The organism is Ideonella azotifigens (assembly GCF_021043325.1).
GTDB classification, from domain to species: Bacteria; Pseudomonadota; Gammaproteobacteria; order Burkholderiales; family Burkholderiaceae_C; genus Ideonella; species Ideonella azotifigens.
The window spans coordinates 56,667-114,337 of the sequence record NZ_JAJNKD010000004.1; the positions used below are offsets into that span (position 1 = coordinate 56,667).

At 68.0% G+C, this 57,671-nt stretch carries 43 protein-coding genes (2 of these 43 cut by a window edge); 17 read left to right on the forward strand and 26 right to left on the reverse strand.

Translation table 11 applies throughout. The annotated features are described in order from the left end of the window. Together LRH25_RS10920 and LRH25_RS10925 are read left to right on the forward strand one after the other, a co-directional pair. On the forward strand, positions 1-1,203 hold the 3' portion of the coding sequence (locus LRH25_RS10920) for a reverse transcriptase family protein (RefSeq protein ID WP_231011149.1). 720 nt of this gene lie to the left of the window's left edge; the window shows 1,203 of its 1,923 coding nt (coding positions 721-1,923); its start codon lies beyond the left edge, outside the window; the stop codon is at positions 1,201-1,203. A gap of 236 nt (positions 1,204-1,439) precedes the next feature. Next, positions 1,440-3,275, forward strand: coding sequence for an ATP-binding protein (locus LRH25_RS10925; RefSeq protein ID WP_170200946.1), 1,836 nt, complete (start codon positions 1,440-1,442; stop codon positions 3,273-3,275). Between the two features lie 10 nt (positions 3,276-3,285). Here LRH25_RS10925 and LRH25_RS10930 read toward each other — a convergent pair whose 3' ends face one another. Together LRH25_RS10930 and LRH25_RS10935 are read right to left on the reverse strand one after the other, a co-directional pair. After that, positions 3,286-4,125, reverse strand: a complete 840-nt coding sequence (locus LRH25_RS10930) for a metal-dependent hydrolase (RefSeq protein ID WP_141288987.1) — start codon at positions 4,123-4,125, stop codon at positions 3,286-3,288. 33 nt (positions 4,126-4,158) lie between these two features. Continuing rightward, positions 4,159-4,383, reverse strand: coding sequence for a SlyX family protein (locus LRH25_RS10935; protein WP_141288990.1), 225 nt, complete (start codon positions 4,381-4,383; stop codon positions 4,159-4,161). A gap of 104 nt (positions 4,384-4,487) precedes the next feature. On the opposite strand from LRH25_RS10935, the gene LRH25_RS10940 reads away from it, so the two are divergent. Further along, positions 4,488-6,521 (forward strand): oxidoreductase, encoded by a 2,034-nt coding sequence (locus LRH25_RS10940; protein WP_141288992.1) that lies wholly within the window; start codon positions 4,488-4,490, stop codon positions 6,519-6,521. A gap of 87 nt (positions 6,522-6,608) precedes the next feature. On the opposite strand, the gene LRH25_RS10945 is transcribed toward LRH25_RS10940, so the two are convergent. Then, positions 6,609-6,827: a YMGG-like glycine zipper-containing protein gene (locus LRH25_RS10945; RefSeq protein WP_141288994.1), complete on the reverse strand. Its 219-nt coding sequence runs from the start codon at positions 6,825-6,827 to the stop codon at positions 6,609-6,611. A gap of 259 nt (positions 6,828-7,086) precedes the next feature. On the opposite strand from LRH25_RS10945, the gene LRH25_RS10950 reads away from it, so the two are divergent. Continuing rightward, positions 7,087-9,501, forward strand: coding sequence for a catalase (locus LRH25_RS10950; RefSeq protein ID WP_231011150.1), 2,415 nt, complete (start codon positions 7,087-7,089; stop codon positions 9,499-9,501). 46 nt (positions 9,502-9,547) lie between these two features. Here LRH25_RS10950 and LRH25_RS10955 read toward each other — a convergent pair whose 3' ends face one another. The 8 genes from LRH25_RS10955 to LRH25_RS10995 all read right to left on the reverse strand — a co-directional run bounded on the left by LRH25_RS10955 (position 9,548) and on the right by LRH25_RS10995 (position 17,738). Further along, positions 9,548-11,839, reverse strand: a complete 2,292-nt coding sequence (locus LRH25_RS10955; RefSeq protein WP_141288209.1) for an ATP-binding protein — start codon at positions 11,837-11,839, stop codon at positions 9,548-9,550. A gap of 5 nt (positions 11,840-11,844) precedes the next feature. Beyond that, positions 11,845-12,183, reverse strand: coding sequence for a circadian clock KaiB family protein (locus LRH25_RS10960; protein ID WP_141288210.1), 339 nt, complete (start codon positions 12,181-12,183; stop codon positions 11,845-11,847). Continuing rightward, positions 12,180-12,602, reverse strand: coding sequence for a circadian clock KaiB family protein (locus LRH25_RS33070; RefSeq protein ID WP_141288211.1), 423 nt, complete (start codon positions 12,600-12,602; stop codon positions 12,180-12,182). Before LRH25_RS33070 ends, LRH25_RS10960 begins: the two co-directional genes overlap by 4 nt. 1 nt (position 12,603) lies before the next feature. After that, on the reverse strand, positions 12,604-14,358 hold the full coding sequence (kaiC, locus tag LRH25_RS10975; protein WP_141288212.1) for a circadian clock protein KaiC: 1,755 nt from the start codon (positions 14,356-14,358) through the stop codon (positions 12,604-12,606). A gap of 209 nt (positions 14,359-14,567) precedes the next feature. Continuing rightward, positions 14,568-15,179 carry an SAM-dependent methyltransferase gene (locus tag LRH25_RS10980; RefSeq protein WP_141288213.1) on the reverse strand — a complete coding sequence of 204 codons (612 nt, stop codon included), beginning with the start codon at positions 15,177-15,179 and terminating at the stop codon, positions 14,568-14,570. Positions 15,180-15,188: 9 nt separating this feature from the next. Then, positions 15,189-16,001, reverse strand: coding sequence for a PIG-L deacetylase family protein (locus LRH25_RS10985; RefSeq protein ID WP_231011151.1), 813 nt, complete (start codon positions 15,999-16,001; stop codon positions 15,189-15,191). 1 nt (position 16,002) lies between these two features. Then, entirely contained in the window at positions 16,003-17,067 is a 1,065-nt protein-coding gene (locus LRH25_RS10990; protein WP_231011152.1) for an acyl-CoA dehydrogenase family protein, read from the reverse strand. Then, complete coding sequence (locus tag LRH25_RS10995) at positions 17,064-17,738, reverse strand: glycosyltransferase family 2 protein (protein WP_231011153.1); 675 nt, start codon at positions 17,736-17,738, stop codon at positions 17,064-17,066. Before LRH25_RS10995 ends, LRH25_RS10990 begins: the two co-directional genes overlap by 4 nt. A 291-nt stretch (positions 17,739-18,029) precedes the next feature. On the opposite strand from LRH25_RS10995, the gene LRH25_RS11000 reads away from it, so the two are divergent. Next, positions 18,030-19,214 carry an AI-2E family transporter gene (locus tag LRH25_RS11000; protein WP_231011154.1) on the forward strand — a complete coding sequence of 395 codons (1,185 nt, stop codon included), beginning with the start codon at positions 18,030-18,032 and terminating at the stop codon, positions 19,212-19,214. Positions 19,215-19,512: 298 nt separating this feature from the next. Here LRH25_RS11000 and purL read toward each other — a convergent pair whose 3' ends face one another. Further along, positions 19,513-23,550, reverse strand: coding sequence for a phosphoribosylformylglycinamidine synthase (gene purL, locus LRH25_RS11005; RefSeq protein WP_141287751.1), 4,038 nt, complete (start codon positions 23,548-23,550; stop codon positions 19,513-19,515). A gap of 149 nt (positions 23,551-23,699) precedes the next feature. Between purL and map the strand changes: the two genes are divergently transcribed. Next, positions 23,700-24,503, forward strand: a complete 804-nt coding sequence (gene map, locus LRH25_RS11010; protein WP_141287752.1) for a type I methionyl aminopeptidase — start codon at positions 23,700-23,702, stop codon at positions 24,501-24,503. Positions 24,504-24,512: 9 nt separating this feature from the next. After that, positions 24,513-27,152, forward strand: coding sequence for a [protein-PII] uridylyltransferase (locus LRH25_RS11015; protein ID WP_231011155.1), 2,640 nt, complete (start codon positions 24,513-24,515; stop codon positions 27,150-27,152). A 59-nt stretch (positions 27,153-27,211) separates the two neighbouring features. On the opposite strand, the gene LRH25_RS11020 is transcribed toward LRH25_RS11015, so the two are convergent. Then, positions 27,212-28,654: a PPC domain-containing protein gene (locus tag LRH25_RS11020; RefSeq protein ID WP_141291098.1), complete on the reverse strand. Its 1,443-nt coding sequence runs from the start codon at positions 28,652-28,654 to the stop codon at positions 27,212-27,214. Between the two features lie 246 nt (positions 28,655-28,900). Between LRH25_RS11020 and mnmH the strand changes: the two genes are divergently transcribed. Further along, positions 28,901-29,947, forward strand: coding sequence for a tRNA 2-selenouridine(34) synthase MnmH (gene mnmH, locus LRH25_RS11025; RefSeq protein WP_231011156.1), 1,047 nt, complete (start codon positions 28,901-28,903; stop codon positions 29,945-29,947). 1 nt (position 29,948) lies between these two features. On the opposite strand, the gene LRH25_RS11030 is transcribed toward mnmH, so the two are convergent. The 5 genes from LRH25_RS11030 to phaC form a co-directional block, all read right to left on the reverse strand. Continuing rightward, entirely contained in the window at positions 29,949-30,356 is a 408-nt protein-coding gene (locus LRH25_RS11030) for a response regulator (protein ID WP_231011157.1), read from the reverse strand. Continuing rightward, a complete protein-coding gene (locus tag LRH25_RS11035) occupies positions 30,353-33,472 on the reverse strand; it encodes a PAS domain S-box protein (RefSeq protein ID WP_231011158.1) in 3,120 nt (1,039 codons plus the stop codon). Before LRH25_RS11035 ends, LRH25_RS11030 begins: the two co-directional genes overlap by 4 nt. 263 nt (positions 33,473-33,735) lie before the next feature. After that, complete coding sequence (gene phbB, locus LRH25_RS11040) at positions 33,736-34,473, reverse strand: acetoacetyl-CoA reductase (protein WP_141288396.1); 738 nt, start codon at positions 34,471-34,473, stop codon at positions 33,736-33,738. A gap of 110 nt (positions 34,474-34,583) precedes the next feature. After that, positions 34,584-35,765: an acetyl-CoA C-acetyltransferase gene (locus tag LRH25_RS11045; RefSeq protein ID WP_141288397.1), complete on the reverse strand. Its 1,182-nt coding sequence runs from the start codon at positions 35,763-35,765 to the stop codon at positions 34,584-34,586. A 111-nt stretch (positions 35,766-35,876) separates the two neighbouring features. Then, positions 35,877-37,568, reverse strand: a complete 1,692-nt coding sequence (gene phaC / locus LRH25_RS11050) for a class I poly(R)-hydroxyalkanoic acid synthase (protein WP_141288400.1) — start codon at positions 37,566-37,568, stop codon at positions 35,877-35,879. 164 nt (positions 37,569-37,732) lie between these two features. On the opposite strand from phaC, the gene LRH25_RS11055 reads away from it, so the two are divergent. Further along, positions 37,733-38,032 (forward strand): hypothetical protein, encoded by a 300-nt coding sequence (locus LRH25_RS11055; protein WP_231011159.1) that lies wholly within the window; start codon positions 37,733-37,735, stop codon positions 38,030-38,032. Between the two features lie 11 nt (positions 38,033-38,043). Here LRH25_RS11055 and pgeF read toward each other — a convergent pair whose 3' ends face one another. The 3 genes from pgeF to LRH25_RS11070 are packed head-to-tail and all read right to left on the reverse strand — an operon-like array spanning position 38,044 to position 40,202. After that, positions 38,044-38,859 (reverse strand): peptidoglycan editing factor PgeF, encoded by an 816-nt coding sequence (gene pgeF, locus LRH25_RS11060; protein WP_310742423.1) that lies wholly within the window; start codon positions 38,857-38,859, stop codon positions 38,044-38,046. Continuing rightward, a complete protein-coding gene (maiA, locus tag LRH25_RS11065) occupies positions 38,849-39,481 on the reverse strand; it encodes a maleylacetoacetate isomerase (RefSeq protein ID WP_141290372.1) in 633 nt (210 codons plus the stop codon). The genes pgeF and maiA overlap by 11 nt, the downstream gene beginning before the upstream one ends. 13 nt (positions 39,482-39,494) lie before the next feature. Next, entirely contained in the window at positions 39,495-40,202 is a 708-nt protein-coding gene (locus LRH25_RS11070) for a fumarylacetoacetate hydrolase family protein (RefSeq protein WP_141290364.1), read from the reverse strand. Positions 40,203-40,325: 123 nt separating this feature from the next. On the opposite strand from LRH25_RS11070, the gene LRH25_RS11075 reads away from it, so the two are divergent. Further along, complete coding sequence (locus tag LRH25_RS11075; protein ID WP_141290366.1) at positions 40,326-40,871, forward strand: NUDIX hydrolase; 546 nt, start codon at positions 40,326-40,328, stop codon at positions 40,869-40,871. Between the two features lie 16 nt (positions 40,872-40,887). Here the strand turns inward: LRH25_RS11075 and LRH25_RS11080 are convergent, their stop codons facing one another. Next, positions 40,888-41,046 (reverse strand): oxidoreductase-like domain-containing protein, encoded by a 159-nt coding sequence (locus tag LRH25_RS11080; protein ID WP_141290368.1) that lies wholly within the window; start codon positions 41,044-41,046, stop codon positions 40,888-40,890. A gap of 61 nt (positions 41,047-41,107) precedes the next feature. Further along, a complete protein-coding gene (locus tag LRH25_RS11085) occupies positions 41,108-43,039 on the reverse strand; it encodes a bifunctional diguanylate cyclase/phosphodiesterase (protein ID WP_231011160.1) in 1,932 nt (643 codons plus the stop codon). Positions 43,040-43,269: 230 nt separating this feature from the next. Between LRH25_RS11085 and LRH25_RS11090 the strand changes: the two genes are divergently transcribed. From LRH25_RS11090 to LRH25_RS11100, 3 genes are all read left to right on the forward strand, one after another. Next, the gene (locus tag LRH25_RS11090) at positions 43,270-44,445 is read left to right on the forward strand and encodes a nuclear transport factor 2 family protein (protein ID WP_141290843.1); all 1,176 of its coding nucleotides are present in this window, start codon (positions 43,270-43,272) and stop codon (positions 44,443-44,445) included. A gap of 71 nt (positions 44,446-44,516) precedes the next feature. Beyond that, positions 44,517-45,851: a L,D-transpeptidase family protein gene (locus LRH25_RS11095; RefSeq protein ID WP_231011161.1), complete on the forward strand. Its 1,335-nt coding sequence runs from the start codon at positions 44,517-44,519 to the stop codon at positions 45,849-45,851. A 60-nt stretch (positions 45,852-45,911) separates the two neighbouring features. After that, complete coding sequence (locus tag LRH25_RS11100) at positions 45,912-46,418, forward strand: DUF6265 family protein (RefSeq protein ID WP_141289932.1); 507 nt, start codon at positions 45,912-45,914, stop codon at positions 46,416-46,418. A gap of 67 nt (positions 46,419-46,485) precedes the next feature. Here LRH25_RS11100 and lpdA read toward each other — a convergent pair whose 3' ends face one another. From lpdA to aceE, 3 genes are all read right to left on the reverse strand, one after another. Then, positions 46,486-48,315 carry a dihydrolipoyl dehydrogenase gene (gene lpdA / locus LRH25_RS11105; protein ID WP_141289931.1) on the reverse strand — a complete coding sequence of 610 codons (1,830 nt, stop codon included), beginning with the start codon at positions 48,313-48,315 and terminating at the stop codon, positions 46,486-46,488. A 13-nt stretch (positions 48,316-48,328) separates the two neighbouring features. Beyond that, the gene (gene aceF, locus LRH25_RS11110; RefSeq protein WP_231011162.1) at positions 48,329-50,011 is read right to left on the reverse strand and encodes a dihydrolipoyllysine-residue acetyltransferase; all 1,683 of its coding nucleotides are present in this window, start codon (positions 50,009-50,011) and stop codon (positions 48,329-48,331) included. A gap of 125 nt (positions 50,012-50,136) precedes the next feature. Further along, positions 50,137-52,845: a pyruvate dehydrogenase (acetyl-transferring), homodimeric type gene (aceE, locus tag LRH25_RS11115; protein WP_141287580.1), complete on the reverse strand. Its 2,709-nt coding sequence runs from the start codon at positions 52,843-52,845 to the stop codon at positions 50,137-50,139. 224 nt (positions 52,846-53,069) lie between these two features. Between aceE and LRH25_RS11120 the strand changes: the two genes are divergently transcribed. From LRH25_RS11120 to LRH25_RS11135, 4 genes are all read left to right on the forward strand, one after another. Continuing rightward, complete coding sequence (locus LRH25_RS11120) at positions 53,070-55,646, forward strand: PAS domain S-box protein (protein WP_141287581.1); 2,577 nt, start codon at positions 53,070-53,072, stop codon at positions 55,644-55,646. Then, positions 55,643-56,266, forward strand: coding sequence for a response regulator transcription factor (locus LRH25_RS11125; RefSeq protein ID WP_141287582.1), 624 nt, complete (start codon positions 55,643-55,645; stop codon positions 56,264-56,266). The genes LRH25_RS11120 and LRH25_RS11125 overlap by 4 nt, the downstream gene beginning before the upstream one ends. Positions 56,267-56,383: 117 nt before the next feature. After that, the gene (gene folD / locus LRH25_RS11130; RefSeq protein WP_141287583.1) at positions 56,384-57,247 is read left to right on the forward strand and encodes a bifunctional methylenetetrahydrofolate dehydrogenase/methenyltetrahydrofolate cyclohydrolase FolD; all 864 of its coding nucleotides are present in this window, start codon (positions 56,384-56,386) and stop codon (positions 57,245-57,247) included. Between the two features lie 44 nt (positions 57,248-57,291). Then, on the forward strand, positions 57,292-57,671 hold the start of the coding sequence (locus LRH25_RS11135) for a M3 family metallopeptidase (RefSeq protein WP_141287584.1). It continues 1,645 nt past the right edge of the window; the window shows 380 of its 2,025 coding nt (coding positions 1-380); it begins with the start codon at positions 57,292-57,294; its stop codon lies beyond the right edge, outside the window.

A 57,671-nucleotide genomic window follows, 5' to 3' on the forward strand; every position in this document is an offset into this window, starting at 1 on the left:
GTGGGCCAGGCCGTGGTCATCAACCTGGACCTGAAGGACTTCTTCCCCAGCGTCTCGTTCCCGCGCATCAAGGGCGTGTTCCGCGCACTGGGCTATGGCGAGGCCACGGCCACGCTGCTGGCCCTGCTGTGCAGCGAAAACGTGTGCGATGAACTGCAGGTCGATGGCGAGCGCTTCTTCGTGGGCCGCACCGCCCGCGAGCGTGTGCTGCCACAGGGCGCGCCGACCAGCCCGATGCTGACCAACATCCTGTGCCGCACGCTGGACAAGCGGCTGCAAGGCATTGCCACCAAGCTCGGCTTCACCTACACCCGCTATGCCGACGACCTGAGCTTCTCGGCCTCGGGCAACGCCGCCGGCCTGACCGGGCGCCTGCTGCGCCAGGTGCACCACATCCTGAAGGCCGAAGGCTTCACGCCGCATCCCGACAAGCAGCATGTGATGCACGCCGGCCGCCGGCAGGAGGTGACGGGGGTTGTCGTCAACCAGCAGCCCGCCGTCTCGCGCGAACAGCGCCGTGCGCTGCGCGCCGCGCTGCACCGCGCGAAGCACAAGGGGCTGGACGCCGCCACCTGGCAAGGCGAGCCCGCTGCGCGCAATGTGCTGCTGGGCTACGCGCAGTTCGTGGCGATGGTGAACGCCAGGCATGGCGCGCCCTTGCTGGCGCAGGCCAAGGCGCTGCCTTCCGCTGCCACACCCGCCGCGAAGGTGCCCCCTAGCCAATTCCGCCAGCACGCCGCGGCAGGCAAGGCGCCGCCGCGCGCCAACGGTCTTTGGTGGCAACCTGCACCCAAGCCCGAGCCGGTGCTGCTCAAGACGGCTGGCCAGATCAAGGCCGAGCGGCGAGCCCATCTGGCGGCCCAGCGTGCAGAACGCGACGCCGCCCGGAAAGCGGCCGAGATCGCGTCATCCCCTCGCCGCGCGTTGCGCGCCGCCATGCAGGCTGCGGCAGCCGCCCCCGCGCCTGAAGGTGGCGCGCCGCAGGAGACTCATGCCCCGCTGCTGCCGCTCATCCGCTGGCCATTGGTCATCGCCCAGGCGGCCCTGCTGGTCTACCTCTCGGTCAAGCTCAAAAGCCCCGGGCTGTTCCTGGCGGGTGGGCTTTGGCTGGGCTGGCGGGTGATGCGGCGCAAGTTCGGCTGGCCCTCGTATTTCCTGGCCCTGTTCGTCATCGGCTTCGTCGCTGGCATCCTGCACCTTTGACGACGCTTCAACCGCCACCGTCAGGCCGGCGTGGCCGGCCCGATGGCGTAGCCCTTTCAGACAATGTTGAGGTCAACCGCAACCCCGTCGGCAACAGCAAGCGGCAGTGGGCAGCGCCCACGTTGCAGCCCCATGCAAGGGCTTCGGAAAAGACTGCGGCAAGGCCGCGACAAAGCGCAAACAAGTTCGCGCTGATCCGGCCTTTGTCGCCATCTGCTGCCCCGACAATGTGCGCCATGTTTGCGGAAGCCCCCCGTTCGCCGCCCTCCTCTTTCCTGCCCGACCTGGACCGCCTCAGCGACGAGGCGACCGACCTGGCGCTGCGCCGCGAGGCCATTCGCTTCACGATGGGGTTTGTCTGGCACAGCGTGCCGCTGATGGCCCTGGTCGTGGCGATGATGCTGTGGCTGGTGCGCCACCGGCCGGAGGCCTGGCCGCTGGCCGCGCTGGTGGCCTTGCTGGCAATCGCCAGTTGCACAGGCCGCGTGCTGCTGCAGCGTGAGAGCCGGCAGGCGGAGCTGCAGGAGCCCGCCGAACTGCGCCGCTTCGAGCGCCGCATGGCCTGGTACCACGGGCTGTGCTGTGCGGCGTGGATCATCGCCACGCCAGGCCTTTATGCGTTCCTGGACGCAGAGGGGCGCGCAATCTACACGGTGCTGCTGGCCGGCTCGGCGTCGCTGTCCTGCTTCTACATGGCCATGGCCGGGCGCTGGGGTGAAGGCGTGCTGCTCGCGGTGCTGGTGCCGCTGGTGGTCCAGACCCTGTTGCCAGGCACACGTTCGTGGCCGATGGCGCTGGTGGCGCTGGCTTTCCTGGCCGGGCTGTGGCGGGTGCTGCATGCCGTGCGCCGCACCACCATGCTGGCCATTCGCCGCGGCTTCCAGGCGGACGTGCACAACCAGGCGCTGCGCGAGGCCATGGCCCAGGCAGAAGAAGCGGCCGCGGCCAAGTCGCGTTTCCTGGCGACCATGAGCCACGAGATCCGCACGCCGATGAATGGCGTGCTGGGGGCCTTGAGCCTGCTGGGCAGCGCGCCGCTTTCGCCCGAAAACGCCAAGCTGCTGGAAGTGGCGCGGCAGTCCAGCGAAAGCCTGCTGGACGTGCTGAACGACGTGCTGGACTACTCGAAGATCGAGGCCGGCCACCTGGACCTGCACGACAACCCGGCCCAGCTGGCGCAACTGGCCGGCGGCGTGCATGCGCTGTTCGCCGCCAGTGCAGACGCGAAGAGCCTGCCGCTGAAGCTGGCGATGGCCCACGGCCTGCCGAGCTGGATCAGCGTGGACGAGCACCGGCTGCGCCAGGTGCTGATGAACCTGGTGGCCAACGCACTGAAGTTCACGCCTTCGGGCAGCGTCACGCTGCGGCTGCGGCCAGCCGGCATCAGCGGCGGCCAGCCGCTGATCCGCTTCGAGGTCGAGGATACCGGCATCGGCATTCCGCCCGAGCGCATGTCGCAGCTGTTCCAGCCCTTCCAGCAGGTGGACCAGGGGCACCAGCGCGCGTTTGGCGGCAGCGGCCTGGGGCTGGCCATCTCGCAGCGGCTGGTGGAGCGCATGGGCAGCCGCATCGATGTGCGCAGCGTGCCCGGCCAGGGCAGCTGCTTCGGCTTCACGCTGCGCCTGCCGCTGGCCCATGCGCCGGCTGCGCAGCCGGTGGCGCCGGTGGCGGAGGCTGCGTCCACACTCAGTGGCCGCGTGCTGGTGGCCGAAGACAACGCTGTGAACCTGATGATTGCCGCGCAGCTGCTGCGCGACATGGGGCTGACGGTGCTCGAAGCGCACGACGGCGAAGAAGCGCTGGAAACCCTGCGCAGCGAGCCGGTCGACCTGGTGCTGATGGACGGCCAGATGCCGGTGATGGATGGCTACGCTGCCACCCGCGCCTGGCGCGCCCACGAGCAGGCCAACGGGCTGCCGCGCCGGCCCATCATGGCGCTGACGGCCAATGCACTGCCGGAAGACGTGCGCATGGCGCTGGACGCCGGCATGGACGACCACCTCGCCAAGCCCTACGGCCCGGGTGAGCTGAAGGCGCTGCTGGCACAGTGGCTGCCGCGCACGCCGGGTTGAATTCGGGCCCTCAAGCCGCGGCGCGATGCTGCGGCGGGTTCACCGGCACGGCCCTGTCCGCATGCTGGGCCAGCCACTCGTGGGCCAGCTCGTCGTCCTGCTGTGAGGGATGGAAGTCGGTGTGCAGGTAGCGGCGCCAGGGTCCAAACAGCTCGCGCACCAGTCCGCCCTGGCCGAACAGGAAGCGCGCGCCGCTGGACCAGGTGGACAGGCGCCACAGGCTGCGGTCGTGCCAGAGGTTGTTCACCGTCTGGCGCAACAGGTCGGTGGTGAAGTGCCAGGTCACGATGTAGAACAGCCGGCGCCGCCAACGCACGTCGCCGCCCAGCGCGTAGTACAGGTCGAAGGCCGTGCAGCGGTGCTCGGACTCTTCGCTGGCATGCCAGCGCCACAGCAGCTGCAGCCGCTCCTCGGTGCCGGCCAGCGGCGCTTCGAAGCTCAGCAGGTGCTCGGCCATGATGGCGGTGAAATGCTCGGTGGCGGCGGTCAGCCCCAGCCAGACCCGGGGCTCCATGCCTTCGAGCCGCTTCAGGCGATGTTGGATGCGCCCTTCCCAGTGGTTCACCAGGCCTTGATGCTGCAGGTGCTGGTTGAACAGCTGGTGGATGCGCCGGTGCGTGGCCTCCTGGCCGATGAAGCCTTTGGCCTCGGCTTCGTGGCGCTCACGCAGCTCGGGCGAGAGCGTCTGCAGCCCGAGCTTCACCGAGTCGATGAAAAACTGCTCGCCCAGCGGGAAGCTCATCGACAGCGCGTTGAAGAAGGCCGTGCGGAAGGCGTCTCCCCCGTTCCAATGACGCGTCAGCGGCGTTTCCATGTCGATCAGCAATCGACGAATCACCAAATCTGTCATCACGGCTCCTTTCGGGGGGCATGAGCGCCGCAATCAGTAGTGCGGCGGCAGGTCGTCTCGCAGGCTGCGGAATTCGCCATTGCCGCTTTGCGTGGGCACTTGCTGGCGCAGTTGACGCAGTTCGTTGATCAGCAGGTCGAGCTGCTGCTGCTGGCGCACGATGACCTCGTTGAGCTGTTCGACCAGGTCTTCGGTGAAGCTGGCCTTGATTTCCAGCGCCACGAGGCGTTGTTCGACTTGTTCGGAATCTGCAGGCATGAAGGTAAAGGATAGGCCGGCACAACGGATCGGGAAAATCCCCGCCGTCGGATGGGCCATGCACTCTAACAATCGCCGGTTGCCCAGCTTCAAGACCATCCCCCATGTCCACGCCCTACCCTCATTTGCTGCAACCCTTGGACCTGGGCTTCACGACGCTGAAAAACCGCGTGCTGATGGGCTCGATGCACACCGGCCTGGAAGATGGCCGCGACCTGCGCAGGCTGGCCGCCTATTTCGCCGAACGCGCGCAGGGCGAGGTCGGCCTCATCGTCACCGGCGGCTTTGCGCCCAACATCGTCGGCTGGGCCAAGCCTTTTGCCGGCATGCTGGCCAGCAGCGGCGCAGCCCGGCGGCACCGGGTGGTGACCGATGCCGTGCATGCCGAAGGCGGCAAGATCGCGCTGCAGATCCTGCACACCGGGCGCTACGCCTACCACCCGCTGGCAGTCGCCCCTTCGCGCATCAAGTCGCCGATCTCGCCGTTCACGCCGCGTGCGCTGTCTGGCGCCGGCGTGGAGCGGCAGATCGCCGCCTTCGTGCGCTGTGCCCGGCTGGCGCGCGAGGCGGGTTATGACGGCGTGGAGATCATGGGCAGCGAGGGCTACCTGATCAACCAGTTCATCGCCGCACCGACCAACCAACGCGAAGACCAATGGGGCGGCGCCTACGAAAACCGCATGCGCCTGCCGGTGGAGATCGTGCGGCGCACACGCGATGCACTCGGGCCGGACTTCATCCTCATCTACCGCCTCTCGATGATCGACCTGATCCCCGGTGGCTCCAGCTGGGAAGAGGTGGTGCAACTGGCCCAGGCCATCGAGGCGGCCGGGGCCACGCTGCTGAACACCGGCATTGGCTGGCACGAGGCCCGGGTGCCGACGATTGCCACCAGCGTGCCGCGCGCCGCCTTCGCCTGGGTCACGCGCAAGATGCGCGAGCACGTGCGCATTCCGCTGATCACCAGCAACCGCATCAACACGCCCGAGGTGGCCGAGCAGTTGCTCGCCGCGGGGGATGCCGACATGGTCTCGATGGCCAGGCCGCTGCTGGCCGACGCCCAGTTCGTCAAGAAGGCACGCGAAGGCCGGGCGCAGGACATCAACACCTGCATCGCCTGCAACCAGGCTTGCCTGGACCACATCTTCGTCAACAAGCTGACGAGCTGCCTGGTCAACCCGCGGGCCTGCCACGAGACGGAGATCCGCCTGCTGCCCACGACGCACCGCAAGCGCATCGGCGTGGTGGGCGCAGGGCCTGCCGGGCTGTCGGCCGCGACCACGCTGGCCGAGCGCGGCCACGAGGTGCACCTGTACGACAGCGCGGCCGAGGTGGGCGGCCAGCTGAACCTGGCCAAGCGTGTGCCGGGCAAGGAGGAGTTCCACGAGACGCTGCGCTACTGGGCGCGGCGCGTGGAAGTGACCGGCGTGCGGCTGCACCTGAACACGCGCGTGGACGCCGCGGCGCTGCAGGCCGAAGGGTTCGACGAAGTGGTGATCGCCTCCGGCGTATTGCCCCGGGACCCGAAGATTCCCGGCCGGTCGCATGCCAAGGTGCTGCGCTACCTGGATGTGCTGCAAGGCGCGGCTGTGGGTGAGCGCGTGGCGGTCATTGGTGCCGGTGGCATTGGCTTCGACGTGGCCGAATTCCTGGTTCATGACGGTCACTCCAGCACCTTGGACCTGCCGGCCTGGCAGGCCGAATGGGGTGTGACCGACCCGGCGCTGGCACGCGGTGGACTGGCCACCGAAATGCCGCCGCAGGTGCCGGCCAAACGCCAGGTGACGCTGCTGCAGCGCAAGGCCGGCAAGCTGGGTGCGGGGCTGGGCAAGACCACCGGCTGGATCCACCGCGCAGCGCTGAAGCAGCGCGGCGTGCGCATGCTGGGCGGGCTGAACTACGAGCGCATCGGGGACGAAGGCCTGCTGGTCAGCGAAGGCGAGCAGCGCGAGAACCAGCGCTGGCTGGCGGTCGACCACATCGTACTGTGCGCGGGCCAGGAATCGCTGCGGGAACTGCAGGCGCCGCTAGAAGCTGCGGGCATCAAGGTGCACATGATCGGGGGCGCCAAACAAGCCGGCGAGCTGGACGCCAAGCGCGCGATCGACCAAGGGGTGCGGCTCGGCGCGATGCTCTGAGCCCTCCGGAGATCCCATGGGAAGGCTGGTTGCACCGGCCGAGCCGCAGCGGCCTGCACAAGGCAGGCCGCGAACTCGAAGCAGGAATTACTTCTTGCTGTTTTCGTTGCCGATCACGCCACCGATGACGCCGCCAGCAACAGCGCCGCCGGTGGTGCCGCCGGTGATGACGGAACCTGCAATCGCGCCGAGGCCGGCACCGACTGCCGTGTCACGGGTCTGGTTGGACATGCCGGCGCAAGCCGTCAGCGAAATCAGCGAGGCGCTCAGGGCGGCCACGGCGGCCAGACGGAGGGATGAAGACATGGTGTGAACTCCTTTGGGGTTGGCGGCACTGCGATGCCTGGATCAGGCGCCGACCCATGTGCCGAGGTCAGTGATGTGGAGTCTGGACCTGCGCAAGCATCTCGCTCATCGGTCATGGCCCTCTCCGGCTGTCAGACCAGGACGACGCGCGGCCAGGCAGGTCTTTGCAACCCATGTGGCCCTGCAGGCGCGGCACCTCGCTTGCCCTGGGGCAAAACGATCGTGCGCGACCGCGCCAACCTCCGCTCAAAGGACTCCCATGAAAAAGACCGACGCTCGCTCCGCCAGCCCGCCCACCGCTGCGCCCACCCGGCCCGCTGCGGCCAGCCGCGGTGCCGCTGGCGCCAGCGAGGGCGCCGCCCAGCCTGGACCCGACGGCATTGCCACCCAGGCCAGTGCCGCGCAGGCGCTGGTGGCCAGCCTGCCGCACAACAGCAATAAGCCAGGCGAGATCGGCCACGCGAACGCCATCTCGCCGCCGGAAGGCCAGCACGCAGACGGGGCGCAACCGGTCGTCTCGGCCAGCACGCTGAGCGAAGCCAATGCCTCGGACAAGACGCGTGGCCCGCATGCCCCTGGCACCAACGCCTGGCAAGGCGACCTGGAAGCCGCGCGCGCCGACGCCAGCGGCCAGGTGCTGACGACCAACCAGGGCGTGGCGATTGCCGACAACCAGAACTCGCTGAAGGCCGGCCTGCGCGGCCCGGCACTGCTGGAAGACTTCATCCTGCGCGAGAAGATCACGCACTTCGACCATGAGCGCATCCCGGAGCGCATCGTGCATGCCCGCGGCTCGGCGGCACACGGTTTCTTCGAGTGCTACGAGGCGATCCCGGACCTGACCAAGGCCGCGCCCTTCCAGGCCGCCGGCAAGATCACGCCGCTGTTCACGCGCTTCTCCACCGTGGCCGGCGAGCGCGGCTCGGTGGACACCGCGCGCGACATCCGCGGCTTCGCGGTCAAGTTCTACACCGACGAAGGCAACTGGGACCTGGTGGGCAACAACATCCCGGTCTTCTTCATCCAGGACGCGATGAAGTTCCCGGACCTGATCCACGCGGTGAAGCCCGAGCCGCACCACGGCATGCCGCAGGCCGCCTCGGCGCACGACACCTTCTGGGACTTCGTCTCGCTGATGCCCGAGAGCACGCACGTGCTGATGTGGGCCATGAGCGACCGGGCGATTCCGCGCAGCTACCGCATGATGCAGGGCTTCGGCGTGCACAGCTACCGGCTGGTGAACGAACAAGGCCAGTCGCAGTTCGTCAAGTTCCACTGGACGCCCAAGCTCGGCGTGCATTCGCTGGTCTGGGACGAGGCACTGAAGATCGCCGGCATGGACCCGGACTTCCACCGGCGCGACCTGTGGGAGGCCATCGAGAGCGGCCAGTACCCGGAATGGGAACTGGGCCTGCAGGTCTTCAGCGAGGAGCAGGCCGAACAGTTCAGCTTCGACGTGCTGGACGCCACCAAGATCGTGCCGGAGGAGCTGGTGCCGGTGCGCCCGGTGGGCCGCATGGTGCTGAACCGCAACCCGGACAACTTCTTCGCCGAAACCGAGCAGGTGGCCTTCTGCGTGGCCCACGTGGTGCCCGGCATCGACTTCAGCAACGACCCGCTGCTGGCCGGCCGCATCCACTCCTACGTGGACACGCAGATCTCGCGCCTGGGCGGGCCGAACTTCCACGAGCTGCCGATCAACGCGCCGCTGGCGCCTGTCGCCAACAACCAGCGCGACGGCATGCACCGCCGCACCGTGAACCGTGGCCGCGTGGCCTACGAGCCCAACTCGCTGGCAGGCGGCTGCCCGTTCCAGGCTGGCGCGATGAAGGGCTTTGTGTCCTTCCCGCAGCCAGTGCAGGAAGACAAGGTGCGCGGCAAGCCCGAGAAGTTTGCCGACCACTACACCCAGGCCAGCCTGTTCTTCGACTCGCTCACCCCGCCGGAGCAGCGCCACCTGGCCGCCGGCTTCCGCTTCGAGCTGAGCAAGCTGACGGTGCCGGCCATCCGCGAGCGCATGGTGGCTTCGCTGGTCAACGTGTCGCCTGAACTGGCAGCCGCGGTGGCGGAAGGCCTGGGCATTGACGTGCCGGCCCCACTGCCACGCGCGCTTGAAACGCCGGCCAAGCCCGAGGTCACGCAATCGGCCAGGCTGTCGCAAAAGGCCTTCCCGGGCGACGGCCGCATTGCCACGCGCCAGGTGGCCATGCTGGTGGCCGACGGCGTGGACGGCGCCGCGCTGGCCGCGGTGAAAAGCGCGCTGGAGGCCGAGCAGGCTGCGGTCACCTTGATCGCACCCAAGCTGGGCAACGTGATCGCGGCGGACGGCAGCAAGCTGGCCGTGCGCGGCACGCTGGAGAACTCGCCGCCGGTGGTGTTCGACGCGGTGGTGCTGCCGGCCGGTGAAGCCGCCGTGGGCGCGCTCTCGCAGCTCGGCCACACGCAGGAGTTCATCGTCAACCAGTACCGGCATGGCAAGACGCTGCTGGCCCTGGGCGAAGCCAGCGCGCTGCTGGACCAGGCGGGCATACCGCGCAACCTGCCCGATGGCAGCGCGGACCCCGGCGTGATCGAGCAAGCGGGTGGCGATGCGGCTGCTGCGGCGAAGGCCTTCATTGCAGCACTGGCGCTGCACCGCCATCCTGCACGGGAAACCGACCCGCCGCGGGTCTGAGTCAGCTGGCGGCCGTCACCGTGCCTGTCGCGGTGACGGCCGCCATTCACTCGGTGGTCATCAGGCGGACCTTGTGCGCCAGCTCCGCCACCTCGAAGGGCTTGGTCATGACGGACATGCCAGGCGCCAGAAGCCCGTTGCCGACGGCTGCGTTCTCGGCATAGCCGGTGATGAACAGCACCTTGAGTTCCGGCCGATCGACGCGAGCCTGGTCGGCCACTTGGCGGCCATTGAGCCCGCCGGGAAGGCCAACGTCGGTCACCAGCAGGTCGACCCGGACGTTCGACTGCAGCGCCGCCAGCCCGCTGGGCCCGTCCGCCCGGCAGATCACGTGGTATCCGGCCTCCTGAAGCACCTCGGCGACGAGCTGGCGGATGTTCTCTTCGTCTTCGATGACCAGGATGGTCTCGCCGTCGCCTGTCTCGACAGCGGCCACGGCGCTGGCGTCCTCCTCGTCCTGCGCAGCGCCAACGTGGCGCGGCAGGTACAGGCACATCGTGGTGCCGCGGCCCAGCTCCGAATAGATGCGCACCTGCCCTCCTGATTGCCGCACGAAGCCGTAGACCATGGACAGGCCCAGCCCGGTGCCCTGCCCCAAGGGCTTGGTCGTGAAGAAGGGGTCGAACACGCGCTCGATGACGGCCGGGGCCATGCCGGAACCCGTGTCAGTCACCGACAGGGCGACGTATTGCCCGACCGGCAGATCGTGTTCCTCGGCTGCGCGCTCGTCCAGCCACTTGTTGGCGGTTTCGATGATTACCCGGCCACCGTCGGGCTGCATCGCATCGCGGGCATTGATGCACAGGTTGAGCAGCGAGTTTTCCAGCTGCGAGGGGTCGACCCGAGTCGGCCAGAGACTCGCCGCGCCCACCACTTCGACCTCCACGTTCGGGCCTACCGAGCGGGCGATCAGGTCCGCCATGCCGGCGACCAGCCGGTTCACGTCGGTTGGCTTGGGATCGAGCGTCTGGCGGCGCGCAAAGGCCAGCAGGCGCTGGGTCAGTGCGGCGGCCCTGCGCACCGAATCCCGGCCAATGCCGATGTAGCGCTCCGCGCCGTCCAGCTTGCCCTGCGCCAGCTTGCGCTGCAGCACCTGCAGGCTGGCACTCATCGAAGCCAGCAGGTTGTTGAAGTCGTGGGCAATGCCGCCGGTGAGCTGGCCCACGGCTTCCATCTTCTGGGCCTGGCGCAGCGCGTCTTCCGCGCGCTGCAGTTCCTGCGTTCGGGACTGCACGCGGGCTTCCAGCGTCTCGTTGGCCTCGCGCAGGCGCTGTTCGCTCGCCCGCAGCGCCGCTGCATTGCGGGCCCGCTCCATCACCGCACGCGTCCTTTCGGCCACCTCGCGGAGCAGGTGAACCTCCTCCGCGGACCACTGGCGAACCTGCGCATGGTTGACGAACATCACGGCCACCAGCCGCCCCTGCTCCATCAACGGCACGTTCATGAACGAGCGGCTGCCCAGGCGCTCCAGCACGCCGGCCGACATGGCCGTGCGCACGTCCTGCCGTACGTCGGCGATGCAGATGACCTCACCCTTCTTCAGCGAGTCGACGAAAGAGCCGTATTCGCGCAGCGGCACGGCGCCCGCCAAGGACTGCACGCCAGGGGCCGTCCAGTCCCGCCGCACCTGCAGCATCTCGCCGGCATCGTCCCATGTGCCGAAGCCCACACGGCTGGCCCCCAGGACTTCGCTGACGATCTCCGCGGCATCGAACTCCAGCTCCGCCGTTTCATCCAGCTCCCGAAAACGGTCGCTCAGGCGGATCAGGGCGCCCTGGCGCATGTCCGCCCGGCGCCGCTCGGACACGTCGCGCATGACGGCCAAGGTGCCGATGACGCTGCCCGACGCATCCTTCAACGACGAGACGCTGGACTCGACCTCGATGCTGCCGCCATCGGCCAGCCGGTGAACGGCTGAGACGCGCTGGCGGCCATTGTCTGGTGCACCTGCGTCCATCTCGCCCAAGACACTCGCCGCAGCCTCGGTGAACACCTCGTGCCGGCCACGGCCCAGCACCTCGGCCGCCAGCACGCCGTAGCGGCGCTCTGCCGCGGCATTCATGTAGATGACGTGGTCCGAGGTGTCGAATGCGAAGACCGCGTCGTCCATCTGGCCCAGCACGTCCTGCCGAAGACGGTTGGTGGCCGCGTGCGCGCTTTCCAGCACGTAGATGTCGTCGTTGACCACGATGGCATCCACGTCGCCACGCTGGATGGAGCCTATCGTGTCCTCCAGCTCGCCCAGGCGGATCCTCAGCTCGGCGTTTTCCGCTGCGAGCGCCTTCAGGTCCGACGTGGAGGCATTCGCCTGGCGCGGGCTGTCGATGGAGGATGGCATCGCGGTCAGACAGGATCCAACGGTTTCAGGCCCAGCGTGCTCCGAAGCCGTTCAGTGTTGGACATGTCGCCAATGAATTGGCGGCGAGGCAGCGGCAACAATCGGATGAGGGTCGGCGATGCCACGATCTGGTCGCCGCGGGCAGCTTCGACATGGGAGGCAATGTCGAGCACCTCCAGGCGATGCTTTCCCGGGAGATGGGCATCGAAGAAGACCCGGGCGTTCACGATGGCCCTCGAAGACACCGGCGACGCCGAACTCACGTACAGGCGATACACATGCCTGCCATCTTCGGCGAGGCTTGCCTCGGAAGACGAGCCCTGTTGCGCGGAAGGCTGGGTCATGCTCTCGCCACGATGGGCCGGACATCCAGGCCGACCAGCACCCGTTCCTCGTTCGACAGGTCGCCAATGATCTTGCGGATGGGCTCCGGGAACTTGCGCACCAGCGTCGGCACCGCAAGGATCTGGTCACCCGCGGCCAGCCTGGGGTTGACCAGCAGGTCCACCACTTCGATGCTGTAGCGGCCGGCAAGGTGGGTCTCGCAAAGCCGCTTCAGGTTCTCGAGCGCAGCGGTGGACTTGGCGGTGTTGCCAGCCACGTAAAGCCGCAGCTGCCACTCGGGCTTGCCTGCCGGCTTCGCGGCTTTCGGTCCGGCAAGCTTGGCCTTGGCCGCCGCCGGTTCGGCAGCTGTCGGTTTCGCAACCTTCGGCCCGGCGCGCTTGACCGCCACTGTCTTGACGCCTGCGGTCTTGCCTGCCATCTCAGGCCCCACCCGACTTGCTGCGTTTGGTGACCTTGGGCGGCGGGGCAGCGCGCGCTTGGGCAATGTCGCGGACCCGCGCAGCGATGCCCTCGGCTTCGAAAGTCTCGCGGGCGATGGCAAATTCGACCTCGCCGGCGCGCTCATCGGCTTCCAGCAGCAGGCTCGCGATCTGTGCATCCAGCGCCTTGCGGCGGTTCGCCAGGTCGCGCATGCGGCGTGCGTGGTCGCGGCCCCGCAGGTCGGTGGCCGCCTGGAACCGTGCTTCGTGGGCAATGCGGGCGGTGCCGGTCAGCACCTGGTCGCCGTGCAGGTAGACGTCGACCAGGCCGACGCCTTCATCGGAGAACGTGAATTCGCGGACCTGGTTCGAGTGCGCCATGCCGCGCGACTTCAGGACCTGCAAGGTGCGGGTGCGCTCGCCGTTGTAAGCGAGGTTGGTGAGCAGCAGCCAGCTGTCCATCAGCGACGACACGCCGACTTCCGAAGACGCGACGGCCTGCGGGCCACCGTCCGGCGTCAGGGTGGTGAACATTGCCGTGGCGTTGGAGGTCTTGAGGAAGTCGATCAGCCGCATCAGGGTCAGCTGCAGGCCAGCGTCGTCGCCGCCCGCGGTGAGGTTGCTGATCGGGTCGACCGCCACCACGTCGGGCTTGAATGCGCGGACCAGGTCGTACATGTGCACCAGGTGCTGTTCCAGTCCATGCAGCGTGGGCCGGGTCGCCTCGACGTGGAGCAGGCCCTTGTCGATCCAGTGCTGCAGGTCCAGCCCGATGGACTGCATGTTGCGCAGCAGCTGGCTCCTGGACTCTTCGTAGGAAAAGAGCAAAGCGCGCTCGCCCCGTGCGCAGGCGGCGTCGGCAAAGCTGGCGGCAACGCTGCTCTTTCCGGTCCCCGGGGCACCCGAAATGAGCACGCTGCTGCCCCGGTAGAAGCCCAACCCGCCGAGCATCTGATCCAGGCCCGGGATGCCCGTGGGCACGCGCTCGTGAGAGGCCGTGTGCAGAAGCGCAAGCGACGTGATCGGCAGCACGGAGATCCCGTTGGTGCCGATCAGGAACGGATATTCGTTGGTGCCGTGTGCAGAGCCGCGGTACTTCACCACCCGCAGCCGCCGGGTCGAGATCTGGTTGGCGATGCGCTGGTCCAGCAGGATCACGCAATCGGCCACGTATTCCTCGAGACCGTAGCGCGTGAAGCTGCTTTCGCCCCTCTCGCCGGTGATGACGGCCGTGAGCCCCCTGTCCTTGAGCCAGCGGAACAGGCGACGCAACTCCGCGCGAAGGATGGCGTGGTTGGACACGCCGGCGAACAGCGCCTCGATGGTGTCCAGCACGACCCGCTTGGCGCCGATGCGGTCGACCGCATGACCCAGGCGAATGAACAATCCTTCCAGGTCATATTCGCCGGTTTCCTCGATCTCGCTGCGCTCCACGCGCACGAAGTCGATGGCGATCTTCTTCTGGCGCTGCAGCTTCGCAAGGTCAAAACCCAGCGAGCGCATGTTCTCGGTGAGTTCGGCGGCGGTTTCTTCAAACAGCATGAAGACACCGGGCTCCCTGAACTGGGACGCGCCCCGCACCAGAAATTCTGCGGCCAGCATGGTCTTGCCAGACCCGGCAGCGCCGCACACCAGCGTGGGCCGCCCCGCGGGAAGGCCGCCCTGGGTCAACTCGTCCAGGCCGGCAATGCCGGTCGGCACCTTGGAGATCGACTGGACAAAGCTTTCAGATGGGGAAGTCGGTTGACGTGGCATGGATGGAATGATGGAACTTGCTGTGAGGGCGCAGCCTGAGACGGCCGGGCGATCTTCGGGCCCACGGCTGTGACGCCCCCGGCAACGTGTTTGTCAGAACGACAGCAAGCCATGCAAGTTCGCGGAAATCCATCAGCCCTGCGCTCCAAAATGCGAAACCGTTGAACTCCGGGGCACACGGTGTGCCCACGCCCGTTGCGCCTTGGCGCTCAAGCGCTGGAGCTGCGCAATTGATCGCGCTGGGCGACGGAGCGCGCGTCGCCGCACCACACGTCAATGCGGAAGTCCGGCTCGACCAGGCTGCTCAGCCGGCTCAGGTCCAGCGCGCCATGCAGGCGCTGGTGCAAGCCATCGGCATCCAGCGCGCAGCCATCGATCTGCGGGCGCCAGTGGCAGGCCAGCACGGTGCCGCCTGGCAGCAAGCCACTGCGCAGGCGCTGCAGCAGTTGCTGGAACTCGGGCAGGGTCAGGTAATACACAAATTCGCTGAGCACGATCAGGTCGAACTGCCCGACCGGCCAGTCCTGCGGCACCCAGCCCTGGCTGACCTGCACATGCGGCTGGTCCGCCAGGCGTTCGCGGGCGATCTGCACCGCACGCGGCACACCGTCGCTGCAGCACAGCTGTTCGCAGCGCAGTGCCAGCAGCCGGCTGAGCTCGCCGTTGGCGCAGCCGGGCTCGAAGGCGAACCGGTAGCGTGGCGCCGGCAGGCAGGCCATGGTCAGCGCGCGCTTCCTGTGTTCGTACCAGGTCGAGCGAAAATGCCAGGGGTCTTCTTCGGCGGCGAACATGGCCTCGAAGTCGTCGCGGGTCGGGGCCATGCCGTGCCTTCAGCAGAAGAAGAATTCGGCATGCCGCCCGGCACGCGCAATGATCTGCTCGCCCAGCACCGGCAGTTCGTCGCCAGGCCTGGGCGTGAGCTGGCTGCTGTGCGCGGCCAGCGCCTGCAGCTTGGCGGCGCGCGGTGCGATGGCAAGCGGCAAGGCATGCAGGCGCTGCCATGGCACCCGGGCATCGTCCGGCCTGGCCCAGTGCCACATCCACACCGGCGCCGCGGCGAAGCGGCAGCCGAGCTGGCGCGCCGCGGCCTCGGCGGCGCGGCCGCAGGCCTCGTGGTCCGGGTGCCCGTCCTGCGACCAGGTGCTGATCACCAGGTCCGGCACCGGCGACGCGCGCAGCAGCGCCGCGAGCCGCACCTGCAGCGCGCCTTCGTGCCGCGCAATCTGCCCGTCCGGCAGACCCAGCCGCACGACCGCGGCTGGCGAGACGCCCAGCCTGGCCAGGCCGGCGTCGCTCTCGGACCGGCGCACGGGGCCCAGTACTTCGGCCGGCCACGGGTCGCGGTCGCCGTGGCTGGCTTCGCCGTCGCTCACGGCAATCACGAGGCTGTCGCCCCCCTGCCCGGCATGGCGTGCCAGCAGGCCACCGCAGGCCAGCACTTCATCGTCCGGATGCGGAGCCACCACCACCAGGCGGCAGTTCGCGGGCAACCAGGTGGCCAGGTCCAGCGCCGGCAGCCTGGCCATGCCGGGCCAGTCCAGCCAGGTGGCTTCATCGGTGCCTTCGCCACGGATGGCGCGCTCGGGCAAGCCAGGATCGGATGCGATCTGGGGCGCAATGTCGGAGAAGGTTTGCAGGTCCATGTCACAGGCTCCAGGGTTCGGTGGCTGGCGTGAGCAGGTTTTCGCCGAGCGCCGCCAGATCGCGTTCGGCATGGCTTTGGCGGATGAAGACGGGCAGGTCGGCGGCCAGGCGGGCGAAATGCGCATCACGGCAGAACGGGCCGGCACCCAGGGTGCGACCCACTTCGTCCAGCACCTGCCGGGCGCAGGCTTCGGCCGATTGCCGCACGCGCAAGGCCAGCGCACGGGCCTGCACCTGCGGCTGGGCGTCGATGCTCGCCGCCGCCTGGCGCAGCAGCGCGGCCGTGGCCTGCAGCGCCACGTCGACCTTGCCGAGCGCCGCCAGCCGCAAGGCGTCACGGCTGGCATTCGGCGAGCTGAGCTGGGCGTACAAGGCTCGCGCCACGGCTTGCGCGCCGCCATACCAGCAGGCTGCAATGCCGGCGCCGCCGTGCCAGAAGCCGGGCCGCGACAGGTAGTCGCCCGGCTGGCCCACGCGCACCGCCAGCACCGCATCGAAGCTCACGTCCAGGCTTGCACTGCCGGCCATGCCAACCGCCTGCCACGCCTGTGCAGAGACCGACACCCCAGGCTGACGCAGCGCCACCGCGACCAGTTGCGGCCCGTGCCCTGCCCGGTCGCCTTCCGGCCAGGCCGTGAGCAAGGCATGGCTGCCGCTGGCCGCGCCCGAGCACCAGCACTTCAGGCCACTCAGTCGCAGCGTGCCATCCGGCCGCTCGTACAGCGTGACACGTGCACCCGGCGGCTCGGCGGCCCACACGCCCCATGCGCAGCGGGTGTCGGGAAAGGGTTCGGCCTTGAGCTCGTGCAGGATGGCCAGCGCGTCGGTGTGGCCCTCGTAGAGCTTGGCAAGCGACAGGTCGAAGGCAGCGACTCGGGCCAGCGCCTGCCAGCGCAGCAGCGTCTGCCCGTGGCCGGGCAGCGGCAGCGTGTCCAGCCCGGCGGCCAACAGCCGGGCCAGCGCGTGCGCCGGGGTGGTCTGCGGGTCGAGCTCGCCCAGCGCGCCGTCAAGCCGTGGCAACAGCCCGGCAAAAGCGGCGTCGGCCTGAATGCCGGGGGCGTTCATTCGGCTGACTCCCGGCTCAGCTCATGCGCCATGCGCAGCAGCGTTGCGCCGAAGCCGGCCGGCGCTCGGTGGTCGCGCCGCGCACTGGTCGTCACCCGGGGCCGGGCCGACCAGGCGATGCGCGCGCCACGCTGCTGCAGCGCGGCCACCAGCGCCACGTCTTCGCTGCTGACCAGCGGCGGGAAGCCGCCTGCGTCCACATAGGCCCGCGCACTGACGGCGAGGTTGGCACCGTGGATGTGCCGGTGGCCATCGGCGTCGGTGTAGAGCGCGTCGTGGTGGCGGCGGGTTGCCTCGCAGTGCAAGCCCCAGTCGGTGATGGCCACGGTGCCGCAAACGGCGTCGCAATTCAGATCCAGCTGGGTGCTGAGCCAATCGGGCGCGACCAGGGTGTCGGCGTCAGTGAAGGCCAGCCAGCGGGCACCGAGCGACAGCGCACGCATCGCACCGGCAGCCCTGGCAGCACCGACGTTGCGTGCCTGAACCGCGATGACCTCGGCGCCGTGGCGCAGCGCAATGGCTTCGCTGCGGTCGCTGCAGCTGTCCAGCGCCACGATCAAGGCCACGGGCTCGCCATGGAGCTCGGGGCAGGCGGTGGCCAACCGCAGCGCGGCCAGGCAGGCATCCAGGTGAGCCTCTTCGTTGTGCGCAGGCACGATGACAGCGAGCAAGAGCTTCTCCAACCACTGACCGGCGGCCAGACGGGACCGAGTATCAAAGCGCGGCCTGTCTCCCAGCGTCGGCCGCAGGCGGGCCTTTGCGTAGGCTGGGCCCTACTGCTGCGGCGAAGGCAGTGCCGCGGCCGTCATCGGACTGAGCCTACAAGCGTTGCGCGGTCTGGCCGACTTGAAAGCCGACCGCCGGGGCGTAGCCTCGCAAGGTCGCGTGGCCAACAACCCACGACTGCATCGGCAGCGTCCCTTCCTGGCCGCAGCCGTGCCTGCTGTTCGCCGGAGGATCACTTGCTACAACAACCCGCTGCGGAACTTGAACCGGCCACCTTGTCCGTGCCGGTGCCTGCCCACGTCGATGTGCAGGTGGCACCGCCGCGCTGGCGGCCGACCGGCCCTTCCGCGGCGCTGACCATCATGGCCACGCTGTTGTGCATCTACACGCTGCACTGGGCAGCGGCTGTGTGCATCCCGGTGCTGTTCAGCGTGATCTTCAACTACGCGCTGTCGCCGGTGGTGACGCGGCTGGCCAGGTGGCGGCTGCCGCGCTGGCTGGGCGCCGCGCTGGTTGTTTCATCCATCGTCGGCGGGCTGGGCTGGACCGGCTACGCGCTGGCCGACGACGCGTCGCAGCTGATGGAGTCGCTGCCCGAGGCCGCGCAGAAGCTTCGCCAGACGCTGAAGGCCCGCCACAGCAACGAGCCCGGCGCGCTGGAACGTGTTCAGAAGGCTGCGGCCCAGCTGGAGCAGGCCGCTGACGAAAACGCCCTCACCGCCAGCGCCGCCAACACCAAGGGCGTGCTGATGGTGCAGACGGTCAAGCCCAAGTTCAACGTCAAGGACTATGTGTGGACCGGCACGCTGGGCCTGCTCGGCCTGGGCGGCCAGGCCGCCGCGGTCTGCCTGCTGACTTATTTCCTGCTCGCCTCCGGCACCAACTTCCGCCGCAAGATGGTCCGCCTCGCCGGGCCGACGCTGACGCACAAGAAGGTCACCGTGCAGGCGCTGGACGAAGTGGTGCGCCAGGTCCAACGCTATCTGATGGTGCAACTGGTGCTGAGCGCCATCGTCGGCCTCACCACCGGCCTGGCCTTCTGGGCCGCTGGACTGCAGCACGCGGCGGTCTGGGGCCTGGTCGCCGCCGTCTGCAACCTGGTGCCTTACGTGGGCACCGTGGTGGTGACCGGCGGCGCGGCGCTGGTCGCGCTGATGCAGCTGGGCACGCTGGAATCCACCCTGCTGATCGCCGGCCTGTCACTCGGCATCCGCTTCATCACCGGCCAGTTGCTCGCCCCCTGGCTGACCAGCCGCACCAGCCGCCTGAACCCCGTGGCCGTCTTCATCGGCATCCTGTTCTGGGGCTGGCTCTGGGGCGTGTGGGGCATGCTGCTCGGCGTGCCCATCCTGATGATCGTGAAGGTGTTTTGTGACTCGGTGAAGGGGCTGCACCCAGCGGGGGAACTGCTGGGAAACTGAAGTTCAGGGATGTCCTGCTTCGGTTGGTGCGTGCAGACGCATTGGGTAACTGCTTCCGCTCCCCCGACTGGACTGCGCCCAGTCTCCTCCTTTACTTCGCTTCAGCAGTCACCCAACGCCCTTGCCTGCAAAGGCTTGGACTTGGCGACCGTCGCACAGCCAATACCCGTGCCGGATCAGGACGGTGGGGCGTGTTGCGCAGCGAAGTAAAGGGGGAGAGCAGGCGCAGCCTGGTCGGAGGACATGAGCGGAGCAATACGCCCCGGCGGCCTGATCTCGCTCAGGCTTCACCAGGCTTTCAGCCCACCCACTTACGGGCATTGCGGAACATGCGCATCCACGGGCTCAGCTCGTCGACCGGGCCACCGGTCCAGCTCATCAGCACATTGCGGAACACGCGCTCGGGGTGCGGCATCAGCACGGTGAAGCGGCCGTCGGCGGTGGTGACGGAGGTGAGGCCGTCGGGGCTGCCGTTGGGGTTCAGCGGGTAGACCTCGGTGGGCTGGCCGTTGCCGTCGACCCATCGCATGGCGCGCTTCACGGTTCCCGCGTTGCCGCGTTGCGAGAAGTCGGCAAAACCTTCACCGTGGGCGACAGCAATCGGCATGCGGCTGCCGGCCATGCCCTGGAAGAAAATGGACGGGCTTTCCAGCACCTCGACCATCGCCAGCCGGCCTTCGAACTGCTCGCTCTTGTTGCGCGTGAACTTCGGCCAGTCCTGCGCGCCGGGGATGATGGGCGACAGCGCCGCCATCATCTGGCAGCCGTTGCAGATGCCCAGCGCGAAAGTGTCTTGCCGACCGAAGAAGGCCTCGAAGTCTTCGGCCAGCTTGGGGTTGAACATGACCGAGCGGGCCCAGCCTTCGCCGGCGCCCAGCGTGTCGCCATAGCTGAAGCCGCCGCAGGCGACAAAGCCCTTGAAGTCGGCCAGCCTGGCGCGGCCGCTCTGCAGGTCGCTCATGTGCACGTCGTGCGCGTCGAAGCCGGCCAGGTTGAAGACGTAGCTGGTCTCCACGTGGCTGTTGACGCCCTGCTCGCGCAGGATGGCGATCTTCGGGCGGGTGGTGCTCTTCAGGATGAATGGCGCGGCCACGTCTTCCTTCGGGTCGAAGGTCAAGGACAGGTGCAGGCCTGCGTCGCCGCTGCCGGCCAGCGCGTGTTCGCTGTCGGCGCAAACGGGGTTGTCGCGCTGGCGTGCAATGCGCCAGCTGACCTCGTCCCACTGCTGCTGCAACTCGGCCAGCGGCGCACTGAACTGGCTCTTGGCATCGCGCCAGACTTCGATCACGCCCTTGTCGTTGGTCTTGCCGACGACGTGGCTGTGCTTGGACAGGCCATGCGCGCGCAGCGTGCCCAGCACGGCGTCGCGGTCGGTGGTCTTGACCTGGATCAGCGCGCCCAGCTCTTCGTTGAACAGCGCCTTCAGCGTCAGTTCCTCGCGGCGGCCACTCACCTGGCTGGCCCAGTTCTTCGAGTCGCCCATCTCGGCGCGGCTGTCGGAAATGCCGTCGCCTTCGGTGACCAGCATGTCCACGTTCAGGCTCACGCCGCGGCGGCCGGCAAAGGCCATTTCGCAGGCTGCTGCCCACAGGCCGCCGTCCGAGCGGTCGTGGTAGGCCAGCAGCTTGGCCTCGCTGCGCAGCGCGTTGATGGCGGCGACCAGGTTCTTCAGCAGCGCGGGGTCGTCCAGATCCGGCACGCTGTCGCCGAAGCGCTGCAGCGTCTGCGCCAGGATGGAGCCGGCCATGCGGGCCTGGCCCTGGCCGAGGTCGACCAGGATCAGCGTGGTGTCACCGTCCTGCAGCTGCGGTGTCAGCGTGCCACGCACGTCTTCCAGCGAGGCGAAGGCGGTGACGATCAGCGAGACCGGCGCGACCACTTGCTTGGTCTGGCCGTCGTCCTGCCAGCGGGTGCGCATCGACAGGCTGTCCTTGCCGACCGGCACCGAGATGCCCAGCGCCGGGCAGAGTTCCATGCCCACGGCTTTGACGGTTTCGTACAGCGCAGCGTCTTCACCCGGCTCGCCGCAGGCGGCCATCCAGTTGCAGCTGAGCTTCACGCGGCTCAGCTCGAACGGCGCGGCCAGCAGGTTGGTGATGGCCTCGGCCACGGCCATGCGGCCGGAGGCCGGTGCGTCGAGTGCGGCCAGCGGCGTGCGCTCGCCCATGCTCATGGCCTCGCCGCGGAAGCCCTTGTAGTCGGCCAGCGTCACGGCGCAGTCCGCCACCGGCACCTGCCAGGGGCCGACCATCTGGTCGCGGTGGTTCATGCCGCCCACGGTGCGGTCGCCGATGGTGACCAGGAAGCGCTTGCTGGCCACGGTGGGGTGGCGCAGCACGTCGCGTGCGGCTTTTTCCAGCGGCACGCCGGTCAGATCCAACGCGGGCAGCTGGCGGGCCACGCTTTTCACGTCGCGCAGCATCTTGGGCGGCTTGCCCAGCAGCACGTCCATCGGCATGTCGATCACGCGCTCGCCGCCGGGGCCGTCTTCGAGGATCAGCTCGGGCTCGTCAGTCGCCACGCCGACGATGGCAAACGGGCAGCGCTCGCGCTCGCACATCTGCTCGAACAGCGCCAGCTTGGACGGGTCGATGGCCAGCGTGTAGCGCTCCTGGCTCTCGTTGCACCAGATTTCCTTGGGCGCCAGGCCGGATTCTTCCAGCGGCACCTGGCGCATGTCGAAACGCGCACCCTTGCCGGCGCCGTCCACCAGCTCCGGGAAGGCGTTGGAGATGCCACCGGCGCCCACGTCGTGGATCGCCACGATGGGATTGCCTTCGCCCAGGCTCCAGCAGTGGTTGATGACCTCCTGCGCGCGGCGCTGGATCTCGGGGTTGCCACGCTGTACCGAGTCGAAGTCCAGCGACGCGGTGTTGGTGCCGGCCGCCATCGAGCTGGCGGCGCCGCCGCCCATGCCGATGCGCATGCCCGGGCCGCCCAGCTGCACCAGCAGCGTGCCGGCGGCAAACGGCAGCTTCCTGGTCTGGCCGTCCGAGATCATGCCCAGGCCGCCGGCGATCATGATGGGCTTGTGGTAGCCGCGGCGGATGGCGTTTTCGCTGCCGTCTGCGCCCTCGCCCACGGTCTGCTCGTAGACGCGGAAGTAGCCGCCCAGCGCGGGCCGGCCGAATTCGTTGTTGAACGCTGCCCCGCCCAGCGGGCCCTCGGTCATGATCTGCAGCGGGCTGGCAATGTGCTCGGGCTTGCCGTAGGGCGTTTGTTCCCAGGGCTCATTGGTGCCGGGCAGGTTCAGGTTGGAGACACTGAAGCCGGTCAGGCCCGCCTTGGGGCGTGCGCCACGGCCGGTCGCGCCTTCGTCGCGGATCTCGCCGCCGGCACCGGTGGAGGCGCCGGGGAACGGCGAGATGGCGGTCGGGTGGTTGTGCGTCTCGACCTTCATCAGCACGTGCGCGGTTTCCTCGCGAGCACCGTACTTCGGGGCGTCGGTGAAACCCGCAGTTGAGGATTCAGGCAGCCAGCGTTCGACCGGGCCGCCTTCCATCACCGCGGCGTTGTCGTTGTACGCAATGATGGTGTGCTGCGAGTTCAGCTTCTCGGTGTTGCGGATCATGCCGAACATCGACAGCGGCTGGGCCTCACCGTCAATGCGGAACTCGGCGTTGAAGATCTTGTGGCGGCAGTGTTCGCTGTTGGCCTGGGCGAACATCATCAGCTCGACGTCGCTGGGGTTGCGCTTGAGCGTGGTGAAGGCGCTCACCAGGTAGTCGATCTCGTCGTCGGACAGCGCCAGGCCGAATTCGCTGTTGGCCTTGACCAAGGCCGCGCGACCCTGGCCGATCACGTCCACATGGGCCAGTGGCTCGGCGGCCTTGTCGTCGAACAAGTGCTGCGAGGCTTCGCGCTCGAAGACCACGCTTTCGGTCATGCGGTCGTGCAGCAGCAGCGCACAGGCCGCACGCTCATCGGCCGTCATCGGCTTGTTGCCGCCGGTCAGCGTGCTCATCAAACCGCTTTTCAGCGTGAGGCGGAATTCGGTCACGCGCTCGACGCGGTGGATCGGCAGGCCGCAGTTGTGGGCGATGTCGGTCGCCTTCGAGGCCCAGGGCGAGACGGTACCCAGGCGCGGCAGCACGACGATCAGTTCGCCCTCGGCCTGCGCCTCGTAGGCGTCGCCGTAGGTCAGCAGCTCGGCCAGCTTCTGGTGCGCGTCGGCCGCCAGCGGGGCGTCGCTCCAGACCCAGTGCACATGGCGGGCGGACACGCCAGCGATGCGCGGGCATGCGGCCTGCAGGGCCGGCAGCAAAGCGGCGGCGCGAAACGCGGAAAGGGCGTTGCCGCCCTCGAAGTGCATCAGGTGCTTGGAAGCTGTGGACATGGGGTTCCGTCGGTTGGCGGCGGTGCGGGCGCGGGTTGCGGGGTCTGGTGACAAAGCCAGCGGCAGGAATGCCCACCATCTGCTGACTTGGTTCCCCAGTTGCGCCCGTGGAAACCCGGCATTTTACGATGCGATGGGATAATCAGTGGATGACGATCACCCTGAAATCCGCAGCCGACATCGAAGGCATGCGCGTCGCAGGCCGCCTGGCCTCGGAAGTGCTGGACATGCTGACCCCGTACGTCAAGCCCGGGATCACGACCGAAGCGCTGGACAAGCTGGCCCACGACCACATCGTGAACGTGCAGGGTGGCATTCCCGCGCCGCTGAACTACCAGCCGCCGGGCTACACGCCCTACCCAAAGTCGGTCTGCACCTCGATCAACCACCAGGTCTGCCACGGCATTCCGAACGACAGGCCGCTGAAGAATGGCGACATCGTCAACATCGACGTCACCGTCATCAAGGACGGCTGGCACGGCGACACCAGCCGGATGTTCGTCGTGGGTGAAGGCTCGATTGCCGCCAAGCGCCTGTGCGCGCTGACGTATGAGGCCATGTGGAAGGGCATTGTCAAGGTCAAGCCGGGCGCGCGCCTGGGCGACATCGGCCATTCGATCCAGACCTTCACCGAGAACCAGGGTTTTTCCATCGTGCGCGAGTTCTGCGGCCACGGCATCGGCCTGAAGTTCCACGAGGAGCCGCAGGTGCTGCACTATGGCCGCCCGGGCACGCTGGAAGAGTTGGTGCCAGGCATGGTCTTCACCATCGAGCCGATGGTCAACGCCGGCCGCCGCGAGATCAAGGAAGCCGGGGACGGCTGGACCATCGTCACCAAGGACCGCTCGCTGTCGGCCCAGTGGGAACACACCATCGTCGTGACCGAGACCGGCTATGAAGTGCTGACGGTTTCCGCAGGCAGCCCGCCCCCGCCGGCCTTCGTCAACGGCTGAACAAACCGGATGTCTGCAGTCCTAGAGTCCGTCATCCAGCCGCCGATCCCGCCGCAGGCCGCCGTGCCGGTGGCCGAGCTGCGCCGCCGCTTCAAGGACGGCAAGGCGGCCTTGCTGACCCATTTCCGCGAGGCCAGGCCCACGGTCACCAGCGCAGCGCGACTGGCACGGGCGCTGGCCCGGCATGTGGACGCGACGCTGGCCCAGCTGTGGTTCCAGTCCTGCCTGCCGCGGGGCGCAGTGCTGGTGGCGGTGGGCGGCTACGGGCGTGGTGAGCTGTGCCCCTATTCCGACATTGACGTGCTGGTGCTGCTGCCGGCCGGTGCCGAGGCCGACCCGGCCTGCCAGGCGGGCGTGTCGGACTTCATCACCGGCTGCTGGGACATCGGGCTGGAGATCGGCTCCTCGGTGCGCACGGTGGACGAATGCGTGGGCGAAGCCCGCAATGACGTGACGGTCCAGACGGCGCTGCTGGAAAGCCGCTTCCTCTGCGGCCCGCGCCGCCTGTTCACCCGCTTCCGCCGCGCGACCGACGAAGCCATGGACCCGGTGGCCTTCCTGCGCGCCAAGGCGCTGGAAATGCGCCAGCGCCACGTCAAGTACGAAGACACGCCCTACTCGCTGGAGCCCAACTGCAAGGAAAGCCCGGGCGGCCTGCGCGACCTGCAGGTGGTGATGTGGGTGGCCCGCGCCGCAGGCCTGGGCAAGACCTGGGGCGAGCTGGCGGCCAAGGGGCTGATGACGCAGTTCGAGGTCAAGCAGCTGCAGCGCCAGGAAGGCACGTTGAAGCTGATCCGCGCGCGCCTGCACCTGGTGGCGGGCCGGCGCGAAGACCGGCTGGTGTTCGACCTGCAGACCGCCGTGGCCGAGAGCTTCGGCTACCACGGCACCGGCAACGAGCGCGCCTCGGAAGTGCTGATGCGGCGCTACTACTGGGCCGCCAAGGCGGTGACCCAGCTGAACCAGATCCTGATGCTGAACATCGAGGAACGCATCATGGGCTCGGAGACGGCGCCGATGCGGCCGATCAACGCCCGCTTCCTCGACCGGGCCGGCATGCTGGAGGTCATCCGCGACGACCTTTACCTGGACAGTCCGCATGCCATCCTCGAAACCTTCCTGATCTACCAGCAGACACCCGGCATCAAGGGTCTGTCGGCCCGCACGCTGCGCGCGCTCTACAACGCCCGCAACGTGATGAACAGCAGCTTCCGGCGCGACCCGGTGAACCACGCGCTGTTCATGGAGATCCTGCAGCAGCCCGAGGGCCAGACCCACGCCTTCCGGCTGATGAACCAGACCTCGGTGCTGGGCCGCTACCTGTGGGTGTTCCGGGCCATCGTCGGCCGCATGCAGCATGACCTGTTCCACGTCTACACGGTGGACCAGCACATCCTGATGGTGCTGCGCAATGTGCGCCGCTTCTTCATTCCCGAGCATGCCCACGAATACCCGTTCTGCGCCCAGCTGGCGGCGAACTGGGACAAGCCCTGGCTGCTCTACATCGCAGCCTTGTTCCACGACGTGGCCAAGGGCCGCGGCGGCGACCATTCCGAGCTGGGCGGCACCGAGGTGCGGCGCTTCTGCCGCGACCACGGCATCGACAAGGCCGACGCCGCGCTGGTCGAATTCCTGGTGCGCGAACACCTGACGATGAGCCGTGTGGCGCAGAAGGAAGACCTGTCGGACGCGGACGTGATCGCCGCCTTTGCCCGCCACGTGGGCGACGCTCGCCACCTCACCGCGCTGTACCTGCTGACGGTGGCCGACATCCGCGGCACCAGCCCGAAGGTGTGGAACGCCTGGAAGGCCAAGCTGCTGGAAGACCTGTTCCGGCTCACGCTGCGTGCGCTGGGCGGCGCGGCGCCGAACGCGGACGCCGAGATCGAGGCCCGCAAGCAGGAGGCTCGCCACCTGCTCGCGCTGCACTCGGCGCTGCCGGGCACCGAGGAGCCGCTGTGGGCCACGCTGGAGGTCAGCTACTTCGCGCGGCACGACGGCTCGGAAGTGGCCTGGCATGCCCGCTCGCTGTGGCGCCACCTGGCGACGGACAAGCCCATCGTCCGGGCCCGGCCCTCGCCCATCGGCGAAGGGCTGCAGGTGCTGGTCTATGCCCAGGACCGGCCGGACCTGTTTGCCCGCATCTGCGGCTATTTCGACAGCACCGGCTTCTCGATCCAGGATGCCAAGGTGCACACCACGCGTACCGGCTACGCGCTGGACACTTTCCAGGTCGTGAACCCGCTGGCCGACGACCAGGGCGCCACCGCCTACCGCGACATGATCTCGCTGGTCGAGACGCAGGCCGCGCTGGCGCTGGCCAGCAGCGGCCCGTTGCCCGAGCCCAGCCGCGGCCGGGTCTCGCGCCGGGTGCGTTCGTTCCCGGTCAAGCCGCGGGTGCAGTTGCGGCCGGACGAACGGGGCCAGCGCTGGCTGCTGTCGGTCAGCGCAAGCGACCGCTCCGGGCTGCTGTACGCGATTGCCCGCGTGCTGGGCGCGCACCAGATCAGCCTGCAGCTCGCCAAGGTCTCGACCCTGGGCGAGCGGGTGGAAGACACCTTCCTGATCAGCGGCATGACGCTGGCCCAGCCCAAGGTGCAGCTGCAGATGGAAAGCGAGCTGCTGGACGCCATCGCGCCAGCAACTTGAAGCCAACGCCAGCAACTTGATGAAGCCACGAGGCGCCCTTTCAGCGCCTCGCCTTCAGTTCACTCGCCGCTGGTGCACAGGCGGAAGTCGCCCGAGCCGTCCAGCGCGGTCACGGTCCAGCGCAGCATGCCGGCTGGCGCGGTCTTCGTCGTCACCGTGCCATCGGTGCTCACGCTGGTCGACGAGCCGATGACCTGCCATTGGCCGTCGGCAATCTTCTGCTCCAGGTAGAGGTCGAAGTCCAGCGGGTAGATCTCGTCGTGCATGAAATCGGTCTGCACCGTCATCTTCGCGCCAACCTTGCCACCGGCCGAGTCGAACTTGAAGCGTGCCGCCTGGCCGCGGTACAGCGTGCCGACGTGCTGCGTGGTACCTGATGGGCAGGCCGCGCCGGTGTAGCCGCCACCGCCGAGCTCATAGGTGGCAGTGAGGGCGACGTTGCTGTAGCTGTCGAAGCTCCTCAGGCCGATGTAGTAGGTGCCGGCCTTGGGCGTGGGGAACACGCAGGTTTCGTTGGCGCCATTGCCGAACACGTCCGAGCTGCAGTCGTATTGCCACCAGCTTGGCACCTCGCCGCGGCTGACATACATCAGCAGGTCGGCCGAGGTGCTGCCGGTGGTCGCCACTGTCAGCTTGCCGGCGCCTTCGGGCACGTCGATCTTGTAGTAGTGCATGTCGCTGTCGCCCCAGCTGCCGCTGAGGCCGGTCAGCGGCACGCCGTTGCCCAGGTCGGTCAAGGGCGACGGGGTGGACAGCTGGGCCGTCAGCGCGACGTTCTGGAAATCGGTGTTGCCTGTCACCTTCACGTACCAGGTGCCGACCTTGGGGAAGCCCTGGTCGCAGCTCATGCCGCAGCCATTGCCGTCCGGGCTGGGTTCCTGCTGGTACTTCATGGACAGGCTCACATCGCCGCTGCCGCCGGCATTGCTGACCACCAGGTGCGAGGTGCCCTTGGGCACGCTGACCTTGTAAAGCACCGAGCTGCCGGCCGCGCCGGACACCTGCGCCGGCACGCCGGACGCCAGCTTGATCGCCTTGGGCCCCTGCTGGGTGCCCAGGGTGTAGCTGGCCAGCAGCTGCGCATCGGTGTAGCCGCCGATGTAGATGCTGCTCAGCATGACCGTGTAGCGGCCGGGCTTGGGGTTGTAGAAGGTGCAGACGTCGTTGTTGCCTTCGGCGCCGGTGTAGCAGTCATAGTGCATCTTGCTGACCGGCTTGCCGGCGGCGGCCATCCACATGTCGGCATCGCCGCTGCCGCCGGTCACACTGACGGTCAGCGAGCCGGCGCCTTCGGGCACGTCGATTGTGTAGAAGCGCTTGGTGTCGCCACCGTCGCTGACGGCCAACACCGTGTCGTTGGCCAGCGCGATGGCGCCGACCGACGAGGCGGGCGTCTTGTAGGGATCCGAGGCAGCGCTGGCGGCAGCGGTGGCCAGCAGGCCCCAGGCCAGCCACGCGGGCCGGGAGAACAAGGCGAGGGACGAGGTCCGGGACTGGGACATGGGGATGAGCTCCGAAGGCAGATGAAAGCAAAAACCGGCATGCAGGCACGCCGGCAACCAATGCGGCGAAGCATGCCCAGCAGTCCGGCAACGGAGTCCTCGCCGGTCTTGGTTTTTTCTGGTTTTTGCCGGTCTCCCGGCAAGCGTGGCAAGGATTTGGCAACGGAGGCCTTTTCGAGGGCTGGCCGTGACCGCTGGCCTGTCTTTGATCCAGCGGACAATCGCCGCGATGCCCGCCTTCCTCCCATGAGTTTTTCTCCCATCCAGGTGCCGGACTGGCTGGCCCAGCCAGCGCAGTTCGATTGCGTGATCGATGTGCGCTCGCCGGCCGAGTTCGCCGACGACCACCTGCCGGGCGCCGTCAACTGGCCGGTGCTGGACGACGCCGAGCGCGCCCATGTCGGCACGGTCTACACCCAGGTCTCGACCTTCGAGGCTCGCAAGCAGGGCGCGGCGCTGGTCTCGCGCCGCATCGCCGACATGCTGGAGCGCCACGTGGCCGACAAGCCCAAGGACTGGCGGCCGCTGGTCTATTGCTGGCGCGGCGGCCAGCGCTCGGGCAGCCTGTCGCTGGTGCTGGCGCAGATCGGCTTTCGCACCCGCCAATTGCAGGGCGGCTACAAGGCCTTCCGGGCCCAGGTGCGCGAAGACCTGGCCACCCTGCCCGGCCGCTTCCAGTGGCAGGTGCTGCGCGGGCGCACCGGCAGCGGCAAGACCCGGCTGCTGGCAGCGCTGGCGGACGAGGGGGCACAGGTGCTGGACCTGGAGGCGCTGGCCGCCCACCGCGGCTCGGTGCTGGGCGGCCTGCCCGGCGTGGCCCAGCCAGGGCAAAAACAGTTCGAGGGGCAGATCTGGCAGCAGCTGCAGGGTTTCGACCCGCGGCGGCCGGTGTTTGTCGAGGCAGAGAGCCGGCGCATTGGCGCCCGCCAGCTGCCGGACAGCGTGCTGGCCGCACTGCAGGCCCCGGCAGGCTGGGTGGAACTGCAGATGGACATTCCGGCGCGCACCGAGCTGCTGCTGGACGAGTACCGGTTCTTCACCGCGCAGCCCGAAGCGCTGTGCGAGCGCCTGGCCGAGCTGAACAGCCTGCGCGGCAACGCCACCGTGGCCCATTGGCAGGCGCTGGCCCGGGCCGGTGCCTGGGCGCAGCTCCTGCCCGAGCTGCTGAGCCAGCACTACGACCCGCTGTACGACAGGCAGCAGCGCCGCGGCAATGCGCCGGTTCGTGCGCTGCCGCTGGCGGACGGCCAGGCGGCGGCGCTGCAGGCGGCTGCACGCAGCCTGCTGACCTGACTCAGCCGATCGCGGTGCCAATCCCGGGCGGCAGCATCTCGCGCACCTGGGCCGCCAGCTTGGTCACGTCAATCGGCTTGGAGAGGTAGCCGTCGCAGCCGGCTGCGCGCATGCGGGCGTCGTCGCCCTTCATCGCATAAGCGGTGAAGGCCACCAGCACGATGTGGCGCGTGGCCGGGTCGGACTTCAGCCGGCGCGCCAGTGTCAGCCCGTCCAGGCCAGGCATCTGGATGTCGAGCAGGATCAGGTCCGGCGGGTTGGCCTGCACCCGGTCCAGCGCGGCCAGGCCGTCCTCTGCAGCATCGACCTCCAGGCCATCGGCGCTGAGCACGTAGCTGGTGAGCTCGACGTTCATCGCGTTGTCATCGACGATGAGGATGCGCGCGGCGCGGTGGGTGTCAACGGTCACAGCAGGTCTCCTTCGGTCAAGGCCACCACAGGCGGCCGCCAGCGCCGCAACGCGCCCAGGGTGTCGGCCAGTGCACCGCCGCCCTTGCCAAGCACGGCACGGGCCGAGGTGGCCAGCCGGCCGTACTCGTCGTCGGTCAGCACCATGCTGGTCCACACCAGCACCGGCAGTTCGCGCCAGGTGGGCAGGCGCTGCAAGGCGTCCAGCATCTCGAAGCCGTCGAAGCCCGGCATCATCAGGTCCAGGATCAAGGCATCCGGCCGGTGCTGCGACAGGCTTTCCAGCGCTTCCCGCCCATCGGCGAGGCAGACAGCGTCAATGCCCAGCTGGGCCAGCGACGAACGCATCAGCGCCAGCGCCAGCGGGTCGTCGTCCACCACCATCAGCCGTGGCCGGCGGCTGACCGGCAGCGCCAGCCGGCCCAGCGCCTGTGACAGCTCGCCGTTCTGCAGCGGCTTGGCCAGCAGGTCGGCGACGGGGAAGCTCGCGGTCTCGCCGGTGTCTCCCGCCGGCATGCTCAGCGCCAGCACCGGCGCGCTGCGGCTGGGGCCGGACTCGCGGATGCGGGCCAGCACGCTCAGGCCGCCACGCCCCGACAGGCGCAGCGCCAGCAAGATGGCGTCATAGGCCTGCTGGCTGGCCTGGGTAACGGCTTCCACGGCATTGGCTGCCGCGTCGACCAGGAAACCGGTGTCGGCCAGGCTGCGCACCAGCCGCGGATCGCTCTCGATGACCAGCAGCCGGTGGCTGGCCGGCGGCAGCATCAGGCCGTCGGCAGGATCGGGTTTCACGCGCGGCAGCACCAGGTGGAACACGCTGCCGGCACCCAGCGTGCTGCGCACGCCCACGCGGCCACCCTGGGCCTGCACCAGCCGGCGGGTCAGTGCCAGGCCCAGGCCGGTGCCGGCGTGCTGCTTGTTGTAGCCGGTGTCCAGCTGCTGGAATTCGGCGAACAGGCGCGGCAGGTCGGCCTCGGCAATGCCGATGCCTGTGTCCTCCACCTCCAGCCGGAAATGCGCCGGGCCCTCGGGGCGCGTGCGGATGGTGACCTGCCCGCCTTCAGTCGTGAACTTGATGGCGTTGGACAGGTAGTTGTAGAGCACCTGCTTGAGCCGGCCCGGGTCCAGATCCACCGTGTCCACTGCCGGGTCCAGGTCCAGCACGAGGCGCAACTGCTTGCGCTGCATGCCAGGCTGCAGCACGTCGCAGACCTCTCGCACCAGCGGTGCCAGCGCCAGCTGCTGCGGGAAAAACTCGAACTTGCCGGACTCGACCTTGGACAGGTCCAGCACGTCGTTGATCAGTTGCAGCAAGTGCCGGCCGCTGGCCGCGATGTGGCCGAGGAACTCGCGGTTCTTGGGCGACTGCGCCGGTACTGCACCGCTGTGCAGCAGGTCGGCAAAGCCGATCACCGCGTTCAGCGGCGTGCGCAGTTCGTGCGACATGTTGGCCAGGAACTGGCTCTTGAGCCGGCTGGCGGTCTGGATCTGCTGGTTCTCGGCTTCCAGCCGCATGGCCTTCTGGCGCGCTTCCTGCGCCAGCTTGTGCTGGGTGATGTCGGTCACGATGCCCAGCATGCGGCCGGCCGTGCCGCTGTCGTGCAGCAGCCCGGCCTGCAGGCTGATCCAGTGCACGCTGCCGTCTGGCCAGCGCACGCGGCATTCGGCCTGCCAGTCGCCCTGCTGCTCGACGGCGGCGCTGAAACTCGCCTGCAGCTCGGGCCGGTCTTCCGGGTGCACATGGGCCAGCAGCGTGTTGAAGGACCATGAAGGCTGCAGCTGGCTGTAGCCGAAGCAGCGGTCATGGCGGATCGAACGCCGGGTGGCGCCGGTCGCCAGGTCCATGTCCCATTCGCCGATCTGGGCCGAATCGAGCGCCAGCCGCAGCCGGGCGTCGCTCTCGCGCAGCGCGGCCTCGGCGCGCCGCTGCGGGCTCAGGTCGCGCACGATCTTGGCGCTGCCCACGACCCGACCGGAAGGGTCGCGCAGCGGCGAGACACTGACCGAAACCTCGAAGTGGCGCCCGCCCTTGGCCCGGGCCACGGTGTCGAACGGCGGCACGCTGTGGCCCGAGGCAATGTCGGCAAGCATGTGTGGCTCGGCCATCGCGTGTTCGGGGTTGGCAATGACCTGCACCGGCTGGCCCATGACCTCGCGGGCGGTGTAGCCGAACAGGGTTTCGGCAGCATGGTTCCAACTGGTGACCCGGCCATCCAACGACTTGCTGACGATGGCGTCGATGGACGAGTCGACGATGGCGGCCAGCCGCAGCCGCTCGGCTTCGATCTCCTCGATCTGCGTCAGGTCCCGGAACACCAGCGTCATGCCGCGCTGCTCGCCGCCTTCACCGTCTTTCGGGGCCAGCGTGGCGCGCACTTCCAGGGGGGTCAGGCTGCCGTTGCGCGAGCGGATCAGGTCATGCCGGGTCACCGGGCCGGCCGTGGCCAGCAGGCTGCGCACCACCTCCACCGGATTCTCGCCGGTGAGGGCCTCGTCGCGTCCTTCGCCCACCAGCACGTCCCACAGCACGCGGCCACGTGCCTCCGCGTCCGCCCAGCCGGTGACCCGCTCGGCGACCTCGTTCATGCGGGTGACCTTGCCCTGGGCATCGGTGACGATGAAACCGGCGCCGATGCTGTCCAGCGTCAGGGCCACGCTTTGCTCGATGCCTGCCAGGTGCTGCTCGGCGCTGCGGCGCTTGCTGACCTCGGCCTCCAGCGAACTGACCGCGCTGCGCAGCTGCGCTGCCGACGGGATGCGCAAGGCGCGTGGCAGCAGCACCCAGAGGGCAACGGCGGTGACGACCGAGATGGCCGCGGTGAAGACCTTGGCCAGCACCTGCAGCCCGTAATCGGCCTGCCAGATGGTCCACACGTCCATCACATGCGTGATGCCGCAGGCAAAGATGAAGGCGCTGAACAGCCAGGCCACCGGGCGGTAACCGATGTCCGGGCGCTTGCGGTAGAAGCTGACGATGGCCAGCGGAATGGAGAAATACGCCGCCGCGATCAACCCATCGGCAAGCACCATCGGCCACAGCAGGCCTGGCGCCCAGGTGAAGCAGTAGCCGTGCGGCAGGAAGCCGTTGCGTCCGAGCAAAGACAGCAGGAAATCCATGACAGCCCTTCTGTTCACCCCCTGACCCGCCGCCGTGCGTCGGGCCTCCCCTGGAGGTCATGTGCCTCGTGACGGCCGTGAGGCAGTCCGCCAGACATGGTCTGCCGCGGCAAGGCTGCGGTCAATCACTGCAGCGGCCGGGATCCCGTGTGCTGCCAAAAAATCGCAAAAAAGAGACTGTGCCGGGCACCCGGGCGGGTATCCGGCACAAGGCCCGTCGCGGCGCGATGCCAGCGCGATGCCGCTGTCACAGACCAAAGGCTTCAGCCCATGTGCAGGCCGCCATTGCAGGAGAAATCAGCACCGGTGGTGAAGCCGGAGTCTTCGCCCGCCAGCCAGGCGACGATGGCGCCGATCTCTTCGGGCGTGCCCAGGCGCTTGACCGGGATCGTCGCGACGATGCGCTCCAGCACCTCGGGCTTGATGGCGCGGACCATGTCGGTGCCGATGTAGCCAGGGCTGACGGTGTTGACCGTCACGCCCTTGGCAGCCACTTCCTGCGCCAGCGCCATCGTGAAGCCGTGCATGCCGGCCTTGGCGGCCGAGTAGTTGGTCTGGCCGGCCTGGCCTTTTTCGCCGTTGACCGACGAGATCTGGATCACCCGGCCCCAGCCGCGCTCGACCATGTCCGGCACCACCTGCTTGGTGACGTTGAACATCGAGTTCAGGTTGGTGTCGATGACGGCATGCCAGTCCTCGGGCGTCATCTTCAGGAACATGCGGTCACGGGTGATGCCGGCGTTGTTGACCAGGATGTCGATCGGACCGTGTTCGGCCTTGGCCGTCTTGAAGGCCTGCACGGTGGATTCCCAGTCGGCCACGTTGCCCACCGAGGCGTAGAACGTGAAGCCCAGCGCACGCTGTTCGTCCAGCCACTTGGTGAAGTCACGGCTGGGGCCGCAGCCGGCGATGACCTTCAGGCCGCTGTTGGCCAGGCGCTGGCAGATCGCGGTTCCGATGCCACCCATGCCACCGGTCACGTACGCTACTTTTTGAGTCATGTCTTTTATCTCCTGAGCTTGGATATCGAAGGGAAAGCAGCGGTTTCAAACCACTATCGCGCGTCGGCCCGGCCGCACACGTCCGTACATTCCCTGCGTCTCGCTGTGGTTCAACGCTCGACCGTCAGTGCAACACCCATGCCACCGCCAATGCACAGCGAGGCAATGCCCTTCTTCGCATCCCGGCGCTGCATCTCGTGCAGCAGCGTGACCAGGATGCGGGCACCGGATGCACCGATCGGGTGGCCGATGGCAATCGCGCCGCCGTTGACATTGACCTTGCTGGTGTCCCAGCCCATTTCCTGGTGCACCGCGCAGGCCTGCGCGGCAAAGGCTTCGTTGATCTCCAGCAGGTCCAGGTCGGCCGCCTTCCAGCCGGCACGCGCCAGCGCCTTGCGCGCCGCCGGCACCGGGCCCATGCCCATGATGGCCGGGTCCAGGCCGGCGCTGGCATAGCTGGCAATGCGGGCCAGCGGCGTCAGGCCCAGCGCCGCGGCCTTGGCCGCCGTCATCACGACCACGCCGGCAGCGCCGTCGTTCAGGCCGGAGGCGTTGCCGGCTGTCACGGAACCAGCCTTGTCGAAGGCGGGGCGCAGGCCGGCGAGTGCGTCGGCGTTGGTCTTGCGGTTGATGAATTCGTCGGCATCAAAGACGATGGGGTCCCCCTTCTTCTGCGCCAGGCTGACGCCGACGATCTCGTCCTTGAACCTGCCGGCGTCCTGCGCCGCGGCGGCCTTCTGCTGCGAGGCCAGCGCCAGTGCGTCCTGCGCTTCGCGGCTGATGCTGTACTGCCTGGCCACGTTCTCGGCGGTGATGCCCATGTGGTACTGGTTGTAGACGTCCCACAGGCCATCGGTGATCATGGTGTCGACCAGCTTCCAGTCGCCCATGCGCTGGCCATCGCGCGAGCCTGGCAGCACGTGGGGCGCCAGGCTCATGTTTTCCTGGCCACCGGCAATGATGATTTCGCTGTCACCGTCGCGGATGGCTTGCAGCGCCAGCATCACGGCCTTCAGGCCCGAGCCGCAGACCTTGTTGATGGTCATCGCCGGCACGCCGTTCGGCAGGCCGGACTTGATGACGGCCTGGCGCGCCGCGTTCTGGCCGGAGCCGGCGGTCAGCACCTGGCCGAGGATCACTTCGTTGACCTGTTCACCGGCCAGGCCGGTGCGGCGCAGCAGTTCCTTGATGACGGTGGCGCCCAACTCGGGGGCCGGGGTCTTGGCCAGGCTGCCGCCAAACTTGCCGACGGCAGTGCGGGTGGCGGCGACGATGACGATGTCGGTGGTCATGGGATGAGACTCCTTGCTGTGGATTCGGGCCGCGAGGCAAACGGCAACGCGCGGCGGGGACAGGGGTGATGGTGCTGAGGATGCGCGTTGGCAAGGCCTGCGGCCATCGGGTCAAGCGCGCTGTTTGACGTAGCGGCCGGGCGCAGGCTCGATGGCCTTGTGCTGCTTGCTGCCAGGCGCTTTTGGCGCAGGCACCTGCTTGCCGGCGTGGGTGGCGAGCCACTGGCTCCAGTCGGTCCACCAGCTGCCGCGATTTTCCTTGGCTTGTGCCAGCCATTCATCGGCCGTGGGCGGCAGGCCTTCGTTGATCCAGTGGGACCGCTTGCCGCTGGAAGGCGGGTTGATCACGCCGGCAATGTGGCCGGAGGCGCCCAGCACGAAGCGCTTGGGGCCTTTGAACACCTTGGTCGAGCCGTAGGCGCTCTTCCAAGGCACGATGTGATCTTCCTTCGAGCCATAGAGGTAGACGGGCGCCTTGATCAGCCCCAGGTCCAGCGGCACGCCGCAGACAGTCAGCTTGCCGGGCTGCTTCAGCTCGTCCTGCAGGTAGGTGTGGCGCAGGTACCAGCAGTACATCGGGCCCGGCAGGTTGGTCGAGTCGCTGTTCCAGTACAGCAGGTCGAACGGCGGCGGCATCTCGCCCTTCAGGTAGTTGCCGACGACGTAGTTCCACACCAGGTCGTTGGGCCTCAGGAAGCTGAAGGTGGTGGCCAGTTCCTGGCCCTTGAGCAGCCCGGGGCCGCCCGGCGCTTCGGCGCCCAGCGTCATCTCGCGCAGCTGCACCGAAGACTCGTCGACGAACAGGTCCAGCACGCCGGTGTCGGAGAAATCGACAAAGGTGGTCAGCAGCGTGACCGACGCGGCCGGTTGCTCGCCGCGCGCCGCCAGCACGCCCAAAGCGGTCGCCAGCAAGGTGCCGCCCACGCAGAAGCCCAGCGTGTCCAAGGTCTTCGCGCCGGTGATCTCCTGCACCGTGCGAAGCGCCTGGATCGCCCCCTGCTCGACGTAGTCGTCCCAGGTGTGGGCGCGCATGCTGTCATCCGGGTTGCGCCAGCTGACGACAAACACCCGGTGGCCTTGCGAGACGGTGTAGCGGATCAGCGAGTTGTCTGGTTGCAGGTCCAGGATGTAGTACTTGTTGATGCAGGGCGGCACGAACAGCATCGGCCGCTCGAAGACGGTGGCAGTCAGCGGCTTGTATTCAATCAGCTGGAAAAATGCGTTTTCGAACACCACCGAGCCTTCGGTGGTGGCCACATTGCGGCCAACCTCGAACAGGCTCTCGTCGGTCTGCGAGACATGGCCTTGCTGCAGGTCGTGGAACAGCTGGCGCAGGCCTTGCGCAATGCTCTCGCCGCGGCTCTCCAGCGCCTTGCGCTGGACCTCGGGGTTCAGCGCGATGAAGTTGCTCGGGCTGGCCGCGTCTATCCACTGCTGCACCGCGAAGCGCACGCGGGCGCGGGTCTTGTCGTCGCCCTGCAGCGCATCGGCCAGCTGCAGCATCATGCGGCTGTTCAGCAGGTACATCTGCGCGGTGAAGGCATTGCCCGGGTGGCTGCCCCAGTCCTTTGCGGCAAAGCGCCTGTCGGTGATGGCCAGCGGCTTGGCCTCGGCCGGTGCTTCGCCTGCACCGCTTGCGCCCTTGGTCAGCACGCTGTTCCAGATGGCCGTGGCCTGTTGCAGATAATCGTCGCGCAACTGCGTCAGCGCGGGTGCCGGCACGCTGATGCCGGACCACGATTTCAGCAGGTTGCCGACGGCATGGCCAAAGGCATCGGCGTGCGCTTGCGCCTGGGCACCCATGTCTTCGAACGACGACGGGGTAAAACGCTTGTTCAACGGCTTGTCTCCTGTTGATCAGCCCCACGGTCACTTGCCGCATGCGGCAAGGCCGGAGGCCCTGATGCAGCTTACCGCAGCAAGGCCTTAATTTCCGTTAAGCGATATTGCGAATCACATCCCGAAAAATGCACATCGTTGCTGCCGCTTGGATCTTCGTCGCGCTGATGATGGCGCTGGCCGAGGCCACCGCCACCGAGGGCAGCGTGCTGGGCGCGCTTTTCACCTTCTTGTTATACGGCGTGATGCCACTGGCCATCTTGCTCTATGTCATGGGCGCGCCCATGCGACGGCGTGCTCGCAGACTGGCCGAACAGCAACAGTGGGAGGCCGAGCGCGCCGCGCAGCCCGGTCCGGCTGGCAAGCCGTCTGTCGACCCTTCTGTCAACCCATCTGTCAACGATCGCGCGGCCCCGACGCCCGATTGAAGGCGGGCGACTCAGCGTCGCCAGATGGCCGCAGCGTGCCGGCCGGTCACACCGGTGTCACGCCGGTAGGAGTAGAAGCGCACGGCATCGCTCGCGGTGCACCACTGGCCCCCGCCGATCTGCTGCACGCCAGCCGCGCGCAGCCGCCGGCGCGCCAGGCCCGGCAGGTCGGCCCACCATTTCGGCGGCAAGCCTTCCGGCGTGGCAACTGACCGGAAGCAGGGGTCGCCCGGTTCGGCGCCGAACGCGATGCGCACCTCGTCTCCCACCTCGAAGCGCTGCGGCCCGATGCAAGCGCCCAGCCAGGTCGTCACTTCCGAGGGCTTGCAGCCCGCGGCTTCACAGAGCGCCGCCAGCGTGGCCTGCAGCACACCACCCGCCAGCCCGCGCCAACCCGCGTGCGCAGCGCCCACCGCCCGCCCCTGCGGCGCCGAAAACAGCACCGGCAGGCAGTCGGCCACCAGCACCGTGCAGGCCAGGCCGCGCTCGGTGGTGATGCTGGCGTCGGCTTGCCAGAACTCGGTCGACCGGCCTTGCGCGTCCACCGGAGTTTCACCGGCCCGCAGGTGCACCACCCGCGTGCCGTGCACCTGGTCCAGGTAGACAGGCTTGGCGCCGCCCAGCGCGGCGGCAAAACGCTGCTGGTTGCGCCAGATCGACTCGGGCACGTCGAGGTTGTCGCCGCGCAGGCCCGGTGGCCGCAGGTTCAGGCTGGCCCACGGTCCAAGGCTGACGCCGCCGGCCCGGGTGCTCATCAACCCTGCAGCCTCCGCCGGCAAACCGCTGGCGTGCAGCCAGATCGAATCCGTCACCAACTCATTCGGCATCGGGACAGCGCGCTGGATGCGTCTCGCTGAACGCTGGCAAGGCCATGCAGGCGTCGAAGACCTTCATGACCTGCGGCACATGGTCCAGCCGGCACTGGAAACGCTGGGCGTTGAAGATCTGCGGCACCAGCACGCAGTCGACCAGCCCCGGCGTGTCGCCCATGCTGAAGCGGCCCGCCTGCACTTGCAACTGGCGCTCGACCGTGGCCAGGCCGGTCTCGGTCCAATGCCGGTACCAGCGGGTCTTGTCCTCTTCCGACAGGCCCAGGTCCTTGACCAGGTAGCGCAGCACGCGCAGGTTGTTCAGCGGGTGAATCTCGCAAGCCATGTCCAGCGCCAGCGCGCGGGCCTGGGCCCGGCCCAGCGGGTCCGCCGGCAGCAGCGGTGGCTCGGGGTGCGTCTCGTCCAGGTACTCGATGATGGCCAGCGACTGGTGCACCGAGGCTTCACCGTCGCGCAGCAGCGGCACCAGCCGGGTGGCCGACACGGCGGCGTAGGACTCGCCCATCTGCTCGCTGCGTGCCAGGTGCACCGGCTTGTAGTCATAGGCCAGGCCCTTGAGCGCCAACGCAATGCGCACCCGGTACGAGGCCGCCGAGCGGAAGTAGTTGTAGAGCTCCATCACGGGTTTCGTGTCACGCACCTGCAACGATCTCGACCACCAGGCTGCCCAGTCCGGTGATCTCGCAGCGCAGCGTGTCACCCACCTTGACCGCGCCAACCCCTGCCGGCGTGCCGGTGTAGATCAGGTCACCGGGCGCCAGTTCCCAGCCCTGGCTCAGCACCGCGATGGTCTCGCGCACGTTCCAGATCAGGTCCGACAGGTCGCCTCGCTGGCGCAGCTCGCCATTGACTTCCAGTGTGATCGCGCCGCTGGTCAGCTCGCCGGTGCTGGCGACCGGATGCAGCGGGCCGATGGGCGCGGACTGCTCGAAAGCCTTGCCGATCTCCCACGAGCGGCCCTGCTTCTTCATGTCGTTCTGCAGGTCGCGGCGGGTCATGTCCAGGCCGATGGCGTAGCCCCAGATGTGCTCGCCTGCGGCTTCGGCGCTGATGTCCTTGCCGCCCTTTCCGATGGCCACCACCAGTTCCACTTCGTGGTGCAGGCTGTGGGTCAGCGTCGGGTAGGCCATGTGGCCGGTCTCGCCCTGCGGCACGGCCAGGATCGCGTCGGCCGGCTTCATGAAGAAGAACGGCGGCTCGCGGCCGGTGGCACCCATCTCGATGGCGTGTTCGGCGTAGTTGCGGCCGACGCAATAGATGCGGCGAACCGGGAATTGATCGCTGCTGGCGCCGGCGACTGGCACGGTGATGACGGCGGGGGCGGGAAAGACAAGGCTCATGGCGGCACGGAGCCGGCGCCGTGGCGGCTACCGGCGGCAAATGAGGGGGAAAACGAAGGGTGGACGACGATGATGCCATGCAGCCGGCAAAGCGCTGCGGCCTGCCCGCTACACTGCAAAGCCATGCTGCTCGAGCGCTCCATTCGTCACTGCCGCGCCTGCGGTTCGCCCACCGCCTACATCGTGCCAGCGGACGACAGCCGGCCGCGCGCGGTTTGCAGCCAGTGCCACACCGTGCACTACGAAAACCCCCTCAACGTGGTGGGCACTGTGCCGGTCTGGCAGGACCAGGTGCTGCTGTGCCGCCGCGCCATCGAGCCGCGCTACGGCCTGTGGACGCTGCCGGCCGGGTTCATGGAGCTGGGCGAAACCACGGCCCAGGGTGCAGAACGCGAAACCGACGAAGAAGCCGGCGCGCAGATCGAGATGCAGGGCCTGTTCACCGTGCTGAGCGTGCCGCGCGTCGGCCAGGTGCACCTGTTCTACCTGGCCCGCATGCTGGACACCACGCTGAACCCCGGCCCCGAAACCCTGGAAGCCAAGCTCTTCCGCGAAGACGAAATCCCCTGGGACGAAATCGCCTTCCGCACCGTGCGCGACACCCTGCTGCACTACTTCGAAGACCGCAAGACCGGCCGCTTCGAGGTGCACACCGGCGACATCCTGTAGCTGCCCGCGTTTCGCGTCAGGAGCTGCCCGTCGCCGAATCGGGATGCCGCGCCCGCCAGGCGCGCATCGCCTGGCGGTACTCGTCCATTGCGAGGTCGTAGAGGTCGAACACGCAAGGGTCGCAGCCATTGCCGCAGCAGGCGTCCAGGTCGGGCTGGAACGGGGGCGTGGGCATCGGGTCGGCGGCGGGCGTCGGTGCGGCGTCCACGGCTGAGTTCGGTATGGTGGGTCGGCCCTCAGGCCGCCAGCGCGTCGGCCGGCACCGCGGCCGGGCCGGTGATGCCGTCGATGTTGCATTGCCACAGCGCGTCGGCGTCGGCGGCGTCGGCCACACCTTCGGCGTACACCTTCAGGTCAAGGCCGTGCAGCATGCGCACGCTGCTGGCCACGTGCTGGATGCGGGCGTCGTCGTGGGCCAGGCCTTCGGTCACGCTGGCGTCGAGCTTGATGAAGTCGAGACCGGCCTCCAGCAGCACGCCGGGTTCGGCGATGTGTTCGCCAGCATGTTCCAGACCGACACGGGCGCCATGGGCATGCGCCATGCTGACCAGTTCGCGCAGCAGGCGCAGTTCGTTGAACGCGCCGGCTTCATCCACTTCGAGCCACAGGCCGGGCGAGGCCGCGCGGTGCAGGTCCAGCAGGCTGCGCAGCTGCGGCATCAGCGCGCTGTCTTTCAGCGAGTGCGGGCTGAGGTTGACCGAACGGGGGATGCCGTCGCGGGCGATCGCGCGCAAGGCCAGGTCGGCAGCGACCAGGTCGATGCGGGCGGTCAGCTGGGTGCGGCGCGCCATCGGCAACCACTTGGCACCGGACAGCGGCTCCGCCCCTTCGTCGAGCTGCAGGCGCAGCGGGCATTCGCGCAGCAGCACGGCGCGGGACGCGTCGATCAGCGGGAATTCGACCAGGTGCGCGCGCTCTGCCGTCAACGCGGCCTCGATGCGCGAGCGCCAGCTGTCTTCGCCCAGCATCACGCCGTCGCCGGTGTCGTCCAGTTCGACCGCAAATGCGCCCTTGGCCTCGGCCCGCGCCAGCGCCTGGTCGGCCGCGGCCAGCAGCGATGAAATGGGCGCGCCATGCCACCAGCGCACCGCGCCGACCACGGCCGAGACGCCGCCCAGCCGCTCGCGGCCGGACTCGCGCAACAGGCTGCGCAGCCGGGCCGACACGTCCACCGCAGGTTCACGCAGGGACGCCGCTTCGGGCAGCAGCATCGCGAAGTCGGAGCCGTTCAGCCGGCCGACCTCGAAGGAACCGACACGCGTGGCGGAGTCGATGATCGCGTGGCCGGCATCGCGCAGCATCGCGTCGGTCGCCACGCGGCCCAAGCGGCGGTTCAGGCCCTGCAGGTCGCTGATGCGCACCAGCAGCAGCGCGCCACCGGCCACGCCGTCTTCCGAACTCAGCAGGCCCTTGAGCCGGCTCATGAAATGCGGCCGGTTGGAGACGCCGGTCAGCGGGTCGCAATTGGCCTGGCGCCGCAGCATCTCGACCTGGCCGGCCTGCTCGTCGAACATGGCCTTGAGGCGGTCGACCATCAGGTTCATCGCCCGGGTCACGTTGCGCAGCTCGGGCACCGAAGGTTCGCTGACGGTGATGAAGCGCCGCTCGGTCAAGGCCTGGGCCTGGCGCACCGTGGCTTCCAGCGGCACCCGGATGCGGCGCAGCAGCAGGTGGGCCAGCGCACCCAGCGCAATCGCCAGCAGCGCAAACGCGGTCAGCGTGCGCAGCATGCCGCGCCACAGTTCGCGGTAGGCAAAGCGGGTGTTGCCCCGCACTTCCAGCGAGCCCACGCTGACGCCGTCGGCCACCACCGGCGCCAGGCCCTGGGTCACGTTCAGCGACAGCAGGTCGGCAAACCAGTCCGGCACGCCATCGGCCATCGGCGGCGCTTCGCGCGACAGCAGCGTGCCGCCTTGCGGCGTGCGCAGCCGCAGGTGCTCGTAGAAGCCGATCTCGAACTGGCGGTCCAGCGTGGCGGCCATGCTTGGCAGGTCGCCATGCTGGCCCGCCAGCGTCTGGGCCAGCGATTGCGCGCTGTCGTGGTTCTTCATGGCCAGTTGCGTGGCCAGGTATTGCCGGGCCGACAACATGGACAGGCCGAAGGCGCCGGCAAAAGCCAGCGTCAGCGTCAGCAGCAGCAGCAACCAGACTTGGCGAATCAAACTCATGGGCAGGTTTCCGTTTCCTCTGTCGCCCTTATACCTTCTCCCGGCCGGCATCAAAGCTGCAAAATCGACGCAGAAACGGGGCATAACCCGCAGGCTTTGCGCATGCCCAGCGCGGTTCGTCCCAGTGAAACACGCGAATTTGGATAGACTCGGCGGGCTTTGGGCAGCGCCAGTCGCCGCCCGGCCCATTTTGTTGCTTGCCTGCCCACTTGCCACCTGACCGCCTGCCCATGCTGTTTGCCCGTGCCCCACTTGCGTCCCAGGCGATTCTTCACGCTGACCGGGCCGCCGGGCCGGTGCGAAGCCTGAGCTGTGGCTGGCTGCTGGCCCTGAGCGCGCTGGTCAGCCTGCCCGCAGGCGCACAGACCACCGCCCCGGCGGCGGCCTCAAAGCCGGCCGCGGCGTCACCCGAAGCAAGCGAAGTGCAGCGCCTGATCCGCGAAGGCCAGCACGCGCAGGCGCTCAAGCTGATCGACGAAACCCTGGCCCGCAACCCCAAGGACGCGCAGATGCGCTTTCGCCGCGGCGTCGCGCTGTCCATGCTGGACCGCAAGCAGGAGGCGCTGACGGTGTTCCAGAAGCTGGTCGAAGACCACCCGGACATGCCGGCGCCGTACAACAACATGGCCGTGATCTACGGCTCCATGGGTGACTACGACAAGGCCCGCGAAGCGCTGGACAAGGCGATCCGCACCAATCCGACCTACGCCACCGCCTACCAGAACCTGGGCGACGTCTACGCCCAGCTCGCCAGCCAGGCCTACAACAAGGCGCTGCAGCTGGACAAGAACGATGCCACCAGCGCACCCAAGCTGGCACTGCTGCGTGAACTGACGGCCGCGCCCAATGTGGCCCCGCCGCCGATGCCGAGCAAAAAGCCGCCGGTCATCGCCGCTGCACCTGCCGTGGCCCCGTCGGTACCGGCACCAACACCAGCGATCGCGCCTTCCGCTGCCTCAGCGTCGGCCAGCACGGCGGCGGCCATGGCCAGGCCGAAACCGGAACCCGCCAAGGTCGAAGCCACCAAACCTGAAGCGGCCAAGCCGACGCCAGCCGCCGCACCGGAAGGCCAGGCCGAGGTCGAGGCCGCCGTCAAGGCCTGGGCCGCCGCCTGGAGCAGCCGTGACATGAGCGGCTATTTCGCAGCCTACGCGCCGGACTTCAAGGGCAGCGCCGCCTCCCGCAAGGCCTGGGAACAGGACCGCGAGGCCCGCATCGCGCCGCGCAAGAAGATCCGCGTCGAGCTGGCGGACATGAGCGTGCAGGTCAAGGGCAATCAGGCCACGGTGCGATTCCGCCAGGCCTACAGCTCGGACACTTTGAGCACGACAGGTCGCAAAACGCTGGAAATGCAGCGCTCGGATCACGGAAAATGGCAAATCAAGCAAGAGTCCGTTGGCGGGTGAGCCTGCCCGCCACCGGCCCTGCCCTGGTGGCGGCCTGACATGCGCTGACCCGCCGCCCCTGACCTGATTCGATGACGAGTGAACAACGCCCCCTGACGACCCGGCGCCGCGGCGCATGGCTGCTGAGCCTGGTGGCCGGCGCCGTGTTGCTCGGCTGGGCCGCGCAAGGCCGCCACGCCTGGGACGCCCGCGCAGCCGTCGCCCCTGACGCATTGCGCGGCAGCGGCAAGCTGAAGCTGGCCGACGAACTGCCCACCTGGCGCGACAGCGAGGTCGCCGAGCCCGAAGCCCTGAGCGGCAGCGCCGAAAGCCGCCTGCTGGCCGCCTACCGGCTGGTGGGCGAGCGCCGGCTGGACGCTGCGCTGCAGGTCACCACCGCGCTGGCCCGTGACTACCCGCAGTTCCGCCTCGGCCAGCTGCTGCATGCCGACCTGCTGGCGGCCCATGTGCAGCCGCTGGCGGGCTTCGGCCGGCCGGCCGCGGCGATGGCCGTTGCACCCGAGGCTTCTGCCACGGGGGACGCCCTGACCGGTCTGCAACAGGAAGCCGCTGCCCGCCTGCACGCGCTGCAGCAGCGCCCGCCCGCCGGTCTGGTACCGGCCGAGCTGGTGCGGCTACCAGCCTCGGTGCCGCATGCCATCGTGGTGGACGCCTCGCGCTCACGCCTGTACCTGTTCCGCCATGACGTGCAAGGGCTGCAACTGGTACAGGACTTTTATGTCTCGGTCGGCAAGCAGGGCGTGGATAAGCAAGCCGAGGGCGACCAGAAAACGCCGCTGGGGGTGTACTACACGCTGAACGCCGTGGCGCCCGCGCAGTTGGACATCCGCTTCGGTGCCGGTGCGCTGCCGCTGAACTACCCGAACGCGCTGGACCGCAACGACGGCCGCACCGGCAGCGGCATCCTGCTGCATGGCGTGCCGATCGGCACCTACTCCCGCCCACCGCTGGACAGCGACGGCTGCGTGGCGATGGCCAACGACGACCTGCTGCGCCTGATGGCCACGCTGCCCGAACGCGACACGCCCGTGGTCATCACCCGCGAGATCCACTGGGTGGCGCCTGCCCAGGCCGGCGCTTTGCCAGCCAGCTTCGAGCAGGCCTGGAGCGCCTGGCAGCGCGCGCGGCTGCAAGGCACGCCCGCGCTGCTGGACCCGCTGTACGCACCCAATGCCACACTGGCCGTCACCGGCGAACAGGCCGAGCGCTTTCGCAGCCGGCTGCAGGTGCCACCGGCCGCGGTCGACGAAGTGAGCGTGCTGACCTGGCACGACCACACGCCCATGCTGGTCGTGACCTTCCGCGAACGCGCGGGCGCCACAGTCAAGCGCGACCGCGTGGTGCGCCAGTACTGGGGCCAGCAAGGCGCGGACTGGCGCATCGTCGCCGAAGGCCCGGTGCGCTGAGCGTCTGGTCGCGCAAGCGCGGCCGGACCACAATCTCCGGCATCACTGCCGGAGCCGCTCATGTTCCCTGCTTCACGCCAGTGGCCGGCCGCGCTGGCCAGCGCCACCTTGCTGGTGGTCACCAGTCCAACCCTGCACGGCCAGGTCACCGCTGACCCGTTCACCCCGGTGGCCTGGCTGGCCGGCTGCTGGCAGCTCGACGGCGGCGAAGCCGGCACGGTGGAGCAATGGATGGCGCCGGCCGGCGGCGCAATGCTGGGCATGAGCCGTACGCTGCAGCGCGGCCAGCTGCGCGAGTTCGAGTTCATGCAGTTCCAGCTGGACGCGAGCGGCAAGCTCAGCTTCGTGGCGCAGCCGCAAGGCCGGCCGCCGACCGCCTTTGCGCTGGCCGCCGCCGGTGAGCGCCAGGCGCGCTTCAGCAACCCGCAGCACGACTTCCCGCAGACGGTGATCTACCAGGCGGTGGGCAACGACCGGCTGCTGGCGCGCATCGAAGGCCCACGGAACGGCGAGTTGCGTGGCATCGACTTTCCGATGAAGCGCATCGCCTGCGACGGGCCGCGCTGAGCTGGAAATGAAAAGGAGCCGGCCCTTGCGGGTGCGGCTCCTCGGGGTTTTGCGGAGAAGCGCCGAATCAGCGCTTCTGCGGCGGCAGGTCCGTGCAGGAGCCATGTGCCACTTCCGCCGCCATGCCTAGGCTTTCTCCCAGCGTCGGGTGCGGGTGGATGGTCTTGCCGATGTCCACTGCGTCCGCGCCCATCTCGATGGCCAGCGCGATCTCGCCGATCATGTCGCCGGCATGCGTGCCGACGATGCCGCCGCCCAGGATGCGGCCATGGCCGTGGGCCTCGGGCGAATCGTCGAACAGCAGCTTGGTGAAGCCTTCGTCGCGGCCGTTGGCAATGGCGCGGCCCGAGGCCGTCCACGGGAACAGGCCCTTCTTGACCTTGATGCCTTGCGCCTTGGCCTGGTCCTCTGTGAGGCCGACCCACGCGACTTCCGGGTCGGTGTAGGCCACGCTGGGGATCACGCGAGCGTCGAACTGGCTCTTGGCCAGTGCATCGTCGCCCTTGATCTCACCGGCGATGACTTCCGCGGCGACGTGGCCTTCATGGACCGCCTTGTGCGCCAGCATCGGCTGGCCCACCAGGTCGCCAATGGCGAAGATGTGGCGCACGTTGGTGCGCATCTGCACATCGACCGGGATGAAGCCACGGTCGCCAACGGCCACACCGGCGTCTTCAGCGCCGATCTTCTTGCCGTTGGGCGTGCGGCCCACGGCCTGCAGCACCAGGTCGTAGGTCTGCTCGCTCTTGGTCCCGTCAGCCGCCTCGAACTGCACCTTGATGCCTTCGGGCGTGGCTGTCGCACCCACGGTCTTGGTCTTCAACATGATGTTGTCGAAGCGTGGCGCATTGAGCTTCTGCCAGACCTTCACCAGGTCGCGGTCGGCGCCCTGCATCAGGCCATCCAGCATTTCGACCACGTCCAGGCGCGCACCCAGCGTGGAGTACACCGTGCCCATTTCCAACCCGATGATGCCGCCACCGACGATCAACATCTTCTTCGGCACCGCCTTCAGGTTCAGCGCGCCGGTGGAGTCGACGATGCGCTCGTCCTGCGGGAAGAACGGCAGGCGCACCGCCTGCGAGCCGGCGGCGATGATGGCGTTGTTGAAGCGAACGACCTTCTTCGCGCCGGTCTTGGCCTGGCCCTCCGCACCTTCGGTCTCTTCGACCTGCAGGTGGTACGGATCGATGAACTGGCCGACGCCGCGCACGGTCGTGACCTTGCGCATCTTGGCCATGGCCGTGAGGCCGCCTGTCAGCTTGCCGACGACCTTGTCCTTGTGGCCGCGCAGCTTGTCGATGTCCAGCTCGGGCGCGCCGAACTCGACGCCGAGGGCTGCCATGTGGCTGACTTCGTCCATCACCGCGGCCACGTGCAGCAGCGCCTTGGACGGGATGCAGCCGACGTTCAGGCAGACGCCGCCCAGCGTGGCGTAACGCTCGACGATGACGACCTTCAGGCCGAGGTCAGCAGCGCGGAAGGCGGCGGAGTAGCCGCCAGGGCCGGCGCCGAGCACGACGAGGTCGCATTCGAGGTCGACCGCGCCGCTGTACGAGCCCGCAGGTGCGGGTGCGCTCACAGCGGTGGGCGCCGGAGCCGGAGCCGGTGCGGGTGCGGAAGCCGCGGCTGCAGGTGCAGGTGCCGCAGCGCCTGCTTCGGCCGCTTCCAGCATCAGGATCGCCGAGCCCTGGTTGACCACATCGCCCACCTTCAGCTTCAGTTCCTTGACCACGCCGGCGTGCGACGACGGGATTTCCATCGAGGCCTTGTCGCTCTCCACCGTGATCAGGCTCTGGTCGGCTTTCACCGTGTCGCCGGGCTTGACCAGCAACTCGATGACGCCCACGTCCTTGAAGTCGCCAATGTCCGGGACTTTCACTTCGATCAGTGCCATGTCGTGCTCCTGATCAAAGTGCGATGCGGCGGAAGTCCGCCAGCAACGAAGCGAAATACACATTGAATCGAGCGGCTGCGGCGCCGTCGATCACGCGGTGGTCCCAGCTCAGCGACAGCGGCAGGATCAGGCGCGGCTGGAAGGCCTTGCCGTCCCATACCGGCTCGATGCTGCTCTTGCAGACGCCCATGATGGCGACTTCAGGCGCGTTGATGATGGGCGTGAAGTACTTGCCGCCAATGCCACCCAGGCTGGAGATGCTGAAGCAGCCGCCGCTCATGTCGGCCGGACCCAGCTTGCCGTCGCGTGCCTTCTTGGCCAGGTCGCTCATTTCCTGGCTGATCTGGAAGATGCCCTTCTTGTCGGCATCCTTGATCACCGGCACCACAAGGCCATTGGGCGTGTCCGCCGCAAAGCCGATGTGGAAGTACTGCTTCATCACCAGCTTCTGCGCGTCGCCCTCGCCTTCCAGGCTGGCGTTGAACTCGGGGAACTTCTTCAGCGCGGCCACGGTGGCCTTGATCATGAAAGCCAGCATCGTGACCTTGATGCCGCTCTTCTCGTTTTCCTTGTTGAGCTGCACGCGGAAGGCTTCCAGATCGGTGATGTCCGCGTCGTCGTGGTTGGTGACGTGCGGGATCACGACCCAGTTGCGGTGCAGGTTGGCGCCGGAGATCTTCTTGATCCGGCTCATGTCCTTGCGCTCGATCGGGCCGAACTTCTCGAAGTCCACCTTGGGCCATGGCAACAGGCCCGGGAAGGCGCCGCCGCCCGTCGCCGCTGCAGGTGCCTTGGCCTTTTGCGCGACCGTCTGCACCGCGCCGGCCATCACGTTCTTGACGAAGCCTTCGAGGTCGCCCTGGGTGATGCGACCCTTGGGGCCGGAGCCCTTGACCTCGGCCAGCGGCACGCCCAGTTCACGGGCGAACTTGCGGATGCTGGGCGAGGCGTGCGGCAATTGGCCATTGGGCGTGCCGGGTTCGTGCGCGGGCAGCGCCGCGGTGGGCGCGGTGCGCTCGACCGGGGCGCTGGTGAGCGTGGCTGGCGCCGGGCTCGCCGCGGCGGCGGCCTGTGCGGGTGCTGCGGCCGGCGCAGGCGCAGCAGCGCCCTCGCCTTCCAGCACGGCAATCAGCTGGCCCTGGTTGATCTTGTCGCCCAGCGCCACCTTCAGTTCCTTGACCACGCCGGCATGCGACGAGGGAATCTCCATCGAGGCCTTGTCGCTCTCGACGGTGAGCAGGCTTTGCTCGGCCTTGACCGTGTCGCCGACCTTGACCAGCAGCTCAATGATGGCCACGTCCTTGAAGTCGCCGATGTCGGGCACGACGACCTCGATGCGCGACGGGCCAGCCGGCGCTGCAACCGGCGCAGGCGCCGGTGCGGCAGCTTGTGCGGGTGCAGGCGCCGGAGCCGCTGCGGCAGCAGCTGGCGCGGGCGCGGTAGCAGGTGCAGCGGCGCCTTCTGCTTCCACCGTCAGCAGCACGGAGCCTTCGCTGATGGTGTCACCCAGCTTGACCTTCAGTTCCTTGACCACGCCGCCGGTCGAGGCCGGGATTTCCATCGAGGCCTTGTCGCTCTCGACCGTCACCAGGCTCTGCTCGGGCTTGATGGTGTCGCCAACCTGGACCAGCAGCTCGATGATGGCCACGTCCTTGAAGTCTCCGATGTCCGGGACTTTCACTTCTACCAATGCCATTCGGATGTCTCCGTTGAATTCACTACGCAACGCGTCAATCAATTCCCGCGGCGTCCGCAGAGCCGGCTTTGCCGGTCTGCAGGCGCGCCCCCTTGAGGGGGAGGCGCTACGCGCCTCGGGGGTGATCACGCATACAGCGGGTTGATCTTGTCGGCCTTGATGCCGTACTTGGCAATCGCCTCGGCCACCTTGGCAAGCGGGAGCGTGCCTTCGTCGGCCAGCGCCTTCAGCGTCGCGACGACGATGTAGTGCCGGTTGATCTCGAAGTGCTCGCGCAGCTTGCTGCGGAAGTCGCTGCGGCCGAAGCCGTCCGTGCCCAGCACCTTGTAGGTCTTGCCCTTGGGGATGAAGGCGCGGATCTGCTCGGCGTAGTTCTTCATGTAGTCGGTCGACGCGATGACCGGGCCGGAATGCGCGCCGAGTTGCTGCGTGACAAACGGCACGTGCGCGGTCTCAGTCGGGTGCAGCAGGTTCCAGCGCTCGCAGGCCTGGCCGTCGCGGGCCAGTTCGTTGAAGCTCGGGCAGCTCCATACATTGGCCGCAACGCCCCAGTCCTTCTCCAGCAGTTCCTTGGCCGCCTGCGACTCACGCAGGATGGTGCCCGAGCCCAGCAGGTTGACGGTGGCGTTCTTGCCCTTGGCCGCCTCGTCCAGCAGGTACATGCCCTTGATGATCTCTGCCTCGGTGCCCGCCTTCAGGCCGGGCATCGGGTAGTTTTCGTTCAGCAGGGTCAGGTAATAGAAGACGTTTTCCTGGTTCTCGACCATGCGCTTCAAGCCGTGCTGCATGATCACCCCGACCTCGTGCGCGAAGGTCGGGTCGTAGCTGACGCAGTTCGGGATCGTGCCGGCCAGGATGTGGCTGTGGCCGTCTTCGTGCTGCAGGCCTTCACCGTTCAGCGTGGTGCGGCCCGAAGTGCCGCCCAGCAGGAAGCCGCGCGCCTGCATGTCGCCCGCGGCCCAGGCCATGTCGCCAATGCGCTGGAAGCCGAACATCGAGTAATAGACATAGAACGGGATCATCACGCGGTTGTTCGTCGAGTACGACGTGGCCGCGGCGATCCAGGAGCCCATGCCGCCCGCTTCGTTGATGCCCTCTTGCAGGATCTGGCCGGCCTTGTCTTCCTTGTAGTAGGAGACCTGGTCCCGGTCCTGCGGCGTGTACTTCTGGCCTTCGGGGTTGTAGATGCCGATCTGGCGGAACAGGCCTTCCATGCCGAAGGTGCGCGCCTCGTCCACCAGGATGGGCACGACACGCGGGCCGAGCTGCTTGTCGCGCAGCAGCGCGCCGAGGAAGCGCACGTAGGCCTGGGTGGTGGAGATCTCGCGGCCTTCGGCCGTCGGGTCCAGCACCGACTGGAAGAACGGCAGGTCCGGCACCGGCAGCGCCTCTTCGGCCTTCACGCGGCGCTTGGGCAGGTAGCCGCCCAGGGCCTGGCGGCGCTCGTGCAGGTAGCGCATTTCCGGCGTGTCTTCGGCCGGCTTGTAGAACGGCAGCGACGCCAGCTCGCTGTCGGGAATGGGAATGTTGAAGCGGTCGCGGAAGGCCTTGATGTCCTCGTCGGTCAGCTTCTTGGCCTGGTGGGCGGTGTTCTTGCCCTCGCCGGCCTTGCCCATGCCGAAGCCCTTGACGGTCTTGACCAGCATGACCGTCGGCTGGCCCTGGGTGTTCACGGCCTTGTGATAAGCCGCATAGACCTTCTGCGGGTCGTGGCCGCCGCGCTGCAGGCGCCAGATGTCGTCGTCGCTCATCTTGGCGACCATTTCCAGCAGCTTGGGATGGCGGCCGAAGAAGTTCTTGCGCACGAAGGCGCCGTCATTGGCCTTCATGGCCTGGTAGTCGCCGTCCAGCGTCTCCATCATGACCTTCTTCAGCAGGCCATCCTTGTCGCGCGCCAGCAGCGGGTCCCAGTAGCTGCCCCACAGCAACTTGATGACGTTCCAGCCGGCGCCGCGGAATTCACCTTCCAGCTCCTGCACGATCTTGCCGTTGCCGCGCACCGGGCCGTCCAGGCGCTGCAGGTTGCAGTTGACGATGAAGATCAGGTTGTCGAGCTTCTCGCGCGCGGCCAGGCCGATGGCACCCAGGCTTTCCGGCTCGTCCATCTCGCCGTCGCCGCAGAAGACCCAGACCTTGCGCTTGGAAGTGTCGGCAATGCCGCGGGCATGCAGGTACTTCAGGAAGCGTGCCTGGTAGATCGCCATCAGCGGGCCCAGGCCCATCGAGACGGTGGGGAACTGCCAGAACTCGGGCATCAGCTTCGGATGCGGGTAGCTGGACAGGCCCTTGCCGTCGACTTCCTGGCGGAAGTTCAGCAGTTGCTCTTCGCTGATGCGGCCTTCCATGAAGGCGCGGGCATAGATGCCGGGCGAGGAGTGGCCCTGGATGTAGAGCAGGTCACCGCCGTGCACGCCGTCGTCGCCGTGCCAGAAGTGGTTGAAGCCGGCACCGAACATCGTGGCAACCGAGGCGAAGGACGAGATGTGGCCACCCAGGTCGCCGCCATCGGCCGGGTGCAGGCGGTTGGCCTTGACGACCATGGCCATCGCGTTCCAGCGCATGTAGGCGCGCAGGCGCTCCTCGATTTCCAGGTTGCCCAGGCAATGGGCTTCGTCTTCCGGCTCGATCGTGTTGACGTAGCCGGTGGTGGCCGAGAACGGGCGGTCCACGCCGTGTTGGCGGGCGTGCTCGAGCAGTTGCTCAAGCAGGAAATGGCCGCGATCACGCCCCTCTGAATCGATGACGGCGGACAAGGCGTCCAGCCACTCACGGGTTTCTTGCGCATCGGCATCAACGGCCGACGCGCCCAAGAATGATTCAGGCACGGCTGACATGGTGTCTCCTCAAACGGGGTTCTAAAAGGTCGGCGCGCAGTTTGGCACAGGGTCCGTGAATTTTCAAATTGCGATTGTGCTTTTCACATTATGAATTCGCCATCCTCCTTCAGGCCTGGAACCGGCTGCCCCAATGGTTGGGCAAACCTGCAGCACCGGCCCACGCGAAAACCCGGGCCCAGGCGCTGCCCCAAGCCGCAAGCGGCATCGATAATCGCCCCGCCATGCCCGTTGCCCGAGACATCCCTTCCGCCAGCCACCCCAACAGCCTGCTGCACCGCCTGTTCCGGCGCTGGTGGCGGCAGCAATCTCCCTCGCGCCAGGACCGCTTTGCAACCATCGCCCCGTTGATTTCGGTGCTGATGTTTCTCGCGACCATCACCGCCACCTTCTGGTACCTGCGCAACGAGGAGATTGAACGGGCCGGCGAAGCACTGCGGCGCGACACCGAAATCTCCCAGCAGCAGATCCGCCTGCACCTGATCGAGAACCAGGAACAGCTGGTGCGCATGGCGCGCGAGCTGGCAACGCGCGACATCGCGCCCGAGGAGTTCCTGCCGCATGCCGCCGCCTTCCAGCGCGAGCGCCCCGAGGTCCGCCACCTGACCTGGGTCACTGCGCAGCGCCAGGTGCGCGCCTCCCAGGCGGTGCTGTCCTATGAATCGGTTGCGTCCGAAAAGCCCGCCAAGCACAACCCGTCTTTCCCGGGCGAAGGCCTGGCACTGGCGTCAGAAGCCGCCTTTATCGCGGCACGGGACACGCGCCAGCCGGTGTACTCCCGCCCGTTCACCGACGCCGACGGCATGGCGGTCTTCCAGGTGCAGGTGCCGCTGATCGACCGCGGCAACTTCGCCGGCACGCTGATCGTCGAATATTCGATCGAGTCGCTGGTGCGCTACTACGTGCCCAGCGAAGTTTCGCGCCGGCACATCATCAGCGTGGTCGGGCCGGAGCTGCAGCCGCTGGCCAGCACCGTCACGGCCATGCCGGGCCAGCCCGTCGTGCCCCCGTCGTTGCAGCATGAGGTGCCGCTGGCGCCGATGGCCAACGGCCTGATGCTGCGCGGCCAGGGCTACCGCACCTCCATCGGCCTGATCGGCAACACCCTGTTCTGGATGGTGGTGGCCCTGTCGGTGCTGACGGTCTGGATGCTGCTGGGCACCTGGAAGCACATGCGGCGGCGGGCGCAGATCCAGAACGCGCTGGCGCAGGAAACCAACTTCCGCCGGGCGATGGAAAACTCCATGCTGACCGGCATGCGGGCCATGGACATGGAAGGCCGCGTGACCTACGTGAACCCGGCCTTCTGCGCGATGACAGGCTACGCCGAGGCCGACCTGCTGGACGGCAAGCCGCCCTTCCCGTATTGGCCGCCCGACCGGGTCGAGGAAAACACCCGACTGCTGCAACAGGAACTGCAGGGCCGCAGCCCGGCCGGCGGCATCGAGGTCAAGGTCATGCGCAAGGATGGCTCGATCTTCGACGCCCGCATGTACGTCTCGCCGCTGATCGACCCGCGCGGCCTGCAGACCGGCTGGATGACCTCGATGACCAACATCACCGAGGCCAAGCGCATCCGCGACCAGCTGTCGGCCTCGCACGAGCGCTTCACCACGGTGCTGGAAGGGCTGGACGCGGCGGTGTCGGTGCTGTCGGTCCAGCAGGGCGAGCTGCTGTTCGCCAACCGCTCGTACCGGCTGTGGTTTGGTGCCGACGCCCGTGGCCATGGGCAACTCGCCCACAGCACGCCGGCGCAAAGCTACCAGGCCGAGGCGGACGAGGAGGTCGACGGCCTGTCCGGCCTGCCGACGCAGGAGCTGACCGAAGCTGGCGCGCACCCGCACGAGATCTACGTCGAGCCGCTGGCAATGTGGTTCGACGTGCGCACCCGCTACCTGCAGTGGACCGACGGCCGGCTGGCGCAGATGCTGATCGCCACCGACATCACCAGCCGCCGCCGGGTCGAGGAACAGGCCCAGCAGCAGGCCGAGAAAGCCCAGGTCACCAGCCGGCTGATCACCATGGGCGAGATGGCCTCGTCGGTCGCGCACGAGCTGAACCAGCCGCTGACGGCGATCAACAACTACTGCAACGGCATGGTCAGCCGGGTGCGCAACGAGTCGATCAACACCGAAGACCTGATCGCCGCGCTGCAGAAGACCGGCCGCCAGGCCGAGCGCGCGGGGCAGATCATCCACCGCATCCGGGCCTTCGTGAAGAAGAGCGAGCCGCAGCGCCAGCCCTCGCAGGCCAGCGAGATCGTCGACGATGCGGTCGAGCTGGCGGGCATCGAGCTGCGCCGGCGCAAGGTGGCGATCCACACCTATGTCGCGCAGCGCCTGCCCACGCTGATGTGCGACCCGATCCTGATCGAGCAGGTGCTGATGAACCTGCTGAAGAACGCCGCCGAAGCGATCGACAGCGCCGGGCTGCCCAGCGCACGCCGCAACATCGAGCTGCGCGTGGTGCCGCGCCACACGGCCGAAGAAGGCGGCGTGATCGAGTTCAGCGTCAGCGACATGGGACCGGGCATGAAGGAAGAGGTGCTGTCGCGCCTCTACGAAGCCTTTTTCTCGACCAAGGCCGAAGGCATGGGCATAGGGCTATCCCTGTGTCGGTCCATCATCGAGTCCCACCGCGGCCGGATGCGGGCGCAGAACCTCTACAATGGCACAACCGTGACAGGGTGCCGGTTCGCCTTCACCCTGCCTGTTGACCTGACCCAGCGCGTGGATGCCCAGCCGGTGCCAGAGGTACCTGATGTGGCAGCCGCAGCCAACCCGAACGCCACAGCTTCATGAGCCTGATCCCCAAAAAAGGTACCGTCTACGTGGTCGACGACGATGAGGCCGTGCGCGACTCGTTGCAGTGGCTTCTGGAGGGCAAGGACTATCGGGTCAAGTGCTTCGATTCCGCCGAATCCTTCCTGTCCCGCTTCGACCCGCGCGAAGTCGCCTGCCTGATCGCCGACATCCGCATGGACGGCATGAGCGGCCTGGAACTGCAGGACCGGCTGCTGGAGCGCAAGAGCCCGCTGCCTGTTGTGTTCATCACCGGCCATGGCGACGTGCCGATGGCCGTGACCACGATGAAGAAGGGCGCGATGGACTTCATCGAGAAGCCCTTCAAGGAAGAAGAGCTGGTTTCGCTGGTCGAGCGCATGCTGGACCAGGCCCGCTCGGCCTTCTCGCAACACCAGGAACAGGCCAGCCGCGATGCCTTGCTGTCTCGCCTGACCACCCGCGAAGCCCAGGTGCTGGAGCGCATCGTCGCCGGCCGCCTGAACAAGCAGATTGCCGACGACCTGGGCATCAGCATCAAGACGGTGGAGGCGCACCGCGCCAACATCATGGAAAAGCTCAACGCCAACACCGTGGCCGATCTGCTGAAGATCGCCCTCGGTGCATCCCACAAGGGGTGAACTTGAGTTTGGCGCCTGGCGCCTGCAGATAACGGGGCCTTCGGGCCCCGTTGTGCCTTCTGAAGCGCATCGCTTCCCCCAATCCTTTCCGCCTCCTCTCCCTCGAAAGCAGCCCGCATGACCGCCAAAGTGATCGACGGCAACGCCCTGTCCAAGCAACTCCGCGCCGAAGTCACCACCCGCGCCGCCGCCCTCACCGCCCGCGGCCACCAGCCCGGCCTGGCGGTGATCCTGGTCGGCGAAGACCCAGCCTCGGCCGTCTATGTGCGCAACAAGGTCAAGGCCTGCGAGGACAGCGGGCTGCTGTCCGTCTTCGACAAGTACGAAGCCACGCTCAGCGAGGCCGCCCTGCTGGCCCGCATTGCCGCGCTGAATGCCGACCCGGCGATCCACGGCATCCTGGTGCAGATGCCGCTGCCCAAGCACATCGATTCAGGCAAGGTCATCGAGGCGATTGCCACCCACAAGGACGTGGACGGCTATTCGGTGCTGTCGGCCGGTGAGCTGATGGCCGGCCTGCCGGGTTTCCGGCCCTGCACGCCCTACGGCTGCATGAAGCTGATCGAGTCCACCGGGGTGTCGCTGAAGGGCAAGCATGCGGTCGTGATCGGCCGCAGCAACACCGTCGGCAAGCCAATGGCGCTGCTGCTGCTGCAGGCCAATGCGACCGTCACCGTCTGCCACAGCGGCACCCCCGACCTGGCCTATCACACGCGCCAGGCCGATGTGGTGGTGGCCGCGGTCGGCCGGCGCAACACCCTGACCGGTGACATGGTCAAACCCGGCGCAGTCGTCATCGACGTGGGCATCAACCGCAATGATGAGGGCAAGCTTTGCGGCGACGTGGACTTCGCCTCGGTCAGCGAGGTAGCCTCGCACCTGACCCCGGTGCCCGGCGGCGTTGGCCCGATGACCATCACGATGCTGCTGGTCAACACCGTGGAAGCCGCCGAGCGCGCAGCCACGCAGGCCGACGCCTGAAGCCACCTGTTCGCACGGCCAATTCATTCCCAGGGAACCACAAGATGACCAATCCGCTGCTGCAGTTCGACACGCTGACCGATTTCCAGGCCATCCGGCCTGAACACGTGACGCCGGCGATGGACCAGTTGCTGGCCGATGCCAGCACCGCACTGGAACGCGCCGTCAGCGCAGACGTGCCGGCCGACTACGACGCGCTGTCCGCCACGCTGGGCGTGGCGACCGAGCGGCTGGGCCGGGCCTGGGGTGCCGTCGGCCACCTGAACCAGGTGGCCGACTCGCCCGAGCTGCGCGCCGCACATGCCGAAAACCTGCCCAAGGTCACCGAGTTCTTCACCCGCCAAGGCAGCGACGAGCGGCTCTACGCCAAATACAAGGCCGTGGCCAGCAGCCCCGCCGCTGAGCAGCTGAACCCCGCACGGCG

Coding starts and splice junctions, on each gene's coding strand:
- LRH25_RS10935 (WP_141288990.1), bottom strand. CDS start 4,383: ATGCCTGCAGATTCCGAACAAGTCGAACAACGCCTCGTGGCGCTGGAA.
- LRH25_RS11100 (WP_141289932.1), top strand. CDS start 45,912: ATGTTCCCTGCTTCACGCCAGTGGCCGGCCGCGCTGGCCAGCGCCACC.
- LRH25_RS11095 (WP_231011161.1), top strand. CDS start 44,517: ATGACGAGTGAACAACGCCCCCTGACGACCCGGCGCCGCGGCGCATGG.
- LRH25_RS10925 (WP_170200946.1), top strand. CDS start 1,440: ATGTTTGCGGAAGCCCCCCGTTCGCCGCCCTCCTCTTTCCTGCCCGAC.
- phaC (WP_141288400.1), bottom strand. CDS start 37,568: ATGGGTGCCCAGGCGCAAGCGCACGCCGATGCCTTTGGCCATGCCGTC.
- folD (WP_141287583.1), top strand. CDS start 56,384: ATGACCGCCAAAGTGATCGACGGCAACGCCCTGTCCAAGCAACTCCGC.
- LRH25_RS10945 (WP_141288994.1), bottom strand. CDS start 6,827: ATGTCTTCATCCCTCCGTCTGGCCGCCGTGGCCGCCCTGAGCGCCTCG.
- LRH25_RS11080 (WP_141290368.1), bottom strand. CDS start 41,046: ATGCCCACGCCCCCGTTCCAGCCCGACCTGGACGCCTGCTGCGGCAAT.
- kaiC (WP_141288212.1), bottom strand. CDS start 14,358: ATGCCACGTCAACCGACTTCCCCATCTGAAAGCTTTGTCCAGTCGATC.
- aceE (WP_141287580.1), bottom strand. CDS start 52,845: ATGTCAGCCGTGCCTGAATCATTCTTGGGCGCGTCGGCCGTTGATGCC.
- pgeF (WP_310742423.1), bottom strand. CDS start 38,859: ATGCCGAATGAGTTGGTGACGGATTCGATCTGGCTGCACGCCAGCGGT.
- LRH25_RS11020 (WP_141291098.1), bottom strand. CDS start 28,654: ATGTCCCAGTCCCGGACCTCGTCCCTCGCCTTGTTCTCCCGGCCCGCG.
- LRH25_RS11120 (WP_141287581.1), top strand. CDS start 53,070: ATGCCCGTTGCCCGAGACATCCCTTCCGCCAGCCACCCCAACAGCCTG.
- LRH25_RS11075 (WP_141290366.1), top strand. CDS start 40,326: ATGCTGCTCGAGCGCTCCATTCGTCACTGCCGCGCCTGCGGTTCGCCC.
- LRH25_RS11035 (WP_231011158.1), bottom strand. CDS start 33,472: ATGGATTTCCTGCTGTCTTTGCTCGGACGCAACGGCTTCCTGCCGCAC.
- LRH25_RS10955 (WP_141288209.1), bottom strand. CDS start 11,839: ATGCCATCCTCCATCGACAGCCCGCGCCAGGCGAATGCCTCCACGTCG.
- LRH25_RS11125 (WP_141287582.1), top strand. CDS start 55,643: ATGAGCCTGATCCCCAAAAAAGGTACCGTCTACGTGGTCGACGACGAT.
- LRH25_RS10980 (WP_141288213.1), bottom strand. CDS start 15,179: ATGGCCCCGACCCGCGACGACTTCGAGGCCATGTTCGCCGCCGAAGAA.
- LRH25_RS10950 (WP_231011150.1), top strand. CDS start 7,087: ATGAAAAAGACCGACGCTCGCTCCGCCAGCCCGCCCACCGCTGCGCCC.
- LRH25_RS10985 (WP_231011151.1), bottom strand. CDS start 16,001: ATGGACCTGCAAACCTTCTCCGACATTGCGCCCCAGATCGCATCCGAT.
- LRH25_RS11090 (WP_141290843.1), top strand. CDS start 43,270: ATGCTGTTTGCCCGTGCCCCACTTGCGTCCCAGGCGATTCTTCACGCT.
- mnmH (WP_231011156.1), top strand. CDS start 28,901: ATGAGTTTTTCTCCCATCCAGGTGCCGGACTGGCTGGCCCAGCCAGCG.
- phbB (WP_141288396.1), bottom strand. CDS start 34,473: ATGACTCAAAAAGTAGCGTACGTGACCGGTGGCATGGGTGGCATCGGA.
- LRH25_RS10960 (WP_141288210.1), bottom strand. CDS start 12,183: ATGACCCAGCCTTCCGCGCAACAGGGCTCGTCTTCCGAGGCAAGCCTC.
- LRH25_RS11085 (WP_231011160.1), bottom strand. CDS start 43,039: ATGAGTTTGATTCGCCAAGTCTGGTTGCTGCTGCTGCTGACGCTGACG.
- LRH25_RS10990 (WP_231011152.1), bottom strand. CDS start 17,067: ATGAACGCCCCCGGCATTCAGGCCGACGCCGCTTTTGCCGGGCTGTTG.
- LRH25_RS11055 (WP_231011159.1), top strand. CDS start 37,733: ATGCACATCGTTGCTGCCGCTTGGATCTTCGTCGCGCTGATGATGGCG.
- LRH25_RS11045 (WP_141288397.1), bottom strand. CDS start 35,765: ATGACCACCGACATCGTCATCGTCGCCGCCACCCGCACTGCCGTCGGC.
- map (WP_141287752.1), top strand. CDS start 23,700: ATGACGATCACCCTGAAATCCGCAGCCGACATCGAAGGCATGCGCGTC.
- lpdA (WP_141289931.1), bottom strand. CDS start 48,315: ATGGCACTGATCGAAGTGAAAGTCCCGGACATTGGCGACTTCAAGGAC.
- LRH25_RS10940 (WP_141288992.1), top strand. CDS start 4,488: ATGTCCACGCCCTACCCTCATTTGCTGCAACCCTTGGACCTGGGCTTC.
- purL (WP_141287751.1), bottom strand. CDS start 23,550: ATGTCCACAGCTTCCAAGCACCTGATGCACTTCGAGGGCGGCAACGCC.
- LRH25_RS10930 (WP_141288987.1), bottom strand. CDS start 4,125: ATGACAGATTTGGTGATTCGTCGATTGCTGATCGACATGGAAACGCCG.
- aceF (WP_231011162.1), bottom strand. CDS start 50,011: ATGGCATTGGTAGAAGTGAAAGTCCCGGACATCGGAGACTTCAAGGAC.
- LRH25_RS33070 (WP_141288211.1), bottom strand. CDS start 12,602: ATGGCAGGCAAGACCGCAGGCGTCAAGACAGTGGCGGTCAAGCGCGCC.
- LRH25_RS11015 (WP_231011155.1), top strand. CDS start 24,513: ATGTCTGCAGTCCTAGAGTCCGTCATCCAGCCGCCGATCCCGCCGCAG.
- LRH25_RS11070 (WP_141290364.1), bottom strand. CDS start 40,202: ATGAGCCTTGTCTTTCCCGCCCCCGCCGTCATCACCGTGCCAGTCGCC.
- maiA (WP_141290372.1), bottom strand. CDS start 39,481: ATGGAGCTCTACAACTACTTCCGCTCGGCGGCCTCGTACCGGGTGCGC.